We start from the raw sequence: 54,471 nt of genomic DNA on the forward strand, positions 1-54,471 counted from the left end.
TTCCGCTTCCTGATCCGGATTATGAGAGAAATCGTGTCCGCCAAAAATACGATGTATCCGTGCATCGGTTAAAGGATGGAGAAAAGATGGAATTCCGTGAAGTAAAACCAGGTCATTTTGTTATGTGCACGGAAGAGGAATTTAAAGCCTATTCATAAGTTGAAAATCCTTCAAAACAAATGTTTTGAAGGATTTTTTTATAGGATGATAGAAAGTAAGAGTCGCATCTTTTACAATTAGAGGAAAAACGGAGGCGGACACTATTCAAATTCTTCGTCAGAAAAATGTCTTTGCACTGCTTCTGTCGCAATCTCTGCAATCTTTAGCTGGAGTCCTGGTGACAATCGTTTTAATGGTAAGGGTCTATCAAATGACCGACTCTGTCTTTTTTTCGGGTCTTATTTTATCCTTCATGTCGTTTGCAAGTGTTGCGGCAAGCTTTTGCATTTCGGGTGTACTCCATAAGCTTGGTTTTAAAAAGGTGCTTGCCGGTGCAAGTCTGCTGAGAGCGGTCTTTGCATTGCTAATCGCATACAGTGTCAGCCAAGATGGAATTGCCTTCTATATCATGACGCTGCTGTTTGTTTTTTGTTTTTCATTTTCTGGCGCCTTTTTTCAGCCGGCAAGGTTCGCGCTGCTGCCTGTTATTGTTTCAAAAGAGCATTACGTGAAAGCAAACGGTGTGATTTCACTCGCTAATCAATTGTTTTTAACAGCTGGCTGGGGACTTGGAGGTCTTCTGACATTTGCTGCACCTTTTGAGTTTGTTGTCGGCAGTGCCATTTGCCTGTTTGTCTTTTCCGGAGCTGTCATCAGCCTGCTTCATGTGAACGATGCAAGAACGAAAAGAACAGCTGAAACAGCATCTGCAAGAAGTGTATGGAAGGATTTGATGACAACCCCGATTGTAAGAGACATCACTGCAATGGACATGATAGAAGCTCTTGCCGGCTCAGTTTGGTCATCCGCTATTCTATTGGCTTTTACAGTGGCGGTTCTGCATGAAACAGAAGTATGGTGGGGAATCTTTAACGCTTCTTATTTTATTGGTGCTATGATCGGCAGTGTCATCGCCATCCATTTTTCTGCATTTTTTGAGCAAAATATGGGGTGCGCGATTATATTCAGCTCACTTGTGATGGCAGTGCTGACATTCCTCTTTGCGGTTTCTCCCTTGCCGTTTTTATGCGCCCTGGCTTGCGCGGCGATGGGACCTTTTTATCAAGTCAGAGATATATGTCAGGAAACCGTATTGCAGGAGGTCATTCCGGCACATAAGCGCATCGGGATAATGGCTGCCAAAAACGCGCTGTTGACTCCTTGGTCTGGTGTTACCTATTCCATCATGGGGCTGCTGACTGATGCTGCCGGTGCAAAAACAGCTTTTATTTCGGCGGCTGTATTATATGGCATGACTTTTTTGATTGCGTTGGCGCAGCCCGGCCTGAGTCATTACAAACGGGAGAGACATGCGAATTGAGCATGATCAAACATCTCCGTTGGAACGACGAATTGCCTTACTTGCTGAAAAAAATGAAACCATGCGGAAAGTTCGTACGTCTTTATAGATGTAAGGCTGTTTAAACAAGAAGAAATGGGGTATATCTAAAAGTATGAAGACAACGAACTCATAAGGAGCAAATCAATGAACTGGTACGAAAAGCTTAGCGAGTACTTTCCAATTGAAGAATTGAAATCAAAAGCGCATATGGAAGCTCTTTTGAAAGAGCGAAGCGATATTTATCATAAAGATGAAGGCAAGCATCATATTTTAATGTTTGCGGAATTTGAATCTTTTATCTTCGTTGATTATCTGTATGTGTCAAAAGATGCAAGAGGGCAAGGGCTTGGCGGCAAACTGATTGCCAAGCTGAAAAAGAAAAATAAGCCGATATTGCTTGAGGTGGAGCCTGTGGATGAAGATGATGCTGATACAGAAAAACGCCTGAGATTCTATCAAAGAGAGCATTTTAAGCATGCTCAGTCAATTGGGTACCGGCGCCGGTCATTGGCTACGAATGAAGTCAATAAGATGGAGATTCTGTACTGGTCACCGAAAACAGAATCAGAAGAAGAGATTCTTGAAGCCATGAAACAGACATATGAAAACATTCATACTTATAAAGATGAGAAATGGTACGGGGAATCATACGAAAAAACGGATGAAGTCCTGACACTAATTGATGAAGAAAAGCAAAAAAATATTTTCGATGAGTTAAGCTAATTGAGAATGCAAACACATGAATAAAATAAAATTTGCTGGATTGACACATTTTTTTCTTAGGACACTGTTCACACTTACTTTTTTATAGTATAATACCTATAAAGATTCCTTTTTTAGAGTAATTTCAATTTAAGAATAAAATAGATGTTCATCCTACTAATTAGAGGAGTGAAGATGAATGGTTACATTATACACATCACCAAGCTGTACTTCATGCAGAAAGGCGAGAGCGTGGCTCGAGGAGCATGAGATTCCGTACGTAGAAAGAAACATTTTCTCTGAACCTTTATCAATTGATGAAATAAAACAAATCTTAAGAATGACTGAGGACGGAACAGATGAGATTATCTCAACCCGTTCAAAAGTATTCCAAAAATTGAATGTGAACGTTGAATCAATGCCGCTGCAAGATTTGTACCTCTTGATCAACGAGCACCCAGGTTTGCTTCGCCGTCCGATCATCATCGATGAAAAACGTTTGCAGGTCGGATACAACGAAGACGAAATCAGACGTTTCTTGCCAAGAAAAGTCCGCTCTTTCCAATTAAGAGAAGCACAGCGTTTGGCAAACTAATAGATCGCACGTTAAAAAGAAGGCTGAGACATCAGCCTTCTTTTATTTTTCAACCTGCTGATAAAAAATGCTGGCAAGGATCACAAAGACGACAGTTAAAATGGGGAGAAGCGCTTCAACGGTGCCGTGCTGAGCCATAAAAAAAGACAGCTTTTGATCCCGGACAATCATTTCTCCGCCTGTATAAGCCAATAATCCGCTTCCCGCATAAATCAATAACGGTATTTTCTCAAGCGCGATGTGGATGAGTTTGCTGCCCCAAATTATAACCGGCACCGATACACACAGACCTATCATTACGAGAGAAAGCTCACCGTGCGACGCTCCTGCGACAGCAATAACATTGTCCAATGACATAAACAGGTCTGCGAGTACAATCGTTCGTATGGCTTTCCATAGAGAGGTGCTGCTTTTGACGTGCTGGGCGTCTTTTTTTTCAATTAATAGCTGGTATCCCAAATATAGAAGGAATATTCCCCCGGTACATTGCAGGAAAGGAATATTCAAAAGATAAACCGCTGCACTTGTTAATCCGATTCTCATCGCAACGGCGATAAATGTTCCGAGAATAATGGCTTGCTGTCTTTGCTTGTCCGGCAAATTTCGGCTGGCCATGGCGATCACGACTGCATTATCGCCGCCGAGAATCAGATCAATTCCGACGATAAGCAGCAGTGAAATCAGATAGTCATGCTCCATGCATCGGCACCTCGCTTTCGTTCCATCGCTTGTACCACTAATATATGAAGCGGGACGCAATTTATGATAGCGGTGCCGGAAGACAAGCCATTTTTTGGGCGAAGATGCATTTTTATTTCTTTTGTGACTGATTTATCATAAAATAGAAATACAAAGGAATTCACACTTCCTTGGTTCAAGGTTAAGATGTGGACGGAATGGGTAAAGTGTAGTAAAGTACTATTAATCGGGAGCTTAGATGTCCCTTCAACATCTTATATAGAAGGGAAGGTTGGCAAATGGAAATTGAAAGAATAAACGAGCATACAGTAAAATTTTATATGTCTTATGGAGATATTGAAGATCGCGGTTTTGACAGAGAAGAAATTTGGTATAACCGTGAGCGCAGTGAAGAACTGTTCTGGGAAGTTATGGATGAAGTTCATGAGGAAGAGGAATTCGCTGTTGAAGGCCCTCTTTGGATTCAAGTTCAGGCAATGGACAAAGGATTAGAAATTATCGTCACCAAAGCCCAGCTTTCCAAAGACGGACAAAAGCTCGAACTGCCGATTCCTGAGGATAAAAAGCAAGAACCAGCATCTGAGGATCTTGACGCCTTGCTGGATGATTTCCAAAAAGAAGAGCAAGAAGTCAATCAGGAAGAGAAGGAACAAAAGCTACAATTTGTCTTGCGGTTTGATGACTTCGAAGATGTAATTTCTCTATCTAAATTAAACGTTAACGGAAGTAAAACGACTTTATATTCGTTTGAGAACCGATATTATTTATATGTGGATTTTTACAATTTGACTGATGAAGAGGTTGAAAATCAGCTAAGCATCCTGTTGGAGTATGCGTCTGAATCCTCAATCAGCATACACCGACTTGAAGAATACGGCAAGCTGGTTGTGTCAGAGCACGCTCTTGAAACGATAAAAAAACACTTTGCATCATAGCAGACCGATTTCTTGCCGGAAATCGGTTTTTTTCTATTTCAAAACAACATATTGAAGCTGGAAAATCAAAAACATACATATAGGCAAAACATCAGCAAACAGGAGTTCATCGGTCATTTCCAGAAAGAGTGATGAATCTGGAAAGGAGAGATGACAATTGTTTAGTGCTGTGACAGAAGACGGTCAAGTTTTCCACCTCATAGGCAGGCAGAGCAGAGAAAAATTAAAGCAGACCAGGTTTTTTTGCCCGGTGTGTGCAGAGGAGCTCGATGTGAAGCTAGGGTCTCAGAAAGCGCCGCATTTTGCCCATAAACAGAACAAGTCCTGCACGATAGACATAGAACCTGAGAGCGCCTATCACTTAGAAGGAAAACGGCAGCTATATGTATGGCTGAAAACGCAAAAGGCTTCACCGCTCTTAGAGCCGTATGTGAAAGAGATTAAACAAAGGCCCGACATCTTGGCGAAAGTTAAGGGAAATACGCTTGCTGTTGAATACCAATGCGCGACTCTCCCTCCTGATGTCTTTCAAAAAAGAACAGCCGGTTTCAAACAAGCAGGAATGATACCGCGGTGGATTCTTGGGGGCAGCCGCTTAAAACGGACATCTTCATCCTTTTACCAGCTGTCCGCTTTCCATTGGCAGTTTATCAATACCAGTCAGAACAGCAATCTGTTATGTTACTGCCCCAAAACACATTCTTTCCTGAGGCTCAGCCACATGATCCCGTTTTACACAACCCATTTTTACTGCTCCGTCCAAACGATTCCTGTCCGTCAGGCAGCGGCAGAAAATCTCTTTTTCACTGAATCGGATTCATCGTTTAAGCATACAGATTGGACAGGAGCCATTCTCCGTTTTCGCCGCAAAACTCATCGGTTTCTCTCTAAAGATATAAATCGGCTTAGGCTTTTGTTTTATGAAAAACGGCAAACGCCTCTCTCTTTTCTTCCGACAGAGGTGTTTGTTCCTGTACAGAAAGGAGCCGTTTTCAAGAGTCCCGTTTTTGTATGGCAGGGTTATCTTTATCTGTTTATTACGGATCTTGGGTATAAACATGCGCCCATTCGCTTTTCAGCCATTTTGCAGCACTGCAAACTACACATTCATAAAAAGAACATTCTGCTCAGAGGAGAATACAGCGATCAGGGTCTCAGTGAGGCTGTTAAACAGTACATTGAATTTTTGTGCAAGAAGGGATTTTTAAGAGAGACTCAGAAAGAAGTATATGTGCTGAATCAGCCCGCAAAGCGCAGCCAATCATTACAGGATCTCATTGAAAAAGACAGAAGCTGTTTTATCGAATGAGTTTTCCTGATTTGGCTCACCCTAAGACAAAGGTGGTGGGCTGGTTGTGAAAAGCACAAAAGGAAAGGTTTTTCGTGTTTTTACTGCTTTTTTGGCATTCGTTCTCTTCATAACTGCATATGATTTGACAAATGGCAGTGAAAAACCGGAAGATATTCACAACACAAGTTTATTGAGAAACAACCGTTTTTTCAATTGGCTTGAATTAAAGAAAACGAGGGGGATCACCATGGCTGAGGAAAAAAAAGCAAATCAACTGCCTGACCGAAGTGAGGTAAAGGTAGAGGACACATGGAGACTTGAGGATATTTTTCCTAGTGATGAGGCCTGGAATAAAGAATTTCAAGCTGTTAAAGAATTAATACCGGATTTATCTAAGTATAAAGGCAAGCTGGCTGATTCAGCCGATCATTTATACGAAGCCCTTACTTACCAGGATAAGGTGATGGAGCGTTTGGGCAAACTTTACACATACGCGCATATGCGCTCAGACCAAGATACAGGGAACTCCTTTTATCAGGGACTTAATGATAAGGCTGGAAATCTGTATACACAGGCCGCAAGCGCAACAGCTTATCTTGTTCCGGAAATTTTATCCATAGAGGAAGACAAACTGCAGCAGTTTATTCTTGAAAAAGAAGAGCTGAAGCTTTACTCACATGCCATTGAAGAAATCACAAAGGAACGCCCGCACGTGCTGAGCGAGAAGGAAGAAGCGCTGCTGGCTGAAGCTTCTGAGGTGCTGTCATCGTCGTCAAATACGTTCAGCGTGTTAAATAATGCCGATATTACATTCCCATCTATTAAAGATGAAGAGGGAAATGAAAAACAGATCACTCACGGCAATTTTATTAATTTCTTAGAAAGTGAAAACCGTGAAGTCCGCAAAAATGCGTTTGACGCTGTATATAAAACATACGGCCAATATAAAAATACAATGGCGACTACCTTGAGCGGGACTGTGAAAAAAGATAACTTCTACGCAAGAATGAAAAAATACAAGTCAGCACGTGAAGCTGCGCTTTCTAACAACAGTATTCCTGAAGAGGTATACGACAATCTCATCAAAACGATTAACAAGCATCTTCCGCTGCTGCATCGTTATATTGCACTGAGAAAGAAAGTGCTTGAGCTGGATGAAGTGCATATCTATGATCTGTATACACCGCTTGTGAAGGATGCGGGAATGAAGGTTACGTACGAGCAAGCTAAGGATTATATGCTGAAGGGGCTTGCACCTTTAGGAGAGGAATATCGCTCTATCTTAAAAGAGGGGCTTGAAAACCGCTGGGTTGATGTTTATGAGAATAAAGGGAAACGCAACGGCGCTTATTCTTCAGGAACATACGGCACAAATCCGTATATTTTAATGAACTGGCATGATAACGTCAATAATCTCTTTACGCTAGTGCATGAGTTCGGCCACTCTGTTCACAGCTACTATACGAGAAAACACCAGCCATATCCTTACGGCAATTACAGCATCTTTGTCGCGGAAGTTGCTTCTACGACAAACGAAGCACTGCTTGGTGAATATTTGCTGAGCAATTTAGAGGATGAAAAACAGCGTTTATATATTCTCAACCACATGCTTGAGGGCTTTAGAGGAACCGTCTTCAGACAAACGATGTTTGCAGAATTTGAACATCTTATCCATATAAAAGCGCAAGAAGGGGAGCCGCTGACACCTGAGCTTCTGACCAATGTATATTATGATCTGAATAAAAAGTATTTCGGAAACGACATGGTGATTGATAAAGAAATCGGACTCGAATGGTCACGGATTCCGCATTTCTATTACAACTACTATGTGTATCAGTATGCGACAGGGTACAGTGCTGCACAGGCGTTAAGCAGCCAAATTTTGAAGGAAGGCAAGCCTGCGGTTGACCGTTATATTGACTTCCTGAAAGCGGGCAGCTCACAATATCCGATCGACATCCTGAAAAAAGCCGGCGTTGATATGACGTCGCCAGAACCGATTGAAGCTGCGTGCAAAATGTTTGAGGAAAAGCTTGATGAAATGGAAGAACTGCTGCTGAAAGTAAAGCAGTCTTAATAAAAAATGGCCTGTGCATAAATGATGCACAGGCTTTTTAAAATCCTTTAAAGGTTTTCCGATGATTCAGACGGTACAAGGTAAACAGAATAGACAGAAACAGCAGAGGGGACGTAATGTAAAGAGGCAGCATATGCATCATAGCTAATAAATTTAAACAGAAAAAAACAACAATGCATACAATTGAGATCACATTAAACAGCATGGCGATCCTCCTCGTCCTTGTTCCTTACAAGCATATGAATGAAACCTGTCAGTTATGTTTTGTGACAAAAATATGAACATTAAACTTAATGGTTGTCAACAGTCGACAACTTTTGATATGATAAGGATGTGAAATTGATCACAAACAAACATTACCCCTTTGTTTGACCGTGAAAAATTTCTCCCATCCCCTTTGTTGTCGTTAAGACATATGAAACCGCGCTTATCCCGGCGCGGTTTCTTTAGTGCTTTGTACAGAACATATGTTTGATTTTTGTGCAAAAAAATAGCCTCAAGCATATACATGCCTGCGGCTATTTTTCACATGATTGGTATTCATCAGAACTGCTGGTGAGGGACTGCCAAAACATTCCGTGCTTGGCCTCTACTTTGGCAACTTTTTTAGCAAACGCCAATTTTTTCATTTCCTTTTCTACCTCTTCAAGACTCAAATCATATACAAGAGCGATTTCCTTAGAGGCAACGAAACGGAAATATTCAATAAAACATTCCAGAGGCGGTGTTTCCGAGGGCTTAGGCTCGTCGCCAAGCATCTCAAATAAGATTTCTTCATACACATGGTATGAATAGCTGCCGGGGACTTTAAGTCCTTCGTCGTCATGCTGCGTATTAAAGAACGTCAGCGTCGGAGTGGCTGTAACATCCATCTCAGCCGCGATTTTCATGTCGCATTGAAGCGCCTTGACCGCGCTTTGGGAATGGAGGTCTTTTTGAAATTCCTCTAGATCCAGGCTTGTTTTTGACGCTATTTCCAAAAGCACGTTTTCATCCGTAATGTTCTTCTTCGAAACGAACAGACTCTCCTGCATATTCCGAAGAAATTGCATACCGGCTCTTCTTCCTTGAAGTTCTGCTGCCTTAAATGCGAGAGCAGCCATATATGGAGAAGAGAGCGGCTGATCTTGCTCAAACCATACACTGCCGTCACACGGCATACCGGAGCGGCTTGCGATCTTTTCCCAGGCTTCTGCCAGAAGGTGCTTTTTACGTTTCTTATTTAACGCTGTAAGGCTTGCGGAAGCTATGATGCGTAAGGTAAAAAAACGTCCGTATCTGATTTTCATTTTTTTTATGACAGGCTCTAAGGACCAGCATTCGGGACATAAAGGGTCAACAAACATGTAGATTTCCAGCGGTTTTTTTGGATGGCCGTGGCAATGGGCGAAGTATTGCTCATGCTGATAATTTGTCAATATGATCGATCCTCCGCTTCTGTTTGATTCACCATATGCCTTGCTGTCAACTCCAGCCGGCCAAACAAAAACTCACGAATGTCGCCCTCAAGTCCTACATGGTCCATTGCGTCTTTCATACAGCTGAGCCACGCATCGGCCCTCTCGTTTGTAATCGGAAAGGGGAAATGCCTTGCCCTGAGCATGGGATGGCCGTGTTCCTCGGTATAAAGGGGAGGCCCGCCTAAATACTGTGTCAAAAATTGCTTCTGTTTTCTGGCCGTTTCTGTTAAATCGCTCGGAAATATGGGCTTAAGCAAAGGATGAGACGCGACACGCTCATAAAAAGTATCAACAAGTTGCGATAGAAGTTCTTCTCCAATCGCTTCATAAGGTGCGTTAAACGATTGTCCCATGTTGACTACTCCTTTAAATATGGCTAATAGGAATCATAATTCCTATTGCAAAAAGTTATTTTCTGTATTTATTTCAATTCATCTATGAATTATTTTAGCAACAAGGCATCATTTCTACAAACAAACTGCCTTTTAAGCGCTTTTTATGCGCTTGAAGACAGGGTTCGGCTGAGCGCCAGGTTTGTATTTCATATCATATCACATACAAATCATGAATGTGTAAGATTTCACTCCGCAAAAAAACCGGAGGGCAAGTGCCGCTCCGGTTACGCGTAATAGGTTGCTGTTATTTTTTTTACATAGTTTTGAGTTTCTCTGAAAGGCGGAATGCCTCCGTATCGATCAACGTTTCCCGGGCCGGCGTTATAAGCTGCTAACGCCATGGATACATTGCCATCGTATTTATCCAGCATTTGTTTTAAATATTTCGTTCCGCCCTCAACGTTTTGCTGCGGATTAAGCGGATTGGAAACGCCAAGGGAGGTTGCTGTTGACGGCATCAGCTGCATTAAACCCATTGCGCCTGCACCGCTGACGGCTTTTGCATTAAAGCCGGATTCCTGTTTGATGACAGCGCGGATTAGTTTTTCATCGACTCCGTATTTGTCAGAGGCTTTTTTTATAGCGCTGTCGATTGAGAAGTCACCCGAGCTGATGTTTTTATCCTCTTGTTTGTTTGAGGAGGCATCAACAGCAGCTGTTTCAGTGCTTTCACTCGCTTTTGTAAATTGGCCGACATTGTCGTTTGAATAGGAGTTAAGCCCGTAAGCTGAAAGCAGTGACGGCGATGTCCCGTAAGCGCTGTTCAGCTGGCTGAGCGGGCTTGAAGATGCTGTTGACACAGGTGTTTGCTGAGACAGTCCATTTGTATATTGGCTGAGCAAGGAGCTGAAGTTTGACAGCGGGCTCTCAGCGCTCTGACTGCCCGTGCTGCTTGCATTTGATATAGACTGTAATGCCTGAAGCTGAAGGAGAGCCGCCCAATTCGTTACGTTCACTATGTCATTCCACCTTATATAGACTTTCGTTTTTCTTCATAAAAACGCTGAATTTTATTTTTGGTTTCTCGCAGAGGAATACTGAATTGCTGAAGCAGCTTTTCAAAGGCCAACTTGCCTTCATTCCAGTCAGCCGCCTCAAATTCGATTTCATAATCCTCTTTATTTAAATATCGGCTGTGATCTAAAACTATTAAACCTTTTTCTGTTTCTTTTTCTGCGCGATTTGTTGCTAAAGATCCAAAATAATGAATGGCGTCTGTATCGATGTGAAGCTTCTTCAGCTGGTCCTTGACAGGGCCTTTCGGAATCGTGAAACGTGTAAAGTCGGATACGCCGGAAAGCTTCTGGTGGGTTTCCAGAAGTCCAACTTCAGCCGGTTCTTTTAATGTCAGCACATATTCGTCATTTTTCTTGCGGATTCGAAGCGCCGCCTGTTTCTGTTTCAGTGCGAAGCAGTTTGTATCAAAATAGTGATTCTCTTGATTTGTAAATTCTTTTTCTGCCAAATCCAGTGCCGCAGCTATGTTTTCAAATTCATGTTTTGTAAGCAGATTTTTAAATTCAATTTCAATTTCTTGGCTCATAATGGTCTTCCTTTCAGCTCTGTAAATCTCATTTTTACTATTATCTCTTTAGATGTTAGGTTTATCAATATCAAGCTTGATATGATAAAATGAATCTGTACTTTGTTTATAAAGGAGAGCATTATGCAAAACAGAATCGAAATTTTAAATGCAACACTATCGGATGATGAGCTTCGCCTTACCTGTGAGACAGAAGGAAAAGAAGCAGAACGCAAGCCGTCAGGTCAAATGCTAGTTGATTCTGACAACATTGCTTTTGTATACATACTTGAATTAGCTGATTCTTTTGAATATGTCATGATAAAGGAACATATATGGCCTGAACTAAAGCAGGCTCATGATCAAAGAAAACCGATCGTTTTAGAGGCAGGGAATGAAAGCATTGAGCTGTCAGGGCTGCATGATGAGCTGGAGTATCTTTTAGAAAATATTAAAGATAATGCGAACTACGGAGAAGAAATGGAAGAAACAGTGAAACGCGTTTTTCTATAGAAACTGGTGCTGAATTGGGGGATGTATGATGGATGACAAGCAATGGGAGCGTTTTTTAGTGCCGTACCGCCAGGCTGTTGAAGAATTAAAAGTGAAGCTCAAGGGGATCCGCACGCTTTATGAATATGAGGATGACCATTCACCGATTGAGTTTGTGACAGGACGCGTCAAGCCTGTGGCGAGTATACTCGAAAAAGCCAGACGGAAAAGCATACCATTACATGAAATTGAAACCATGCAGGATATCGCAGGCCTTAGGATCATGTGCCAATTTGTCGATGACATCCAATTTGTAAAGGAAATGCTGTTTGCCCGAAAAGATTTCACCGTTGTGGATCAGAGAGATTATATTGCAGAACATAAAGAGAGCGGGTATCGGTCATATCATCTTGTCGTGATGTATCCTTTGCAGACGATATCTGGAGAGAAACATGTTCTTGTTGAAATACAGATCCGTACGCTGGCGATGAATTTTTGGGCGACCATTGAGCATTCATTAAATTATAAATACAGCGGAAACATTCCTGAAAAAGTAAAACTGAGGCTTCAGCGCGCTTCTGAAGCAGCTTCACGGCTTGATGAAGAGATGTCGGAGATCAAGGGTGAAATACAGGAAGCTCAAGCTGCCTTTTCTAGAAAGAAAAAAGGAAGCGAGCATCAATAGGTAAAGGGGAAGAAAAAGCATGAAATTTGCCGTATCGTCAAAAGGAGACAATGTTTCTGATACGCTGAAAAGCAAAATACAGGCGTATTTATTAGATTTTGACATGGAACTGGATGAAAATGAACCGGAAATTGTCATTTCAGTCGGGGGCGATGGGACGCTTTTATACGCTTTTCACAGATACAGCGACAGATTAGATAAAACAGCTTTTGTCGGCGTTCACACGGGTCATCTGGGGTTTTATGCGGACTGGGTTCCTCATGAAATTGAAAAACTCGTGCTCGCAATTGCGAAAACACCGTATCACACTGTGGAATATCCGCTCCTTGAAGTAATAGTAACCTATCATGAAAATGAGCGGGAAGAAAGATATTTGGCGTTAAATGAATGTACGATTAAAAGTATAGAAGGAAGCCTTGTGGCGGATGTGGAAATCAAAGGGCAGCTTTTTGAAACGTTCCGTGGCGACGGCCTTTGCCTGTCCACGCCTTCTGGGAGCACAGCCTACAATAAAGCGCTGGGCGGAGCAATTATCCACCCATCCATCAGAGCGATTCAGCTGGCGGAAATGGCATCTATCAATAACCGCGTATTCCGGACGGTCGGATCACCGCTCCTTCTCCCTTCCCATCATGATTGCATGATTAAACCGAGAAACGAAGTTGACTTTCAAGTGACAATTGACCATTTAACCCTGCTTCATAAGGATGTAAAGTCCATCCGCTGTCAGGTGGCATCCGAAAATGTAAGATTTGCAAGATTCCGTCCGTTTCCGTTTTGGAAAAGAGTCCAGGATTCATTTATCGGAAAAGGTGAGTAGAAAGAGGACGTATCGTGAAGCAATTTATTATTGAAAAGAAGATCACTACCGCTGAAGACGGAATGACCTTAAAGGAATATACGGTCGATCTGGGAATTTCGAAGCGTCTGCTGACCGACATCAAATTTGGCGGAGGAGATCTTCTCATTAACGGTGAACATGTGACTGTTAAATACGTATTGAAAGAAGGAGACTTTCTTGTTGTAAAGTTTCCTGAGGAACAGGTGAGCGAGACGCTTTTGGCCGAGCCTGTTCCGCTCGATATTATGTATGAGGATGAACACGTGCTTGTGATAAACAAACAGCCGTATGTGTCATCTATTCCGTCGCGAGAGCACCCGGCGGGAAGCATCGCGAATGGCATCATCCATCACTACCAAAAAAACGGAGTACGGGCCACGGTTCATCTTGTCACCCGGCTAGACCGGGATACGTCAGGTGTCATGCTTGTTGCCAAGCACCGCTTTGCCCACTCCATTTTATCGTCGGCGCAAAAAAACGGCCTTGTGAAACGCAGATATGTTGCGATTGTGCATGGACGTATGGCAGAGACAGAGGGAAAGGTAGACGCCCCGATTGGCAGACATCCTGACAGTATCATTGAACGGATAGTGACACCTGGCGGTCAGAAGGCTATTACTCACTTTCGTGTCACACGTCTTACGGATGACTTAACCACGGTGGCATTGCAGCTTGAGACAGGGCGGACCCATCAAATTCGCGTTCATATGAGCTATCTCGGCCACCCGCTGTGCGGCGATACGTTGTACGGCGGAACGAGACAGAAGATTGACAGGCAGGCGCTGCACAGTGAGCAGCTGTCGTTTATCCACCCGCTGACGCAGGAAAAAATGACGTTTCATGCGGCTCTGCCGCACGATATGTTAGGAATTATGTAAAGGAGAGAATCATTAAAACGATTCTCTCCTTTTTATATGGGGCGAAATCTAGTCTCGTCATAAGGCATAGAGCTTGGAACGGAGACGGTCTCCAGTTCGGGAAAACGGAAGGCCGTCAGTTCATTTCCAAACACACAGCCTGTATCAATGTTAATGGTGCGATTTTTTATGCGGGGCTCTTTAACAGGTGTGTGTCCGTATACAACCCAGGCTGTCCCGTTATAAGCAGCGGCCCAATCCCGCCTGACGGGTCTGCCGTCCGGATACGTTTCACCCGTCACATCGCCGTAAAGCACAAAGTCCTTTACTCTCCTCGTGTTTTTGCCGATATCGTCAGCCTTTATGCCAGCATGGGCGACAACCAATTCTCCATTATGTAAGATGTCGTAAAGCGGCGCAGTTTCATAAAGCCTCATAAATTGTTCGCTGACTTTTCTTCTTTCTTCTTCAGAAAGTGCTTTAAGCTCTGCCGCGGTTGTTTCAAGACCGTGCATCACTTTAACTGGATTTCCTTTTAAGTAGCGGTACAGCTTGTTGCAATGATTTCCCGGGACATAGCGCACGGCTCCTTGTTCATAAGCTCCGGCTACAAAGCGGATGACTTCAATTGATTTAGGGCCACGGTCTGTCAAATCCCCGGCAAAAACAAGCACCCTGCCTGCATCATGTACAGGCAATCCATTTTTTATTGTGTATCCAAGTTTTTCTATTAGGGCTGTCATTTCATCGTAGCAGCCATGAATATCGCTGATGATATCGTAGTAGGCCATGCAGCATCCTCCTTACTCATGATTTTATTTATTATGAAGCAAATTGCTGTGAGTCATCACCGGCTTTTATGTGCAAATTATAGAAGAATCATTTTCTAAAAAAAAAATGAGACCTTATTACTTTATTTTTCATCATCACCCTTGTTAAAATCGCGTTATGTTTTTTTAAAAGGAGGTTCAGATTATGGCGCATACATCTGTCGCATCATTAGTTGTCGTACTTATCGTTGCATTTTTGACTCCCATCCTTTTGCATCGGTTTAAACTCAGCATCCCTGTTGTTGTTGCTGAAATTATTATGGGATTGATTATAGGAAAAAGCGGTCTTAATTTAGTTGTGGAGGGTGATACTTGGCTTCAGACGCTCTCTATGCTCGGATTTATCTTTTTAATGTTTTTAAGCGGTCTTGAAATTGATTTTTCATCCTTTGAGAAGGGAAAGAAAAAGCAGTTTCTGCAAAACGGCAAGGAAGCACCCAATACATTTGCCACAGCATCCATTATTTTTATCGGTATTTTTATTTTATCATTGCTGCTGTCTTATGGGTTCGTCGTGGCCGGATTTATCCAAAATGCATTCTTAATGACGCTTATTATTTCTACGATTTCGTTAGGTGTTGTCGTTCCAACCTTAAAGGAAGAACGGCTCATGAATTCAAACATCGGTCAGATCATCCTGCTTGTTGCCGTGATTGCTGACTTGGTCACTATGATTCTTCTTGCTGTATTTTCTTCTTTGTATGGAGAGGACAGCGGAAACATGTGGCTCTTAATGATCTTGTTTGCAGCGGGAGTAGTGCTCTACTTCTTCGGCCGGATCTTTAAACACCGTTCTTTTGTTCAGTCCATGTCTAAAGGGACGATCCAGATTGGCACCCGTGCTATTTTCACTTTAATTATCGTACTGGTGGCTCTGTCTGAATCACTGGGGGCAGAAAATATACTCGGCGCTTTCTTAGCGGGCGTGCTTGTTTCCCTGCTCTCGCCGAACAAGGAATTGGTTCAGCAGCTCGATTCCTTCGGCTATGGGTTCTTAATACCGATTTTCTTTGTGATGGTCGGCGTAAAATTGGATATTTGGACACTTTTTCAGGACCCGAAAATTTTAGTGATGATTCCGCTGCTGCTTATGGCACTGTTAGTAAGCAAGATTCTTCCTATCCTGTACTTGAAGAAATGGTATGATAACCGCACAATATTGGCGTCTGGTTTCCTGCTGACATCAACGCTTTCTCTTGTGATTGCCGCTGCGACAATCGGCCAGCAGCTTCATGTCATCAGTGCGAATATGTCAGGAGCGCTTACGCTGGTGGCGGTTATTGCAAGCATTTTTACGCCGGTCGGATTTAAAAAGCTGTACAAAAAACAGGAGCAGCCGGAGGAGAAAAAGAAGATCACATTTATCGGCGCTAATCAAATGACACTGCCTGTTACACTTGAATTGCCTGAGAGTGAGTATGAAGTGCGTGTCGTGCACGTTTATCAAGAAAACGCTGAGGAAAAGCTGTCAGACTCAGTATTTTCCGTCGAAACGCTTCCTGATTATGAGCATCAAACCCTTGAATCACTCGGTATATTTGATACAGATATCCTTGTAGTGGCGACAGGGGATGAAGACATGAATACGGACATCGCATTATACGCCAAAGAAAAGGGGACAGAAAGAGTCATCGCCAGCACCGGATCACCGAAGAACGAAGCGAAATTGAAGGAGCAGGGCATCGGCATCTTTTCCATCTTGCTGTCGACCAAAACACTGCTTCGCGCGCTGATAGAAGCACCTGGCGTCATGAAACTGCTCACGAACCAAGAGTCCTCGCTGTATCAAATTAATATGGAAAACAGCAAATACGACGGCGTGATTCTCCGTGAATTCCCTTTAACAGGCGATGTGATTTTTGTCAGGATTTTCAGAGGTGTGGACAGCATTGTTCCTCACGGCGATACAAGGCTGAAAATCGGAGACCGTTTAATTGTCACCGGATCACGCGGGTATGTAACGGATCTTAAGAAAACATTGGAAGGATAAAATCTTGACCAAATAAGGATTCGTGTTAATATAGAGGTGCAGAACAATTCAATATGTATTCGTAAAACCACTAGGGGTGTCCTTTATAAGGGCTGAGATAAAAGTGTGACTTTTAGACCCTCATAACTTGAACAGGTTCAGACCTGCGTAGGGAAGTGGAGCGGTATTTGTGTTATATAACTATGCCAATTCCAAACCACTTTTCCTTGCGGGAAAGTGGTTTTTTTATTATCAGACAGGGGGAATGACGTGTGAAGTTTTCAGAAGAATGCCGCAGTGCAGCCGCAGAATGGTGGGAGGGGAGTTTTGTCCATCCGTTCGTTACGGGAATAGGTGACGGAACTCTTCCGATTGACCGTTTTAAATACTACGTGCTTCAGGATTCTTATTATTTAACGCATTTTGCGAAGGTGCAATCGTTCGGCGCCGCTTATGCGAAGGACCTTTATACAACGGGACGCATGGCCAGCCATGCTCAAGGTACATATGAAGCAGAAATGGCGCTTCATCGCGAGTTTACAGAGCTTTTGGAAATTAGTGAGGAAGAACAGAATGCATTTAAGCCATCTCCTACCGCATACTCTTATACATCTCATATGTACCGTTCGGTCTTGAGCGGGAATTTTGCAGAAATCTTGGCAGCTCTTCTCCCGTGCTATTGGCTTTATTATGAGGTTGGTGAGAAATTGCTGACATGTGATCCGGGGCATCCGATCTATCAGAAGTGGATTGGTACCTACGGCGGTGACTGGTTCAGACAGCAGGTGGAAGAACAAATTAACCGTTTGGATGAGCTGGCGGAAAACAGCACCGAGGAAGTGCGTGCCAAGATGAAAGAGAATTTTGTTATTTCCAGCTATTATGAATATCAGTTCTGGGGAATGGCTTATCGAAAAGAAGGCTGGTCAGACAGCGGCGTAAAAGAGGTGGAAGGACTTGGAGCTGCACGCCATAACTGATGACCGCAAGCCGGTTGAAGATCTAGTGAGATCCATTATAGCCATTCAGGATGAGGTTGATTTCATCCATATTCGAGAACGGTCTAAATCGGCGGCTGACATTTTGAAACTGCTGGAGCTTATTTCTGAAGGCGGTGTTGATAAGCAAAAGCTGGTGATGAATGGCCGGGTTGATATTGCACTTTTTTCAAATATTCATCGTGTTCAGCTGCCGAGCTGCAGCTTTTCACCGAAACAAGTAAGAGCCAGATTTCCTCACCTGCACATTGGGCGATCAGTGCATTCACTGGAGGAAGCGCTTCAGGCAGAAAAGGATGATGCTGATTATGTTTTGTTCGGACATGTGTTTGAAACGGATTGCAAACAAGGCCTTGAGGGCAGAGGCGTGTCTTTGCTTTCAGAAATCAAACAGAGGATCTCGATTCCGGTTATTTCAATTGGAGGGATGACACCTGCCAGATTAAGAGAAATGAAGCAAGCAGGTTCAGACGGTATTGCTGTCATGTCGGGAATTTTTTCTTCCGATGATCCTTTGGAAGCTGCCAGACGATATTCCCGCAAGCTAAAGGAGATTCAGTATGAAAAGGCATTATGATGCAGTTGTCATTGGAGGCGGAATTATTGGTTCCGCGATCGCTTATCAGTTGGCAAAAGAAAAGAAAAACACCGCATTGCTTGAAAGCGGAACAATAGGCAGCAGAACAACAAGCGCCGCGGCAGGGATGCTTGGCGCCCATGCCGAGTGCGAGGAACGGGATGCGTTTTTTGATTTCGCCATGCACAGTCAGCGTATGTACCGAGGTCTTGGAGAGGAGCTATTTGCATTATCCGGTATCGATATCAGAAGGCATGAAGGCGGTATGTTTAAGCTTGCATTCTCCGAAGAAGACGTGTCACGCCTCAGACGGATGGACGATTTGGATTCTGTCAGCTGGCATACAAAAGAAGAAGTGCTGGAAAAAGAGCCGTATACGGCCAGTGAGATTTACGGGGCGAGCTTTATTCAGGATGATGTTCATGTTGAGCCTTATTTTGTATGCAAGGCATACGCTAAATCGGCTAAAGCGCTTGGTGCGGATATTTTTGAGCATACTCCTGTTCTCGATGTGACACGTGGCGGTGAATCCATTTTGGTCAAAACAGCGTCCGGTGACATGCATGCGGATTATGTCGTGGTTGCCAGCGGGGTCTGGAGCGGGATGTTTTTTAAGCAGCTCGGGCTGAATCAGTCATTTTTTCCTGTAAAAGGAGAGTGCCTGTCTGTTTGGAATGATGACATTCCGCTGACAAAAACACTTTATCATGATCATTGCTATATCGTACCGAGAAAAAGCGGCAGACTGGTTGTCGGCGCGACGATGAAGCCTGGTGACTGGAGCGAGAAGCCGGATCTTGGCGGACTTCAGTCGGTTATGGAAAAAGCGAAAACGATGCTGCCGGCGATTCAGAATATGAAGGTTGATCGTTTTTGGGCGGGACTGCGTCCGGGGACAAAGGACGGAAAGCCATACATTGGCAAGCACCCTCAGGACAGCCGGATTTTATTTGCGGCGGGCCATTTCAGAAACGGGATTCTGCTTGCTCCTGCAACGGGTGCTTTAATTGGTGATCTCATTATGAATAAAGAGGTCAAGGCAGACTGGCTGCACGCCTTTCGAATTGATCGCAAGGAGGCGGTTCAGATATGATGCTTCAGCTGAACGGTAAACAAGTTGAATGGGATAGAGACTCAGGTACGATTCAGGATCTGCTTGCGTCTTATCAGCTTGAACATAAAATCGTTGTCGTTGAAAGAAATAAAGAAATTATCGGCAAAGAACAATATCACGAGGTAGAGCTGTGTGATCGTGATGTCATCGAAATTGTCCATTTTGTAGGAGGCGGATGAGAATGTTAACAATTGGCGGGAAACAATTTCAATCAAGGCTGCTGTTGGGCACGGGAAAATATCCATCGTTTGATATTCAAAAGGAAGCGGTGGCTGTTTCAGAGTCTGATATTTTAACATTTGCTGTACGGAGAATGAATATCTTTGAAGCGTCTCAGCCTAATTTTCTGGAACAGCTTGATTTATCCAAATATACGCTTCTGCCAAATACAGCTGGCGCCAGTACGGCGGAAGAAGCAGTTCGAATTGCACGGCTCGCGAAAGCATCCGGGCTTTGTGACATGATTAAAGTCGAAGTCATCGGGTGCAGCCGTTCCTTGCTGCCCGATCCTGTGGAAACGTTAAAAGCATCTGAACAGCTTCTTGAAGAGGGATTTATTGTGCTGCCGTACACCTCGGATGATGTGGTGCTGGCGAGAAAGCTTGAAGAGCTTGGTGTTCATGCTATTATGCCGGGGGCTTCTCCGATTGGATCGGGACAGGGGATTTTAAATCCTCTGAATCTGTCATTTATCATTGAACAGGCCAAAGTGCCGGTCATCGTGGATGCCGGAATCGGATCGCCAAAAGATGCGGCATATGCAATGGAGCTTGGAGCGGACGGCGTACTGCTGAATACGGCCGTATCAGGTGCGAACGATCCGGTGAAAATGGCGCGCGCCATGAAGCTCGCAGTAGAAGCAGGGCGTCTATCTTATGAAGCAGGCCGCATTCCAGTCAAGTCATATGGAACGGCAAGCAGTCCGGGAGAAGGTCTTCCTGTATGACGGGCAGGTACTCCAGACAGGAGCTGTTTGCTCCAATCGGCTCCGAAGGCCAGAAGAAACTGAGAGAGGCGCGCGTTGTGATCATCGGCGCCGGCGCACTGGGAACGGCCAGCGCAGAGATGCTGGTGAGAGCGGGAGTCGGATCGGTGAAAATCGCCGATAGAGATTACGTCGAATGGAGCAATCTGCAGCGCCAGCAGCTTTACACAGAAAATGATGTCAGAAAGGAAATGCCGAAAGCAGCGGCTGCTGAGCAGCGCCTTCGTTCCATTAACAGTGATGTGGATGTGACCGGACTTGTCATGGATGTCACAGCAGAAAACGTATCCGAACTGATTCGTGGCGCATCAATCATTGTAGATGCCGCCGATAATTTTGAAACCCGGCTTATTGTTAACGATGCTGCAGTGAAAGAAGGCATTCCGTTTCTTTACGGCGCTTGTGTGGGTAGCTACGGCCTTACGTTTACTGTATTGCCGGGGGTAACCCCCTGCCTTCATTGTTTACTCGATACCCTTCCGATTGGCGGTGCGACATGCGACACAGCCGGCATTATCAGCCCGGCTGTTCTGCAGGTTGCTGTCCTTCAGGTGACAGACGCTCTGAAACTGCTGACGGGAGAGGAATGCGAGCCCGTGCTGCGCTCCTTTGACCTATGGAAAAATGAGCGGTCAGAAGTAAGAGCAGCGGGACTTAAAGATGACTCGTGTCCAAGCTGCGGCACAAAGGATTTTCCGTTTTTATCATACGAAAACCAAACGAAAGCAGCAGTATTGTGCGGCAGAAACACGGTGCAAATCAGATCCTCTTTCACAAAAGAAGCAGATCTTGACGTGATGGCGGGGCAGCTGAGGCAGGCGGGGCTGGAAGTAGCAGCGAATCCGTATTTAATTTCCTGCCGCTCTGATGACATGAAAATGGTGCTGTTTCGGGATGGCAGAGCATTGATCCATGGAACAAATGATATTGCCAGGGCAAAATCCATCTATCATAAATGGATCGGGTAATAAAAGGAGTGTAGTTTGATGAGTATATATAAAGCCTTGACGATCGCCGGCTCTGACTCAGGCGGCGGCGCGGGGATACAAGCAGATATTAAAACCTTTCAGGAGCTTGGTGTATTCGGAATGTCTGCCATCACGGCGGTAACTGCACAGAATACACTTGGCGTTCACGGCGTGTATCCGCTGACTGCAGAGGCACTGAGAGAGCAAATTGATGCTGTGGCGGAGGATTTGAGACCGGACGCCATAAAAACAGGAATGCTTTGGAATGCAGAAATGATTGAAGAAGTGGCAAGGAAAATTGATCAATACGAATTAACCCGGGTGATCGTTGATCCGGTTATGATCGCGAAGGGCGGGGCGTCCTTGCTGCGCGATGAATCAATCGCTACGCTGAAGGAGCTGCTGATCCCACGAAGCTATGCGATCACGCCGAATGTGCCGGAAGCAGAAGCGCTGACGGGTATGGTGATCCGTTCGCTTGATGACCGGAAGAAAGCTGCGGAACAGCTAGTGAAGATGGGTGCGCAGCATGTGATTATCAAAGGCGGGCACCAGCCTGAGGACAATCACATTACTGACCTTCTTTTTGATGGAAACATGTTTATGCAAATCAGCCATCCTTATATCGATACGAAGCATACGCATGGCACTGGCTGCACCTTTGCTGCGGCTTTAACAGCCCAAACCGCTAAAGGAGACAGCATCCATCAGGCATTCGAGGTTGCTGCCAACTTTGTCCGCGAAGCCGTAGAAAATACGCTCGGCATCGGATCGGGCCACGGGCCGACAAATCATTTCGCTTTTAAACGAAACAGCATAAAAATAAACTGATGAGACCACCTGCTTATGGTGGTCTCTTTCATGTTTGACTTTGGTATGCGCTTTTCATCTGGACAAGGTTATGATATGATAGGTATTAAGATCAGGTACTAATACTATGTCTTTAACAAATATAGGAGGCTTTATACATATGAATTTTTCACTTAAAGGCCGCAACATTGTTGTTATGGGAGTAGCCAACAAACGCAGTATCGCTTGGGGAATAGCGCGCTCTTTACATGAAGCGGGCGCACGATTGATTTTCACATATGCAGGTGAACGCCTGGAGAAATCTGTTCATGAACTCGCTGGAACTTTGGAGCGAAACGATTCCATTATCCTTCCTTGCGACGTAACAAACGACACGGAAATCGAAACTTGTTTCGCAAGCATTAAGGAGCAGGTCGGTGTGATCCACGGTATCGCGCATTGTATCGCGTTTGCCAACAAAGAAGAGCTTGTCGGCGAATATTTAAACACAAATCGTGAGGGCTTCCTTCTAGCTCACAACATCAGCTCATACTCACTGACCGCTGTCACAAAAGCGGCGCGTCCGATGATGACTGAAGGCGGAAGCATCGTAACGCTGACTTACCTTGGCGGAGAGCTCGTTATGCCGAACTACAATGTGATGGGTGTAGCGAAAGCTTCTCTTGACGCAAGTGTGAAGTACTTAGCTGCTGACTTAGGAAAAGAAAATATCCGCGTTAACAGCATTTCTGCTGGTCCGATCAGAACATTATCTGCTAAAGGCATCAGTGACTTCAACTCAATCTTAAAAGACATCGAAGAGCGTGCACCGCTTCGCCGCACGACCACACCTGAAGAGGTGGGAGATACAGCTGCATTTTTATTTAGCGATATGTCCCGAGGCATTACAGGTGAAAATCTTCATGTTGATTCAGGTTTCCATATCACTGCCCGCTAAGCAGTTTCACCTTCAAGCAGTCCCAAACAGGGATTGCTTTTTTATTTCTTCTGATTTTCAGCATTCTGTCATATAGATAGAATATGACAGAATCGGAGGGATGAAGATGTCTAATAAGAAAAGAAACGCGGATAAAAAACCGCTCATGTATATTGTTCAGCCGGACTATGTGGAAACACGCTCGTCCATGCAGGAGATCGTCATTAAAAGAAAGGCTAAACCGGCTCCGCCAAAAGCAGAGGAACAGCCGGTTTACCATGAAAAAGAGCGGGAAGAGATTCAGGTAAAAGATGCTGTGGAAACAGAGGAAAAAAAGCGGGAAGACATTCAGGCAAAAGATGCTCAGCAAACAGAGAAAAAACAGGCAGAGGAACCAGTGCGTCAGCAAAAACAAGAGGTAAGAGAGCCGGAGAACCAGAAAAAGCAGCAGGTACCGTTAGAAGAGCCGCAGGCAATTGAAGAAATCCCCAAACAGCAGTCTCGGGAAGCGGAAAAAAAGGAAGAGCCTGCACCTGAAGCCCGTAAGCCTGAAAAGGAACCGGAGGCCGTGCATAATGCAGCTAAAGCTGAAGAAAAGGCACCGCCGGCCAGAAAAGTGAAAAAACCGATGAGCAAGATGTCCATCCATGAAAAAATCGATTTTTTAACAAAACTGCCGCATAACATGCCGAGAGCGCTTTGTCTGATTGAAGCCAATGGAAAAACGTACAGAGGCGTGATTGTCGGAAGAAGAAATGATTCCGTCCTGCTTCGGACGACCGGAAATGGTGCTCCGACTGAGCTGGCGATCGATGAGATAACATCTCTGCACCCGTTAGGTTTTTAATGAAAGCAAAAAGCTGCCCGGCAGATCGTTCCGGCAGCTTTTTTACATAGAGAAAAGCCTGCAAATCTTGCAAGCTTTTCCGTCTTATCATGAATGATGATGTGTGCGATTGATTAAACGAGGATTTAAGCAATTGATCGCGCAGAAGCAGTCTAAATCCACTTCAATACAGTAGTTCGTTTTTTCAAGTCGGAACACTTCACAAATCGTGTCTTTATCGGTGAAGTCCAAAATGTGTTTGTGTTCGTCAAAAGCGATTAATAAGGATAGCGTTGCGCAGCTGCCATGAACTTTTTCCACTCTAAAAAATACTGTATTAAAGCAAGGTCCGTTATCCAGCTCGCCGACATTACCGAAGGCGACTAAAGGCTTTGATTTTGATGTAAATATTGCAAAAGGCACTGTATCGCCTAATGAATGGTTTACTGACAAAAGCTTGGAATGGCAGCCGGTCGGGCAATCCTCTTCAACCGCGTTTTGCAAATCTTCAATTTGTTCTACCGCTTCACGCACGCAGCTTGATGTTTTCTGGCTCATATTATCCCTCCTGCCTTGTAATTTTGAGACTGGCGAAATGATGGAGAGTCAGCTGCCTCACTTTCGAAGCAGCTGAATGATTTGCACCTGTAATAGAGTTTGGAAGGGGATTCCTCTTTACAAGTGTTTATCCATTGTGATGATGCTTTTTATCTCTGTTAGGGGATGTTCTGTCAACTAACTCTGGTGACAGGCATTGAATCGCACAGAAGCATCCGAGATCCACTTCTATGCAGAAATCTGTTTTTTCAAGCCCGAAGAAATCCGGGTCGCAAGGATGGCAAACACTTAATGTTTCGCCTTTAACATCGACCGGGCGTAAAATAGACAGTGTAGCGCAGCAATCGCATAATTTCTCGACGCGGAAGAAAATGGATTCAAAGCATTGCATATCATCCACAAATCCCCCCACGTTTCCGAATGTGGAGAACAACCCGCCTTTTTTATCAAAAACGAGAAACGGAATTGTGTCTTTTCCAGCAATCGTAGGGTTTAAAAGGTTGGTATAGCAGCCAGTCGGACACTGTTCTTCAACTGCCTCCTGCTCTGCTAAAATCTTTTCCACTGCATCGCATACACAGTTCTCATGTCGGCCATGGGTTTTTCCGCAGCTCATTGATTTCAGCTCCTTCTTTATAGGGTATTTGACTTTAGTCCTTAACAACATATGTACTCGTGCCTCACTTGGTGTGGGTGAACGTCTATATATTCATCATATGCGGGAAAATAAGAAAAAGCAGAGCGTTTTTAGCTCTGCTTTTAGGTCCTAGAGGACGAGAGTGATAACTAGGATGGCTACGAGAGTGTTTGTTGCTGTAGAGATAAGTGTTGCGATATCGGCATCTACTGTTGAGACGTTTACGCCGCGGGAGCATTCGATGAGAAGTTTTTGGCGGTTAACTTGCTTGTTAGCTGTCAGCTGCAATAAATCTTGTGCGACTAATTCGGCGATGACTCCGTCTGCAATGGATGTGAGTGTAGCTGTAACTACAGCGGCATTAAGCGCTGTTACAACTGATGTTACGGCTTGAACGTCTGTAGATGTAACGTTAATGTCACAAGAATCTCTAATAATAATCGTCTCATCGGAGACTTGTTTGTTGAGATTTGCCTGAGCTAGATCTTGGTCGATGAAGGCATTGTCGTTGCCAAAAACCCCATTGCCATTACAGCAAATATCGCAATTACATTTTCTTTCTTCTTTTTTATCTTTTTCGTCTAACGGATGGTCACAGTCAGGATCAAGTGCAACCCAAGAATATGGTCTGCTTTCCATATCTATTCCTCCTTTTCTTTTACTGTTATTAAATGAGCGAGCCTCTTACTTTGACTGAGGCATATATCCTGATGAAGAACCCTATTTTTTATGATTGGTTTGAATTGTTATTGTTTTTCCGTCTTTGTCTGAGCTGCTCAATTAATTGTTCTCTGCGGCTTAACGGCTTTTCGTTCTTTTGCTCTTGCGCCGTTCCTTCTTCTTTTTTCTTCTTTTGGTTTTCAATTAACGCTTCTGATTTAGCCTGCAAGTCTTTTACCAGATTCAAGAGCATTTCTTTTTCTTCATCTGATACTTTTTTCATTTTGTCTTTGGTCACGCCGTGTTTCAGAAAGATATTGTGGACCAGCATTTTCGTCATCGGATCAACTTCTGGAAGCTTTGCAAGCTCTTCTTTAATTTTGTCGTTATCTGACATTTGATTTCACCTCGACTTTTGAGTTTGTGAAAAGAAAGGGTTAAAGGACGTCAAGTTCATTGAGAATGCTGTTAAGCACCTGAAGCAAAATTTGTACAAAGGTTATTATTTCGTCGGCAGATAAAGTGATTTTGATATTTCGGCTGTTGATAATTTTAATGATGGTTCTTTTTTTGATTTGGGAGCTGTCAAGAATAAGAATTTCGCTTGCTACTGCGTCAGCTAAGTCCTCGTCGGCGATGACGAGCTGTGTTGCCAGGATAATCATTGTTGTAACCAAGGCTTGTATAGAAAGGGCAGATGTTATATGTGACGTATCTATTGTGATATTTTCGCAATCAATGACTTCGATCTGCTGTTCGAATTCGCTTGATAATTGCTCAAATATTTCAGGATGCAGGGATTCAACTTTTTCTTCAAATGACATAACCTTCACTCCTTTCTTATCCATACTGTATATAATGCAGAAGAGATGCAGAGCGGAATAAGAAAAACAACCAATTTTCAACAGGACAAGATACAAAATCATGAAAGCTAGGGTTTCTGCATATATGTGAAGGGGATGATGAAAGGAGTGAACAAGTGGTTATCAATTGGCTGTCTCTTTTCCTTCTTTCGCTTGCGGTCTTCCGGCTCGCGCGTCTTTTCGTGTTTGATACGATTATGGCGCCGCTTCGCAGCCTTTTTCATGAAGAGAAGGAGGAAAAGGATGCGGACGGGAACATTGAAACGTATATTGTCATAAAGGGAACAGGTGTGAGGGCGTTTATCGGTGAATTGCTGAGCTGCTATTGGTGCACAGGCGTGTGGTGCGCCGGCTTTTTGATTTTGTGCCAGGCCTTTATTCCAGAGGCGGCCCAGTGGCTGGTTTTGCTGCTGGCGATCGCCGGGCTGGCCGGTATAATTGAAACCCTTGTATCAAAATGGCTGCAGGAATGAGGCATTCCCACCAGCAACTTTCCGTCAGTATCCGCATAAAGTAGCATATATGACATAAGGAAAGGAAGGGATCAAAGTGAATCAAATTAACAAACCTTCCCAAAAAACTCCATATACAGATTCATCGTATCAAACAAAAAAGATCAAAAAGAAAGGCTGCGGGTGCGGCAGTAAAAAGAAAAAACCTCAATAGCCTGACCCTGACAAGAGACCGGAGATGTCCGGTTTTTTGTTTTTTTTAACAATGCTGGTTCGCTCAGCATATGTCATGAGAGGGGGGATCTCATGAATGAGTTTGAAAAATTCATAGAGGGCAGGTATGAACCGCACGATCAAAAGCAAAACAAGCATGACAAGATGATCAAACAGATTGAAAAGGAGTTGGCTTTATTTGAGGAAGCCGGCTTGTCGTTTGAACAAGAAATTGAAGAATTGGCTGAAAAGACGGAAGCCTTACTGAAAAAACGGCAGGCTCAGCATGATCTATTATAAATCCGCAAGCGCCCTATGCGGATATCCAAGCCAATCATGATGACTCGCATAGTGTATAGAGTAAAGGAGGTGCTTAGTTATGGGATTTGGTTACGGAGGCGGCTGCTACGGCGGCGGTTATGCTGGAGGATATTCAGGCGGTTACGGTTCAACATTCGTTCTTGTGGTCGTACTGTTCATTCTTCTCATCATCGTAGGTGCATCTTTTTTTAACTACTAAGAAATGAATGAAGGAGGAAGTACGGATGATTTCCGTGCTTCTTCCTACTTTATGTATCCTTTGCTGCTTTTTAAATCAGTAACTTATTTCTGCTTGCGGATCATCACATTATGCGTAAAGCGTTCATACAATACTGTATTACTCCGCCAAAAGGAGGCGTATTATGGATAATCAATTTTTTAAGAACATTGAAAAGAAAACAGGCGTGAACATGCAGGATGTCATGAATCTTGCAGGCTCACTTCAAAACGCCAATTTTAAAGATGAAAACACAGTCCGCAGCGTCATTAAGCGCGTGGCGCAGCTGGCAAACAGACGCGTGCCGAAAGAAATGGAAGATAAGATTGTCCAGTCCATTACAAGCGGAAAAGAAAAGCTTGATTTTGGAACGATTTCTAAAATGTTGGATAATAAATAAGCGGATGGCCTGGGCAACGGGCCTTTTTTACAGTGAAAAACCCGGCAGTATCGCTGCCGGGCTGTTTATTTGGGCAAGAGCTGTCTCGTTTGCTGCAGAAGAGGATACAAAAACCTTGAACGGTGGGCTGTTTTGCCGCGCCTGTTTGTGGGACAAGACAAATATAAATGCTGTTTGGCCCGTGTCATTGCAACATACAGAAGACGTCTTTCTTCCTCAAGCGGAGCTTCGTCACCCTTTCTCGCTGTTTCTAATGAGAAATCATGCGGGATGGAGCCGTCTACCGTGCCTAATACATAGACGGTTTTGAATTCAAGGCCCTTTGATCGGTGAATGGTCATCAGCTGTACACCGTTTTCATCCGTTTTGTTTTTCTCAGCAGCCCGCATGTGATCCACATGGGCGAGAAAGTCAGGGATGGTTTTGAATTTTTTTGCGACAACCTTGACGTCACGCAAGTCATCAGAGCCTTTTTCCAGCTTGTTTCCTTCGTTGCCCCGTTTTTTTAAGTATTCGGAGAAGCCCATTTTTCCTTCAGCAAAAGTAATGGCTTCCACCGGCTTCATGGTGCGGATGCTTGCGAAAAAGGGTACGATTTTTTTGATTTTATCCAGCTGGAACGGCTTCAGATCCGGCAGTTTGGCCAGCGCCTTAATCATGGAGCAGTCCTCGGTAATCGAGAGCGCCTTCAGCGTGTTTAAAGCAGACTGCTTTAGAAATAAGGCAGGCAGCAAGTGTTTAATCGCTTCAGTATCATCCTCGTTTTGACTCGCGTACAAGTATGCGAGTATCTGGCGGACGATTCTTCTGCTGTAAAAGGACTGGACGCCGCGATCAGCGGTATACGGAATTGATGATTGATGAAGCCTTTCATAAATGGCGCGGCCGGCGCTGTTTGTCCGGTAGAGAACCGCAAAGTCTTCAGGTTTTGCGCCGTTTTGAATTTTTTCTTTCATATCGGAAACCACCATTGTCGCTTCTTCTTCTTCGTCATAAGGATAAAACAGCACAGGGACCTGCGCGTCGTCACGAGCGGCTTCCAGCATCTTGGCATACCTGTTTTTGTTCTTTTTCACGACAATATCAGCACTGGAAACGATCGGATGTGTTGAACGGTAGTTCGCTGTTAAGTAGATTGTTTTGGCACCAGGATAATCCTTTTGAAACTCCAGAATAAAAGAAGGGCTGCTGCCGCGGAACGCATAGATCGACTGATCGTCGTCCCCAACACAGCACAGGTTTTGTTCCGGACTCGCCAGCATTTGCATGATTTTATATTGGACCGGATTAATGTCCTGAAATTCATCAATTAAAATATACGTAAACCTAGATTGATATTGCTCCAGAAGATCAGGCCGCTCTATGAACAGTTCATAGCAGGCAGACGCCATATCATCAAAATCAAATTGGCGGTGTTCTTTTTTCTGGCGCTCATAATATTCGTACAGGCGGTAGACTTGTTTTTCCCAGTCATCCTTTAAAGGAATACGTTCATTCGGCAAATAAGAGTTTTTCCAAAAACCGATTTGCTGCAAGGCCTGATCGACGGGGAACTCTTTCTCATCTACGCCTTCTTCATAGAGTGCTTTTTTCATATATTGTTCCTTTTGCCATTCCATTTTCAACAGGTGCTCGCCATTCCACTTGGCAGAATCATAGTGATACAGGATTTTATAAAACAAGCTGTGGAAGGTTCCGGTGACAAGTCTTCTGACTTTTGATGGCTGTAATCCGTACTGCTTCGCCATGCGATCTTTCATTTCCGCGACGGCCTTTGTTGTAAAGGTGACAAGCAGCATATGTTCCGGCGGTATGTCTAGGTGTTCGATCATGTGGGCAGCGCGTGCGGTCAGCACACGTGTTTTTCCGCTTCCTGCACCGGCAAGCACCAATAATGGACCTTCCGTTTCCGTGACAGCTTTCAGCTGATCTGTGTTTAAGCCGACAGTCGGAAAAAGGCTCGTATCAGGTTCTATTGTTTTTTGAACAAATGGTGTTCCGGGTTTAATGCTTCTCGGCCGCTGCCATTCCGTGACAGCCGGAGACGAGTCAGCAGCAATCGCTTTCCCCTTGGGTAATCGAAAAACACCGGATTCCTGATAGTTTTCCTTCTTTTCTTCTTTAGCGGGTTTCGTTTCGCAGGCCTCCTCACATGCCGGAAAATGGCCTGGCTGGCGGTGGATAAACTCCGGCGGATCGGTGATATTAAGCCTTAACAAAACGGGTTTTCCGCAATGAGAACAAAATAAATGGCCTTTTATTCCTTCTTCAAAAAGGAATTGATAATGTTCTCTCGAATATGTATGTAAATGTATGGTTCGATCATTCAGTCGGGCGCATTTCAAAAAGGGGTCCTCCCAATCAAAAAAAGGTGTTCATTACAGACAAAGACTATCATATCAAAAGAAACGTGTTTCAAAAAGTAAGTTTAAGGGAAAAGAGACAGCAGAAGGGTGGGTACCGAATGATATATGCAGGTCAGATTCAGAACCAGCAATACGCTCAATATGCCAATCGCACAATAGGCCATAAACAGGATTATGCCGGAACAGAGAAGGTCAGATACGTCCCGTTTCAGCGGATGTACAAGGAACTTGAAAAACAGCAGGAGATTCAGACAGCCGCTGAAAGAAAAGTAAACGAGGCGAAACGTAAGCGCTCTCTTTATAAAAGATTGCGAGAAAAAGGGATAGGTACATCTATTAATCGATACGTATAAAAAACCGTTCACATGAGAGAGCGGTTTTTTTATATGCGAAAAAATCCGGATCTCAGAAGACCCGGATGGTGTTTAATCCTTAATCATTTGCAAATGGGGAATGCCGGCATCGAGAAATTCCTCTTCAGACAGCACCCGATAGCCATGTTTTATGTAAAATGGCACTGCTTGTGTTTGCGCATTTAACATAAAACCTGAAGCACCGCCGTCTGCTGCCGCTTTTTCCAGCGCTTTCATAATGATGCCGCCGACACCGGCTGAGCGGTGGCTTTTCAAGACACAAATTCGCTCTAATTTGCCGTATCCGTTCTTTAGCCGCCATCTTCCGGCGCCGACCGGCTGATCTCCGTCATACACCACAATATGTTCTGATTCGTTTTCAAGCTCATCAATTTCTTCTTCAGCTGGTACGTTTTGTTCTTTGACAAAGACTTCTTTTCTTACATAAAATGCATCTTTCATTTGTTCTTCATTTTTTGCGATAACAGCTTCCAAATCGTTTATTCTCCTCCGCCTAACAGGAACGTTTCATATACCGTCCATGAACCGTTTTCCAATTGATACAAGAGATGAAAACGGTCAACGATTTCTTCATGAGATACTTCCTGCATTTTTAACTGCCCTAATACATCAGAATGCTCATCGTCGGAAAGGTTTTGGCCGACCGTCACATGCGGAACAAAATTGTATTCCTGATTACCGGCTAATACACCGGTGTAAAGTTTTTCATTCAGTGTTTTTAATTCTTCCGTCGGCTCTGCTTTAATGTAAATGACATTATTGACAGGCGCAAAAGAACTGTATTTGGTCATTTTGAGAACAATCGGATGAGATTCTTTAGCGATTTCTCTCAATTGTGATACCAATTCACCGGCTTCCTCTTCTGTAAATTCAAAGGAAGATCTCAGCGTCAAATGAGGCGGGATCAGGGAATAGCTCGGATCATAGCGCTTTCTGTAAGAGTTCGCGAGATCTTGCAGTTTTTTTGATGGAAATAAAACGATTCCGTATTTCATAGTATGTCCCTCCTGAAAATAAAGTATGTTAGAGCATTTTTTTCAGCGCCGGCGTAATGAGCGGCTGCCAGTATGTCCACTTGTGGTCTCCATCAAATGGCTCAAAATAATAATCGGAAAGCTTCTCCTCCAAGAGCATTTTCAGCTCCTGATTCGGTTCTGTGAAGTCCAAAATATTGCCGTCTGTCGTATGGACATCTGTTTCTTTTGTTCCGATTTGGTGGTAAAGAGAGAGGTGTTTGATGTCGTCTGACTGTCTCACGGCATCTAATACATGTTGATCAACATAGGGAGACTGCATGATGATGTTCCCAAACATATTTGGATAATCAAGCGCTGTCATAAGAGAAACGGTCGCTCCGAGAGAATCACCGATCAGTGTCCGCCCGTAGCCGACTTGGTACGTCGGAAATTCATGATCCGCAAAAGGAACTAGCTCGTGGGCAATAAATCGTTTATATGCCGAAAACTTAGAACCTTCCGGATGATAGGTTTTTCTGCGTTCTTTTACATCCTTGTAAGGAACACCGATAATAATGCTTCGGTCTATTTCTCTTTTAGACAGCAATTCCTCCACTTGTCTGCCGATTCTCCCCAGCCTGAAATAATCGTGGCCGTCCTGCGCGATAATAATATGATATTTATAAAGAGGGGAGTAGTTTGACGGCAGATAAACGAGTACTGTCATTTCCTCGTTAAGCTCTTTTGAAAAGAGCTTCTTTTCTTGAACTGTGCCGTTTTTCGGTGCCATAATACATTCCTCCAGGACATCACTAGACTTTCTTGCATTTGAAATTATTGTACCATGAATTATTAGAAATTTCTCTCTTTAAACCGTTCGGAACTCGAAGAAAAAAGTATTGAAATAAACTGCAAATTGCGCTAATATAAAACAATCAGAAAATTGAAACCGATATTTCTTATCGTGAGAGGTGGAGGGACTGGCCCTTAGAAACCTCAGCAACCGGCTTGCTTTGCATATGCAAAGCGCCAAGGTGCTAAATCCAGCAAGCGTTTTTTATGCTTGGAAGATAAGAAGAAGCGTTAAACCCCTTCTTCTTATGAAGAAGGGGTTTTTATTATGAAAAGGGAAGGTGTCAGCTATATGTCACAGCACGTTGAAACGAAATTAGCCCAAATCGGAAACCGAAGCGATGAAGTAACAGGAACAGTGAGTCCCCCTATTTATTTATCAACAGCATACCGCCACAGAGGGATCGGTGAATCAACCGGATTTGATTATGTTCGGACAAAAAACCCGACACGCCAGCTTGTTGAGGACGCGATTGCCAGTTTAGAAAATGGAGCGAGAGGGCTTGCTTTCAGTTCGGGAATGGCAGCAATTCAAACGATTATGGCGCTGTTTAAAAGCGGGGATGAACTGATCGTTTCATCGGACTTGTATGGCGGCACGTACCGTCTGTTTGAAAATGAATGGAAAAAATACGGCTTGACCTTTTATTATGATGATTTCAATGATGAGGACTGTTTACGCTCCAAAATTACACCAAATACAAAAGCAGTGTTTGTGGAAACACCGACAAATCCGCTGATGCAGGAGGCGGACATTGAAAAAATCGCTCGGATTTCAAAAGAGCACGATCTTCTGGTGATTGTTGACAACACATTTTATACACCGGTTTTGCAGCGTCCGCTTGAGCTTGGAGCTGACATTGTCATTCACAGCGCAACCAAATATTTAGGCGGGCATAACGATCTGCTTGCAGGGCTTGTCGTTGTCAAGGATGAACAGCTTGGAGAAGAAATGTTTCAGCATCAAAACGCCATCGGCGCCGTCCTGCCTCCGTTTGACTCATGGCTTTTGATGAGAGGAATGAAGACGCTCAGTCTCAGAATGCGCCAGCATCAGGCGAACGCTCAGGAGTTAGCGGCCTTTTTAGAGAAGCAAGAAGAAATCAAGGATGTGCTTTACCCGGGAAAAGGAGGCATGCTGTCCTTCCGTCTGCAAAAAGAAGAATGGGTGAATCCATTTTTAAAAGCACTGAAAACGATTTGCTTTGCGGAAAGCCTCGGCGGGGTGGAGAGCTTTATTACATATCCTGCCACACAGACACACATGGACATTCCTGAAGAGATCCGCATCGCAAACGGCGTCTGCAACCGTTTGCTGCGCTTCTCGGTCGGAATTGAGCATGCCGAAGATTTAAAAGAGGACCTAAAACAGGCGTTATGTCAGGTCAAAGAGGGAGCTGTTTCATATGAGTAATCATAATTGGACGCTGGAGACCCAGCTCGTGCACAATCCATTTAAAACAGACGGCGCAACCGGGGCGGTCAGTGTACCGATCCAGCACGCCTCGACCTTCCACCAATCTTCATTTGAAGCGTTTGGCGCATATGATTACAGCCGCTCAGGCACGCCGACAAGAACAGCACTCGAAGAAACAATTGCCGCACTGGAAGGCGGAACGAGAGGATTTGCTTTCAGTTCAGGCATGGCTGCGATCTCAACAGCATTTTTACTTCTCTCACAGGGCGATCACGTTCTTGTGACAGAAGATGTATACGGCGGAACCTTCCGCATGGTGACAGAGGTTTTGACCCGTTTTGGCATTGAGCACACGTTTGTTGATATGACAGATATCAACGAAGTGGCGCGGAGTATCCAGCCAAACACAAAGGTCATTTACATGGAGACACCGTCAAATCCGACACTTGGGATTACTGATATTAAAGCGGTTGTCCAGCTTGCAAAAGAAAACGGCTGTCTGACCTTTCTGGATAATACATTCATGACACCGGCACTGCAGCGTCCGCTTGATCTCGGCGTGGATATTGTGCTTCACAGTGCAACAAAATTCCTGAGCGGACACAGCGATGTGCTGTCAGGCCTCGCTGCTGTCAAAGATGAAGAGCTTGGGAAGCAACTGTATAAGCTGCAAAACTCGTTCGGCGCCGTCCTTGGTGTGCAAGATTGCTGGCTCGTGCTGCGCGGCTTAAAAACATTACAGGTCCGGTTAGAAAAAGCGAGCCAAACAGCGCAGCGGCTTGCGGAATTTTTCCAGAAGCATCCGGCGGTGAAACGCGTGTATTACCCGGGGCTGTCTGATCATCCGGGCGCTGAAACTCATAAAGGGCAGTCGTCGGGAGCGGGTGCTGTGCTTTCCTTTGAGCTAGAAAGCAAGGAAGCTGTTCAGAAATTAGTAGAGAACGTGTCGCTGCCGGTCTTTGCTGTGAGCCTTGGCGCCGTGGAATCGATTTTGTCCTATCCGGCAACGATGTCTCATGCGGCAATGCCTAAGGAAGAACGCGAAAAACGAGGCATTACTGACGGCTTGCTCCGTCTCAGTGTGGGAGTTGAACATGCAGATGATTTAGAGCGCGATTTTGAAGAAGCGCTGAAAGAAATCGCGCCAGTGGCGGTCCGTTAAAAAAAGAAGCCGGCGATAGCCCGGCTTCTTTTTATTTTTCATCATCAGGATTGAGAATCGCCAGTACTTGATGATCCTCCCATTTTCCGTTGATTCTCACGTTTTTTCGGGCAATGCCCTCTTTATGAAATCCCGCTTTTTCTAATACGCGCATGGACCCCAGATTGCGAGGCATGACACCGGCTTCAATGCGATGAAGTTTTAACTCGTGGAACGCATAATCAACAACCAATCTGACGGCCTCAGTCATCAGGCCCTTTCCGTTATGAGCTTTGTCTAAAAAGTATCCAATAAACGCGCATTGCAGCGCTCCGCGGATCATTTGAAAAAGGGAAACCGTCCCGATTAATGTATGGTCTGTGTTTGTGAAGATGCCGAAGTGATACTCTTGGTCATTCTCCAACCTTTGCTGATATTGTTCGATCCTTTTTCTCTGTCCTTCAATCGTATAGTAATCGTCTGCGCGAATCATGGAGAACTGTTCAAAAAATTCCCGGTTTTCGCTTTGCAGCCGAAGATTCTCTTCAGCATCTTCTGTTTCTAAAGGTCTTATATAAATAGTATGTCCTTTTAACATACAGCAATCTCTCCGTTCTCTCGTCAGCAATTTCTTTTACATAGTATTCTAAGAAGAGTGTGGGAATTATTTACAAAAAGGAAGAAAACCAATTTCCCATAAAGGTGCCAACATAATTGCCGATCAAGTAGCCGAGTGTGCCGACCAGCATAATTGGCGCAACAAGCTCCCGCCACCCTTTGGCAATCGCCATCGCAGCAGCTGTCGTAGGCCCGCCGACTGTGGCGTTTACGGCAAGCAGAATTTCCTCAAGGCGCACGCGGAACAATTTACCGACAGCTAAGGAAACCGCTAAATTGCTGATGGCAATGATAAAGACAAATAAGAGAATAAGAGGCGCATTTGTAATGATTAATCGGAGATCTGCAGGAATACCAATTACCACAAAAAACAAATAAATCAAGTAGGTGCCAAGCTCCTGAGATCCATTGAGCCCTTCAAAAAAACGAGGGAACAGAAAGATGATGAGGACAGATAGAGACGTCAACACAAGGTACTGATCGCCAAGCGTCCCGGTCAAAAGAGGATGGGAAAACGTAATTTTGAAATAGCCGGAAATCTTAACACTTACCGCAACAAGGGCAAAAGCAGCTCCGGTATTAAAGGCAATATCCTTTAATGAAATGTCCCTCCGCTTCCAATAGCTTTCCGCGCTGTTATCACTGTTTCCTTCTGCTTTTGCCTTATCTTCAAACGGCATCGCATAATGCCGGCGAAACCATTTGAGTGCGGGAATGCTGATTAAAATAAAAAACAACAGCGCCATCATAAAGTTATCTGCCACAACCGTTGCCGACACATATTCGCCCGGTGTCTCAAATTTTGCAGCCATCGCCGCAAAATTAATCCCGCCGCCGATATAAGAGGCACTGATCATTCCGCCAATCTTGTCTAGATAGGGAATATGCTGTTTTAATAGAAAAAAAGCGGCGATGCTGCCAAACACTGTCCCTAAGGAACTTATAAGAAAAATAAACAGCAAACGCCTGCTTTCCTTAAATATCTGCTGCACATTGATCTGAAACAGCAACAGAGGAATCGCAAGCGGCACCACATATGACCACACAGTATCATATACAGGCGATTCAACAGGAAGCACTCCGATATTTGTAAACACCATAGCACCTAAAAGCGCGATGATAGCGCCAGACACAGCGGACGCCCACTTAAAGCGCTGCTCCAACCCGATGCTCACCGCTGCCCATACCGCAATAAACCCCCACAGCACCCAAACATCATCAGAAGAAATCAAAGAATGCAAAACTCTTCACCTCAATTATTAGAAAATTAAGACATATTATAAAGGCCTGAGGAAAGAACAGCAAGTCCGGGCAAAAAAAGTTTTTCTGGAAAAGCAGTTGACGAATAGAAGGGAAGGTAATATAATAGAACTTGTCAGAAAGACAACAACATACCCAGCAACACATACATATCATGATTCCGTAGCTCAGCTGGGAGAGCGCTACCTTGACAGGGTAGAGGTCGCTGGTTCGAGCCCAGTCGGAATCATAGTTTAAACCCTTGCGTAGCAAGGGTTTTTTATTTTGCTTATTTATTGATTTTGTCATCATTCATCGAGTTGGGGACGAATTGGGGACGAATTTATTTTTTTGAGCTGATATTGAAGGGGAATTCAAAATCAACTCTGTTTTTGTGCTAGGTTTCTAGGATCGAACTGGTTAAAGTGTTTTACTGTGCTATTTTCGAATTTCTCGGTAACATGACCATAAATATCACTAGTTGTTCGAGCACTGGCATGTCCAGCTCTTCTTTGAATAGCACTGAGACTTTCGCCAGCTTCCATAAGGAGAGCCACCATCGTATGCCGCAAGTCATGAAGACGAACATCTTTTAGGCCGTACTTCTTTTTTATTTTAGTCCATTTTGCAGTAGGGGTTGTATAGTAGTAAGGTTTTCCTTTACCACTGTGAAATACATATTGATGTTCTCCACCTTCCCAGGCATCGCCAAGCAACAATTTTTCTTTTTTCCATATGCGATAATATTTAGCCAACTCATCCATATAAAAATCAGGCATTTTAACGAATCGTTGAGAACTTTTTGACTTCGGACTTTTGACGTGAGGCTCTCCGTTAATTGTTTTAGAAATTGATCTATTTACGTATATTCCTCCTTTGTCCCAATCTACATCCAAGTGCCATTCGCAAGCAAGAGCTTCTCCTCTACGAAGGCCCCCGATAAGAGCTGCAAGATAATATAAGCGCCATTTAATATCTATTTCATACAGCACTTTAATACAATCTGCTGCTTCCTCTGATTCAAGAAAGTTCATTTCCTTATTCTCAGCTTCAGGTGAACTCAATCCTTCCATTGGATCATCTTTTACCAATTTCCATTCCTCTGTTGCGGTTTTAAACAATGCTTGCAGAATTTTAAATATATCTTTGATTGTTTGATCTCCTAATCCGCCAGGCTTTCCATCTTTTCTAGCTCCATCTTTAGATAAATCATCAATAAAATCAACAATGTGAAGACTTTTTATTTTGTCTATTTTTTTATGACCTAATGCTGGGAGGATGTGATTGTTTAAGTGATTTGAATACTTAACAGATGTTGTATAAGAGTAAGGTTTCCCATTTTTATTAAAGAGTTTCTTTTCAACCCATTTCTCCGCAAATGATTCGAAAGTAGCTTTTTCAGGAGCAATATACTCGCCGGCCTCTACTTCAATTCTGAAACGGTGCAGCTGATCTTCAAGGTACTCCTGTAATTTCCGTTTAGACTTTAATATTTTTGGATCTTCGATACGAATGGATTTCTTTTTTCTATCTCTTTTACCGTTTGCGTCATAACCATTTTCGACTATTAACCTAAAAGATTTTTCACTGCGTCTTTCAATACTAGCCATGTGGCAACCTCCTTGTTCTATTAATTCATTTGATAGAGCTTTTGATGCCAGTGAATAGAAAACTGTTTTCTTTTGTACATCTCAAGCCGTTTAGCTGCGAAAGGGTATGTGACGTTAAAGGTATCCCCAATTAACTTTACAGCCTCCGATTGCATGCGCGGCAACGAAATCTTTTCGAGCATGAATGTCGGTACACAAAAGTGATACATGAAACTATTGGCCTGATATTCTTGAAGCTCTCTAAACATTCTATTCATATTAAATTGGTTTCCGGCATGCTTCAGCACATGGGCGAGTTCATGAACGAAGTCTTGCCATTGCTCTTGTGGTGAAGCTCGAATATCTATAACCATGCTGTAGAGCCCATTTATACAAAACATGCTACTATTGGTTTTTTCGTAGTGTATCCATATCTTAAAAGCAGCTGCAATGCGCTCCATATCTATGTCCTCAGGAGTAAGCATATTTAATTTTGTATAAATCTTTTTCACTTCTTCTTCTAGATGTGATAACTGGATTGCCATAATAAACACCGCTATATGGGAATGTATGTTCTGTTTTTAGTATGAAAGAAAAGCCCAACAAATCGGGCCTTATATGTTTAAGAGCTTTTTCTTTTTCGCTGTGAATTCTTCCTCCGTTATAAGCCCTTCGTCTTTCAGAGAAGCATATTTTCTAATTTCAGAAGCGACATAGTCAAAATCAGAACTAATTGGCTTTTCATCGATTTTTGGCTTTTGAGGAGGTGTCTTTGTTGATTTCTTATTTGCCGTGTCAATAGACTTTCTAACATAATTAATGAATTTATCGTGATCACCTTCACAGATACTTTTAATTAGGTAATCACCATGAACCGTTTTAAAGTCTAATTGAAATCCAGTAAATGATTGTTTAATAACTGCAATACTATTGATTTCATCATATTTCCAAGTGATTAATCTGTGACCATCAGCCTTATCAGTAACAAGGTGTAAATTTTCTTTGGTTGCAATAAATAGTCCTTGAATTCGAACTTTTGTATCGGCTAAAATTCCGAAAATAACTTCCATCATAACTTCATTTTTTTTGCCTAACAACGGTTGTGCAGCATAATATGTTTTTCTAAATGCTCCAGATGCTTTTCTTTTCTTACCAGATATACTGTTATAAACTTCTTCATTTTTAAATGAAAATGCCAACTGTAATTTCCCCTTTTTAATGAATTAACTTTCTGTATTAGCTAAATTAAGTAGTTCCCAGCCGACCTTATGGTAGTCTAAATAATTTACAATTGTAATCAGTTTTCCTTTATTTTGAGGAAGTGTCAACAGTTATTCGACGATGTACGCACCTTGAATAGACAGCTTTTAGAGGAAAAAGGAGTGATTGAGCCAGGTGGAACAATTGACATTATTTCAGGAGGATTCCCTTGCCAGCCTTACAGTATTGCCGGGAAGCGAAGAGGCACGGAAGATGACCGCGACCTCTGGCCGGAAATGTTTAGGATCATCAAAGAACTTAGACCCACTTGGGTTGTTGGTGAAAACGTTGCTAACTTCGCAAACATGGAGCTCGACCGCACGCTATTTGACTTGGAAAGTGCGGGTTACAAAGGGCAATCGTTTATTATACCGGCTGTTGCCGTCGGCGCCCAACATCAAAGAGACCGAGTCTTTGTTGTGGCCCACTCCCAATGCATGGGACGGGAAAAGAGGTCCTTTATCGAAAAAGAAAGCAGAATCAGGCAAACATCAGATAAATCTTATAACTGCAATCAAATTATATCCCACTCCGTTAGCGAGCGATGCAACCAAATGGAACAACATGACGGAGGAAGAAAGACGAGCGAAAAAGCAATATGTCAGGTTGGGAAATACAGTCTCAAGCCTAGAGGGGGAGAGAGTCGGTGGGCAACTGAACCCGACGTGGGTCGAGTGGCTCATGGGGTTCCCAACCGGGTGGACAGAATTAAAGGATTAGGCAACGCGGTTGTGCCTCAGCAGATTTACCCCATATTCAAAGCGATTATGGATCAGGAGGCGGCATCATGATCGAATACAGCTGCCCTGAATGTGATTACGCTGAATTCAACGGAATTAAAAAAGATAGGGATGAAAGTCCCTATCTCCTGAAAAGATTAAACCCAACCTTGATAAAAGCCAGTCCAAGATCCGTCACTATTCTGCCATGCATCTTTTAAATAAAATTTTGTACCGAAAACTTCAATTACATTTTTCAATTCTGCTCTAGAATTAGCCCCCAGATAATAATCTTGTAAAACTGCTTGGGGTGATATTGATTCGTGATTTGTACTATGGTTTGTAGGGCTTGTAGCAAAGGCAGGAGCAGCAGAAATAAGTAAAGCAAGGGACAATGCAGAACCAGTTAAAACTTTTTTCAATTTCATTTTAAACACTCCCTTTGTTTTTAATACAATTGTATTATTACACATTATACAAAAATATCCAAGGTAATTATTGTTAATGTTTTGTGAACGTGAATTTAGTTAGGGGGATTTGATGGCACTAAGGATACTGTTTCTACTGATGGGATGCGGATTCTGGATTTATTTCCAACACGATTACAGGCCGGACATGAAAGCGAACCTTGCTTTGATCGGGGCGATCATTTCATTCACGGCTGCGGCTTATTTTAAAGATATTGATAAGTATACAGAGAAAAAGCGTTGAATAATGCATTGTAAACCAGTCGATCAAAGAAAAAAGCAGGCCTGATGGCCTGCTAATTAAAAGTGATATTTTTTTGTGTATGAATCAGGGAATTTAGCTCCTACTGATTGTCCACCAATGTTTACGCCTAATAAAAATGATCCTTTTATGTGAATCTTAACTCCTCTGTTTTTATCATAAAAAGTGGAGTTTGACATAGATTGATGCCAAGAAGATGGGAAGCTTGAAGAATCAGATTTAATGGATGTTATCTTTTTGAACTTTTTAGATTTTCCTGATCCTGTGTATGTATATTTGAAGTCAATCCACATATCATGTGGTAACCAAAAAGAATATGCCCATCTTAAACTTTCTGCATTACTCCAACGTATTCTTTTTGTTGCTGTCTTTGTAGAAGATGCAGCTAAGAATGTATAGCTAGTTGGAGTTGTGTTATCATTATACTCCTGAACGTTCTGCTTCTTATTTTTCGAAGCTTTTTCATAATCAGCAACAGCTTTCTTAAATTCTTCTACATTATCAAATTTGATTGTAGGTGTACCTTTTGGTAAGTTATAAACTAGCTCCACGCTATCTGTTTGCTTATCAAACTTTTGAAGTTCTTGTTTGATAGTTTTTTGGTCTTTTTGGACTGCTGTTGTAGCTTTAGTATTGAATGGAGTAAATATTAAAGCTGTACAGAGTGCGACTAAAACTGCGACTTTTTTCATGTTGAAGACTCCTTTGTTTAATAATGTAACGTATGTTATAATAACATGTAAAACTATGGTAGTCTATATATTTTTGAAAAAAAGGAGAAATTATGAAGTTATCAAGAAGGAAAGTATATTCTCTTTTAAGTATTATCACAGTTGTAATCTTGTCTCTTATCCCTGGATTAGGTCTATTTGCCGATAATGAATTTTCTAAGCCTCATTATTTATTTGGATATCCAGCTAAATGGTTTGGTTATTCTGGAGATTTTCTTTTTAGTTTTCAAGTCTTTAATTTGTTGTTCAATTTTGCTCTTTTCTATTTTGTTTATGCAATATTAGATAAACTACGTAAAGTTCTATGGGAAAATCTATTACACATTAAAAACAGACTCTCAAACAGATAAAAATAAAATACATGTCCTAGACGGAAAGCCTGCGGACACTGAACTTACAGCATTAGCGCTGTTCGTTCGGTGTCCGTTTTTTTTATTCCGCAACAATCAAGATGTCTATCACGATCACTAGGATGAAAGGAGTGATTGGACATGAAACAATCACAAAAGAAACCATCACAAAAGCAACAGGAGCGCTCAGATCGTTTCTGGCAATCAATGATGAACACTAACATGCAAACACTCAGACGCGGCAAAGGCGGCGCTTATAAATGCAGAAAGTAAAAGGGGAGTTTCAGGATGAAATACGGATTCGCTTATAAAAACGGAAAGCTTGTAAATATCTTTTGCGGCAAAGAAGAGCTCTATAACGAGTTGAAAGCCTTCTTGGTCAAAACCTTCAGTATCAGTGTGAAAGAGGTATCGAGGCCTCAATATATCGCAGAGCAAAAAGCAAACAACTGGAATGACACTTACTCTATTTAACTATCAGGAGGGAAAGCACTATGACAGATCAAATGATTGCATGGGAGATTGAGGGATGGATTCGTGATTATAAATTCATGCTGCGGGAGATTTCACGACTAACACGCATTCTTGATACATCAGTAGTATCAAGTGTTACGGGAACAAATGGAGTGTCCCAATATGGGATTGAGGCGACACTGCCCAAAGGAAGTAAGGGCATCAGTCAGGCTGAATTAAGACAGTTAGACAGAAGAGAAAAACGACTGTATAAGTTCGAAGCAATCGTTGATTTCCTGGATAGAGCAATTGAGGAATTGACTGATGAAAAGCACCGTATTGTTTTGGATTGTATGCTGGACGGCATGAAATATCGTGAAATAGCTCTACATCTTGGCGTCTCTCGTGAAACGATTAGGAGGATCAAAGAAAAGATTGTGTGCCATTTGTGCGAAGTGTGCCAAACATGTAAGCTTTTGCAATTGTTGAAACAGATAAAATCGGCAGTGTAAAATGGGAGGCGGGATCGGCGCGGCGGATTATTCCTGCGTCACCAATTTTATTTTTTTAATCAGAAACTTATGTAAGAAAACCCTATAGAATAGGGTTAAAATATAAAACATCTGTTCGTATCAGAAGGTAATTACTACCTTGACAGGGTAGAGGTCGCTGGTTCGAGCCCAGTCGGAATCATAGCTTATCAATTTTCTAAGAAAAGCTCCCACAGAATAGGGAGCTTTTCTATTTTCACATCACTTGCCATAAAGCGTATTAATTATATAAAACTTTTATAGGTGATAAGAGATTTAGTGATGTTTTTTATACGATTTGACATAATCATAATAATGATCATCGTCATCGTAATACTTTTTATCGTAATGATAATCGTGATCATCATCATAATACTTCTTGTCATGATCAAAATCATAATACTTTTTGTCGCAATCATAATGCTTCTTATCGCAGTCATAATACTTCTTGTCGCAATCATAATGCTTTTTATCGTGGTCGTAATACTTCTTGTAATAAGTTTTTTTCCAAGTGTAATACTCTTCTTTATATTTTTTATAATAACCCAATGTAAACCCTCCTATTGTTTTGATCAAAATTAATATATGAAGTTTATATTATATGGTATGGTCAAATTCACTGATATTTTATTAATAGGGCTGTTTAAAATAAGTTAGGTGAAAAAATTCGATCACAGTGATTAGACGAACTATTGTATGCCGAAAGTTATGAAGACGAACATCTTTTAGACCGTACTTCTTTTTAATGTTAGCTCACTTTACGGTAGGGCTTGTATAGTAGTAAGGCTTTCCTTAACCACTGTTGATTTTTATTCTCAGGATACTACTGTTTCAACTAATAGGATGCGGCTTTAGGATATATGTCCAACACGATTACAGGCCGGGCATGAGAGCGAACCCTACTTTGATCGGGGGAATCATTTCATTCACGCTGCGGCTTACTTAAGAGATATTGAAATTATATAGAGAAGAGGGAGGACAAATGAACGAATTTTTAGAAATCAGAACCTGCTTTAGATTGAACCAGATCTGTTTCAATTCACAAAAAGCTCCTAATCCAGAGAGAGTAGTCAGGGGGGTTGTTTTTCCAGCTGCTTAATAGGTCAAGCGGAAGGATATCGTTTATAGCAATTAAGATATCTTTTATGTATGGCTTTCTTCTGTTCAGACATAATGGATTTTGATTTTGTGTAAGCGTTATCAGATTGTGTTCTAAAGAGGATTATTCGATGTATGCACAGATAAGCTGGCGTCCTCTAAAGAACATGAAATGTTTATTAAAAAAGCAATTTTTATAGCAATTAAATCAATCGAATTGTCAGCAACACTCGCATAATCTTTATAAAATGGGTTGATGTTATTGGCACCTTTGCCGGAAAACTCACTGTCATTTAAATCTGCTCCGGCATTGAAGGCTTCTTGAGATTGACCATCTGGCTTCTTCTTCTCTTGAATTCTCTTGATCAGCTCTCAGCTTCAGATAGCAATGTTTTAGCTTCAAAGATTTTCATGATCATATCCTTACCTTTTTGAGTCCTGTGGCACGAAAAAGTTCATTTGATAATGATGAAGTGTTTCAATTGTTTAAAGGCATCTTATTATTTCCACCATTTAAATCTCAGTTCCTACACATATCTTTAAATTATATCCCTCTCCCAATAAAGTTAGCAGATACTGGCTTTAAGTTTAATTCTCTTGCCCAAACAGATAGTTGTCCAATGTGATGAATTTCGTGAGCAACTATATGATGTAATATCTCACTCCTTTTGAACATTTCTTTCATCCATGGAATTGAAACAAGTTCATCTTCTAAATTGTCTAAGTCTGTGTCAACAAACTCCTTAATTTCAGTACGCAGAGTAACTGAAAGGGATTTAAGTTTTTGAATGGTATTGTAGTCACTAAAATTCACTGCAATGTCTTTCTTGCCTTGAATGGCACGAATCCAACTATATTCCACGTCAATGATATGAAAGAGGGTATATAAAATACTTTCAACTCCTCCAATGCGGTTTTTTAATAATTCCTCAGTAGTTAAGTGATTGCACCATTCAAACCATTCATCTCTTACCTGCCAGTTATACTCAAAAAATTTAATCATTGTAAACACTCCAAATATAATATTTGTTCCTCTGATAAAAATTAGCGTTTTATGCCTAAACTCCTTTTCTGCCGCTAATATATCATCCTCATCCTCTATTAAAATGCGTTCCCGCCGATTTTTGTTTTGTCTGCTTATATAGCGACATGTGCAGAGGATGGGAGGGAAATGAAATCAAAAAGTAAGATATACGTTCAATACTGGGAGGAATAGAAGGGCAAAAAACATTGCTCCTGCTCTGATTATGCTAGTACTCAACATACATTGAGCACTGAAACGTACAATTCAAGAAAAAAATAAGGATAGGCAAACAGCTCAAGAATGATCCAACTTTACAAAATCAAACATCAACGTATTGGTACATGTAAAAACAGAAAAAAAATGAGCATCCCGATTTCAATATCATCTGGATGCTTAATGTGTGCAATGTTTTGTTTTATCTTTTCGCAATGAGATAAAGTGATATGGCTCTTTGGGTTTGAAGAGGATTATGAATCGTAATCACCCACTGGTTTCTTCTCCTTGGATAGCTGCCTATTGCATACAATGGAGCATAATCACGTGGAGTAAACCCGCCATTAATGACCTTTATCTCTCTTCCTTCAAGATAACAAACAAGGTATTCACCAGGATCTATGACCTGTTGGTTAGTCCATGCGTAAGAATAAAAGCCGTCACCAAGATCCTCGGTGGAAGATGGCGGTATAAAGCCATCTACATTCAATGTGATTTCTCTTCTTCGCTGTCTTTCTGAAAAGTCTTGATTTCTTTGCATGTGATGAGCAGGTGGTGAGTGAGGAATTAACGCAGGAACATAATAGTAATGATACAACGTAACCACTCCTTCGTTTACATTCATACAAAGTGTATGTTGGCATATTTCGTTAATTCCTGTTTTGTTTCACGTTGACTAAGAATGGAACTAAAGGAGTGAGGATCATGAACTTGTCTATTTTTGTTTTACGCCTGCCTTCATTTTTTGTATAGCAAGTTATTTGATAATGAGATCTTTTTGCAATTGACTAGTTTTATAGACCTCCTATTTTTCTTTGTTTTTATGATATAATGGATATGTTTTGCAGTAAACTATATTATTGGTAACGGAGGAAATGATATGAAGTGGTATTGGGATGGCTTAAAGAACTATGTCAATTTTGAAGGCAGAGCTCGGCGAAAGGAATACTGGATGTTTCATCTTTTTAATGGCATCATTTGTGTTATTTTATTACTATTATCATTAATACTAGTTGGATTATTTACATCAGGCCCATTGGCTGCAGAAGGATATGCCAGTTCTCAAGTAGGATACGTAATTGGATATGGCGGGGGATTACTGGCATATATTCTGATCTTTCTTTATCAGTTAGCTGTTTTTCTTCCGTCGCTTGCTCTCAGTATCCGCAGATTGCATGATATCGGCAAAAGTGGCTGGTGGATATGTATAGGCTTTATTCCGGTAGTCGGTCCTATTATCATGCTTGTCTTTAACTGCCAAGATAGTGAAACAAAAGTTAATCAATATGGAGAAAATCCTAAGGATGCTATAAATGAATCGTAAATTCCGCCCCAATTGTTAGACAACGAGTTTAGCGATTGGGGTGTTTTTTATAGCCTGAAGAACTCATAAGGAAACTAAATATTCAAGATAGAGAACAACTTCACCAAAGAGGGAGGAATAAATCAACCTTAGAGAATGTTGTGCTGTAAGATATCGGCATGTATGATTTTACATTATGTTGTTTAAAAAGGTTAACTGCATTTTGAATAGTTGTTGTTATTTTTTCTTCTTAAACCAATTAAAAAGAGTTGTTATCCACTAACTTAGAACCACTTCCTAAGCACCTTTGTTATAATTTTCGCAAAGGATTGAATTAATATGCTGATCAAGAAGACATGTAAGAATGGAACGAATCAAAGTGAACTTAATGGACAAACTTATATGGATTAAAAAGAAGAGAGGAGGGTGGAAATGAGTAAAAAATGGTTGCAAATAATAACTGCGTTATTTCTATCCACTTTTATATTAATGGGCTGTAATAACGATCAAAATAATAATGATCAAGATAACAATACTCCAGATGTTGAGGAGAACGATCAGGATAATAACGGTAACAATGCGCCGGGTGTTGATGAGGACGATACGATCAATAAAGATGATGAAAAAGATAATGAGACCGATCCCGAAGATCCGGTTGAGGATAATGAAGATGCCGATAAAGATAAAAAAGATGAGTAAGAAAACAGCACATCATCATTGTTTGCAGAAGAACCGACTCTTCGTGCAGAGAAGTTTTATAACTCTTTTCCATGCTTTGTGAAAGGCTCTAAAATGACAAAAAGCTCTGTCCTTAGTGGATGGGGCTTATTGTGTGTTTGTGACACGTTTTTGAAATGAATATTATTTACCGAATTTAAAACATAAGAAAAATTCAAATAATACTTTAGAATCATTGATTTCAACTCGAATTTTTGATAACTAATAATTGTCTACATTGTCAAAAGGAGTTGGAATCATGAACAAGTTTTTCTTGGCTCTCTTTTTATCCGTTTTCACTTCTGTCAGCATTGTTTCAACAGCAAATGCAGCAGTAATCGATCATGACAAGGTTGTCGGCTTTAAAGAGGCAGCGCCTGCCACTGTTACTCAAAAAGCGGCGAAACGTTTTCAGCCATATTTGAAGGTTTATAGCGGCTGCGTTCCTTTTCCTGCAGTCGATGCACAAGGCAATACAAGTGGAGGTTTAGAGCCTACTGGAGCGCCTGAAGGACATTGCAGCAAAAATACTGGACAAGTATATTCGCGTTCTGCATGGTACAATGGGGTTTGGGCAATTATGTATTCCTGGTATTTTCCAAAAGATGAAGCCTCGCCAAAATTAGGTCACAGACATGACTGGGAAGGAATCGTTGTATGGATTGATAATCCAGCAAATCAAAATCCAAAAGTTTTATCCATTGCATATTCCGGACACGGAAAATTCACAAATGCAGCACCGAGTGGAAGCAACATGAGAGATCATCATCCTTTGATTGCATATGACAGCACTTGGCCGCTGAACCATGAATTACGTATGAGCGATGATGTAGTTGGCGGAACTCAACCGTTAATCGGATGGGATGATTTAACTCCTGCCGCAAGGAATGCATTAAATACAACTGATTTCGGTAAAGCAAATGTTCCTTTTAATGATAATAACTTTACCATCAATTTAAAGAAAGCATGGTTTAAATAAAAACATCTTGGTGTTGAGAAGAGTCCTTACAAAGAAGGATTCTTTTTTTTGACTTACACGAATTTCTATTAGTTGCAGTTTCTAAACAATAGCTGATTGGGAATGATTACTTTAAAAAATGGAACGAATGATAATAAGAGAAGTCCTTGTCGGAAAGCCTTGTCTCTCAAGAATCTCTCTGTGGTGTAAATGATGTCTGTCTTTTAAAAGAGAGGATAAGATTCAAGCCGCAATCTATTTACCATTAAGAGTAGTAATTAAGGTTCAAAATATTGACAAATCGATGTGTTTTCAACAAAAGGGCAGCCCCTTCCTGTATACTGAGTCCGTAATTACAATGAAGAAAGGGATAATAAAATGAAAATCAGTTTGGAGAAAAAAGCAGGTTTCTGGAAGAAGGCAGCGATTTCATCACTTATTTTCACCATGTTTTTTACCCTGATGCTGAGTGATACGGTTTTTGCGGCCGGACTGAACAAGGATCAAAAGCGCCGGGCGGAACAGCTGACCAGTATCTTTGAAAACGGCACGACGGAAATCCAATACGGATATGTGGAACCCTTGGGGGATGGAAGAGGCTATACATGCGGCCGGGCAGGCTTTACAACGGCTACCGGGGATGCATTGGAAGTAGTTGAAGTATACACAAAGGCAGTACCGAATAACAAACTGAAAAAGTACCTGCCTGAATTGCGCCGTCTGGCCGAAGAAGAAAGCGATGACATAAGCAACCTCAAGGGATTTGCTTCTGCCTGGCGCTCGCTTGGAAATGATAAAGATTTCCGTGCTGCCCAAGACAAGGTAAATGACCGCTTGTATTATCAGCCTGCCATGAAACGATCAGAGAATGCCGGATTGAAAACAGCACTGGCAAAAGCTGTGATGTACGATACAGTTATTCAGCATGGCGATGGTGATGACCCTGACTCTTTTTATGCCTTGATCAAACGCACGAATAAAAAGGCGGGCGGCTCACCTAAAGACGGAATAGAAGAGAAGAAATGGTTAAATAAATTTCTGGACGTGCGCTATGACGACCTGATGAATCCAGCAGATCCGGACACCCGTGATGAGTGGAGAGAATCGGTTGCCCGTGTGGATGTGCTTCGCTCTATTGCCAAGTCGAACAACTACAATCTGAACGGACCGATCAATATCCATTCAACAGAATACGGTGATTTCGTAATCAAATAAGCAGCGAGTGTATAGAAACCGGCTGCACCCTTTGCGTATACACCCGCCGCCCTCATTAATATGGCGGGGGTTAACGTGTGGAACCGATTGTGTAAATGTCATTACCATTACTTAGCCCTTCTCAGAGAAGGGCTTTTTTCAATAATCTGCTTTTCCGATTCAATGAAAAAAACCAGATTCACTAGGCATGAATGTATCTGATCCAACGGCAGTCACATCAGCAATTAGTCTTAATACATAATTCTAGACTTGTTTTCATGCTGGCTGATCCTCTAAATAAAGAGTGTTTTTCTTACAGTAAACGGAACAGTTTCTGTCATATTACATTCTTTAAACTTATTGTGTTGACTGAAAGATAAATTATGCTTTGGCAGATACAGAACTAGTACTAATGACGAATGGTCACTCTTAAGAGTTTTTTTGTTATTGGTCAAAAGGGGTGAATGAATGCCTGCTCAAAAGACAGAATAAGGGTGAAGCTGATATTCCAATGTTTTCAGAAAAGAGGTGAAAGCATGACAAAAAAAGGGATTCAAAATTCAAGTATTGAACAAATGAGAAATGATCATGAGACTGAAACAGCATTCAAAGCAGATGATCCTAAAAAACATGGTACAGATTCAAAGAGGACAAAATAAGTTTTGTTTCACAAGATTTAGGCCAATTGTTTTTGGCCTGTCGTATTGATTGATAAGGAATGGGAGTGGATGATGTGACTCAAAAAAATGGAGCAGACAGACCTGATGATTATAAAAGATTTTCTGAAATCGACAAGGATTTTGATTTTAATCAAACCCTACATGGCAATCCTAAGTCGGAGACATTAGACAAGAACGAACAAACAAATAACAAAGAAGATGTAAACGAAAATATGAATGTGGCAGGAAGATATTTTGAACCGTCAGATTACAAAGGAAGCACGCAATTGGAACAGGGTTTGGCAGAAACGCATGAACAAGTCAGTGATGACTATTTTGAGGGAACCATCGACCAAAACTTGGACTAATCATCAAGCGGAGCTGACTCGAATGAATTTGAGTTAGTTCCGTTTTTATTTTTCATCTGATCGACGGCTACTTCTGAGGCCTTTTTCAAAAGAGGTGTGGAAATAATGCATTCACGGTTTATGTGAACGGGCCTGACAGCTGCGGGCATTTGCGAAACGAAAAGGAAACCGAAGCCTGATAATCTTTTAAAAGAAGAGAACCCTTCTCATTACAAGAGTGTCTATAACAAGCAATTATATTTAATCTTTTTCAGGCTTGAATAGAGAAAAAGGTTCATGCTGATGCATGAAACAAAACGTAAAGATGCTCTCAATCTCTTTTCTCTAGTTGGAAAAATTGATAAAATTTATGCAGAAGAATGAAAAAACACGATTCGGTTGGTAGTCCGGATGCATTTTACATGTCAGTAACCTTCCCCTCCTCGGGATGTCCGTCATTCTTTCATCATTTAAAAGAGGGGGGAATCGTTATGAAATTAACGATTTACTACGATGGTCAGTTTTGGGTAGGCGTTATCGAGGTTGTGAAAAACGGAAAACTAAAGGCCTCTCGGCATTTGTTTGGCAATGAGCCGAAGGATTCTGAAGTATTCGATTTTGTTAATAGGCAGCTCTTAAAGACTCTGTCTCAGTCTGAGCAGGAAGGAGTTCGTGTAAAAGCCCAAGATCAGAAAAAGATAAATCCGAAAAGATTGCAACGTCAGGTTTCGAAGGAATTAAAACGTGCCGGAGCATCCTTAAAGGCACAGGAAGCCATGAAACAAGAGTTTGAAGCGAACAAGCAAAAGAAAAAACAAATAACCAAAGAACAAAGAGAGAAAATAAAAGAACAAAAGTATCTCCTCAGAAAGCAAAAAGCTAAAAAAAAGCATAGAGGAAAATAGCTTAAGAAAGCAGGCATAGAGCCTGCTTTCTTATATGTTTTTACACTTTAGCGTATCTCCAATGGATAAAGTCTTTTTCTTTAGCGTCCAGTTTAAACCCTAACTTCTCCAAAATATGTTGTGAACCAATATTGCCATGTTCACATCTAGCCGTAATACAGCTAACATTCTCTTGGCTTAATGCCCAGTTTATTAACTTTTGAGCAGCCTCAAAACAATAACCTTTACGGCGGTGACTTTTATTTGTTGCAAAACCGATTTCAACCATGCCATCCGTATCAGGGTCACCTAAAAATCCAATTCCTCCAACAATTTCAAAATTATCCTTCTTTAAAATGATCCATGAATCGAATCCTTTTGTTCCTTTGTTTTTCATTAAAATCTCGCGGAAATAAGGAATTGCTTCAAAAAAATCGGAGTTTGGCCATTCCCCATTTGTTTTATAACCCAGGTCTATAATAGCCTGATGATCCCGTTTAGATGCAGCGTCTAGAAGGTTAACATCAATCGTTTTTAATAGTAACCGATCCGTTTCAAGAAGAACCATCTCTTTAGCCTCTCTTCTGCTTGATATCCATACTTGTGAATCCTTTTTTACGTTAATTTATCCCGAGAATGAATTGGTACTTCATAACATAATTTTTTCTCTCTTTAACGTATCCGTCATATGTGCCACACCAGAAAAATTCATTAACTAGGTACAGGAAAACGATTAAGAAATCAGTATGCCTTCAAAATGGTAAGAAAAACCGTCTGCATCTAAATACTAAATAGAAAAAATGGATGACACGGAGTAAAGGGGGAGCAGAGTTGGTGCTTGCTCTTTATTATTTATCATTCACAGGAATATGCATAAGTTTGGCGGTGAGAACAAAGCAGTCGCAGACTTTCCTAAGACATACACATACTTTGATGCTCACCAATCGTCTTCAGCAGGCTGCGCATCGAATTTGTCATGTAAGCGTCTTTGTGACGAATAAAGATGGTTGAGATCATGCTATATTTCTCAGGCAGCGGGTGACAATAAACCTTACCTGCGGCTGAAAGATGTGTAATGGCAGATTCGGGTACGACTGTGATTCCAAGACCAAGTGCAACACTGTTTAAAATGGTCTCTAGAATGTTAAATTCCAAAATTCTTTTTGGAAGCAAACCTTCATCTTTGAGCCAATGTTCTAGCCTAGAACGATATCCGCATCCTTGATTAGACACAAGGATCGGCGTCGTCATAAAATCCTCTATTTGAAACGTTTTATTTGCTGTTACTAGAGTAAGTTTTTCAGTATTGACATCATATTGTTCGAGTATGGAGTGCTTAATTGGCCCTGATATAAAAGCCCCGTCTAATTCGTGGTTAGTTACCTTCTCAATCAGTTCCTCTGTTAAGCCAGCCTGCAATGATAAATCAACGTTAGGATACTTTTTATAATAGGAGGCTAAGATGGTCGGCAGTATCCTCACTGTTTCCACTGTCCCGATTTTTAATATTCCCGACGGTATATCACTATCAAGAAAGACTTGTTTTAGCTCTTCAACATCTATCAAGATTTTGTTTACGTATTCAAGCATTTTTCGGCCCTCGGGATTTAATGTGACCCCTTTTTTATGCCGATTGAAAAGAGGTGTTTTGAGTTCGTTTTCTAATTGCTTAATACGTGCTGTTACATTGGATTGTACATAGCTTAATTCCTTTGCAGCGCTGGTAATACTTTTGTGATGGGCAACGCTTTGGAAAATTTGTAAGTCTCGCAACTCCATTTGGTATCCCTCCTTCATTTAAAATATCATTATAAATGATGTTTTTCATCATTTTTATTCATTTTACATGATGTCATTCCTCTTTTTATAATTCTCATTGTCAATACAAGAAAAGGAGGAAATGACAATGAAAAACGGCCAATTATTCATTGGTGTCCTCACATGTTTAATAGCAAGTATGTCGTGGGGCGCAATGTTTCCAGTTGCGGATCATGCATTAGCATTTGTTGATCCATTTTATTTTTCATCTATTCGATACGGTGTGGCAGCAGTTATCTTAGTGATTTTATTATTGGTGAGGGAGGGGAAGAAATCATTTCGTTTAGAGGGTAAAGCAAAATTGCTCATTTTTTTTGGTGTGATGGCGTTTACTGTATACAATGTTTTTATTTTTTGGGGCCAAAGATTGATGGGGAAGTCTGGAATCATGACTGCGTCTATTGCAGAGGCACTGATGCCAATCATTTCTATTTTTATCCTTTGGGGGTATAAACATGTGAAGCCGAAAAAATATAAGATTCTATCTATTATGATTGCTTTTTTTGGAGCCGCATTTGTTATTACCAAAGGTGATATGAGTTTCTTTTATACATTGAGAGATAATC

70 protein-coding genes, 1 tRNA gene, 2 pseudogenes and 2 riboswitches (2 of these 75 running past the window's edge) are annotated in these 54,471 nt (G+C 42.1%); of the genes and pseudogenes, 44 read left to right on the forward strand and 29 right to left on the reverse strand.

All coding sequences use genetic code 11. From position 1 onward, the window contains the following. The 4 genes from oppF to spx form a co-directional block, all read left to right on the forward strand. Positions 1-158: the 3' portion of an oligopeptide ABC transporter ATP-binding protein OppF gene (gene oppF, locus NSU16_RS06175; RefSeq protein ID WP_010333745.1), read on the forward strand. 760 nt of this gene lie to the left of the window's left edge; 158 of the gene's 918 nt are visible here — the last part of the coding sequence; the start codon falls outside the window, past its left edge; it ends in the stop codon at positions 156-158. A gap of 104 nt (positions 159-262) precedes the next feature. Then, positions 263-1,480, forward strand: coding sequence for an MFS transporter (locus tag NSU16_RS06180; protein WP_339192657.1), 1,218 nt, complete (start codon positions 263-265; stop codon positions 1,478-1,480). A gap of 165 nt (positions 1,481-1,645) precedes the next feature. Then, positions 1,646-2,224, forward strand: a complete 579-nt coding sequence (locus NSU16_RS06185) for a GNAT family N-acetyltransferase (RefSeq protein WP_010333747.1) — start codon at positions 1,646-1,648, stop codon at positions 2,222-2,224. Between the two features lie 178 nt (positions 2,225-2,402). Then, positions 2,403-2,798 carry a transcriptional regulator Spx gene (gene spx / locus NSU16_RS06190; protein ID WP_010333748.1) on the forward strand — a complete coding sequence of 132 codons (396 nt, stop codon included), beginning with the start codon at positions 2,403-2,405 and terminating at the stop codon, positions 2,796-2,798. A gap of 42 nt (positions 2,799-2,840) precedes the next feature. Here spx and NSU16_RS06195 read toward each other — a convergent pair whose 3' ends face one another. Continuing rightward, entirely contained in the window at positions 2,841-3,497 is a 657-nt protein-coding gene (locus NSU16_RS06195; RefSeq protein ID WP_339192308.1) for a TerC family protein, read from the reverse strand. Positions 3,498-3,683: 186 nt separating this feature from the next. On the opposite strand from NSU16_RS06195, the gene NSU16_RS06200 reads away from it, so the two are divergent. From NSU16_RS06200 to pepF, 4 genes are all read left to right on the forward strand, one after another. Beyond that, complete coding sequence (locus NSU16_RS06200; protein ID WP_128568472.1) at positions 3,684-3,794, forward strand: hypothetical protein; 111 nt, start codon at positions 3,684-3,686, stop codon at positions 3,792-3,794. Then, positions 3,776-4,432 carry an adaptor protein MecA gene (mecA, locus tag NSU16_RS06205; RefSeq protein WP_010333750.1) on the forward strand — a complete coding sequence of 219 codons (657 nt, stop codon included), beginning with the start codon at positions 3,776-3,778 and terminating at the stop codon, positions 4,430-4,432. Before NSU16_RS06200 ends, mecA begins: the two co-directional genes overlap by 19 nt. A gap of 157 nt (positions 4,433-4,589) precedes the next feature. Further along, entirely contained in the window at positions 4,590-5,741 is a 1,152-nt protein-coding gene (locus NSU16_RS06210; protein WP_339192309.1) for a competence protein CoiA family protein, read from the forward strand. A gap of 229 nt (positions 5,742-5,970) precedes the next feature. Continuing rightward, positions 5,971-7,800 (forward strand): oligoendopeptidase F, encoded by a 1,830-nt coding sequence (pepF, locus tag NSU16_RS06215; RefSeq protein ID WP_339192310.1) that lies wholly within the window; start codon positions 5,971-5,973, stop codon positions 7,798-7,800. Positions 7,801-7,837: 37 nt separating this feature from the next. Here the strand turns inward: pepF and NSU16_RS06220 are convergent, their stop codons facing one another. The 5 genes from NSU16_RS06220 to NSU16_RS06240 all read right to left on the reverse strand — a co-directional run bounded on the left by NSU16_RS06220 (position 7,838) and on the right by NSU16_RS06240 (position 11,198). Further along, positions 7,838-8,005: a hypothetical protein gene (locus NSU16_RS06220; protein ID WP_010333753.1), complete on the reverse strand. Its 168-nt coding sequence runs from the start codon at positions 8,003-8,005 to the stop codon at positions 7,838-7,840. Positions 8,006-8,318: 313 nt separating this feature from the next. After that, on the reverse strand, positions 8,319-9,218 hold the full coding sequence (gene spxH, locus NSU16_RS06225) for a protease adaptor protein SpxH (protein WP_010333755.1): 900 nt from the start codon (positions 9,216-9,218) through the stop codon (positions 8,319-8,321). Beyond that, positions 9,215-9,613 carry a thiol management oxidoreductase gene (locus NSU16_RS06230; protein ID WP_339192311.1) on the reverse strand — a complete coding sequence of 133 codons (399 nt, stop codon included), beginning with the start codon at positions 9,611-9,613 and terminating at the stop codon, positions 9,215-9,217. Before NSU16_RS06230 ends, spxH begins: the two co-directional genes overlap by 4 nt. A gap of 266 nt (positions 9,614-9,879) precedes the next feature. Further along, positions 9,880-10,611, reverse strand: a complete 732-nt coding sequence (locus tag NSU16_RS06235) for a lytic transglycosylase domain-containing protein (RefSeq protein WP_339192312.1) — start codon at positions 10,609-10,611, stop codon at positions 9,880-9,882. A 14-nt stretch (positions 10,612-10,625) separates the two neighbouring features. Further along, the gene (locus NSU16_RS06240; RefSeq protein WP_168747424.1) at positions 10,626-11,198 is read right to left on the reverse strand and encodes a CYTH domain-containing protein; all 573 of its coding nucleotides are present in this window, start codon (positions 11,196-11,198) and stop codon (positions 10,626-10,628) included. A gap of 123 nt (positions 11,199-11,321) precedes the next feature. Here NSU16_RS06240 and NSU16_RS06245 point away from each other — a divergent pair, with 123 nt between their 5' ends. From NSU16_RS06245 to NSU16_RS06260, 4 genes are read left to right on the forward strand one after another with little or no spacing between them, the layout of a single operon-like run. Then, positions 11,322-11,690, forward strand: a complete 369-nt coding sequence (locus NSU16_RS06245; RefSeq protein ID WP_326226882.1) for a hypothetical protein — start codon at positions 11,322-11,324, stop codon at positions 11,688-11,690. Positions 11,691-11,718: 28 nt separating this feature from the next. Next, the gene (gene yjbM, locus NSU16_RS06250) at positions 11,719-12,354 is read left to right on the forward strand and encodes a GTP diphosphokinase (protein ID WP_024120930.1); all 636 of its coding nucleotides are present in this window, start codon (positions 11,719-11,721) and stop codon (positions 12,352-12,354) included. 19 nt (positions 12,355-12,373) lie between these two features. Then, complete coding sequence (locus NSU16_RS06255; RefSeq protein WP_010333761.1) at positions 12,374-13,174, forward strand: NAD kinase; 801 nt, start codon at positions 12,374-12,376, stop codon at positions 13,172-13,174. A 14-nt stretch (positions 13,175-13,188) separates the two neighbouring features. Beyond that, on the forward strand, positions 13,189-14,073 hold the full coding sequence (locus tag NSU16_RS06260) for an RluA family pseudouridine synthase (RefSeq protein WP_339192313.1): 885 nt from the start codon (positions 13,189-13,191) through the stop codon (positions 14,071-14,073). Positions 14,074-14,105: 32 nt separating this feature from the next. On the opposite strand, the gene prpE is transcribed toward NSU16_RS06260, so the two are convergent. Then, positions 14,106-14,843 carry a bis(5'-nucleosyl)-tetraphosphatase PrpE gene (prpE, locus tag NSU16_RS06265; protein WP_268449919.1) on the reverse strand — a complete coding sequence of 246 codons (738 nt, stop codon included), beginning with the start codon at positions 14,841-14,843 and terminating at the stop codon, positions 14,106-14,108. Positions 14,844-15,027: 184 nt separating this feature from the next. Between prpE and NSU16_RS06270 the strand changes: the two genes are divergently transcribed. The 10 genes from NSU16_RS06270 (at position 15,028) to cotO (ending at position 24,066) form a co-directional block, all read left to right on the forward strand. Next, on the forward strand, positions 15,028-16,872 hold the full coding sequence (locus NSU16_RS06270; RefSeq protein ID WP_326330437.1) for a monovalent cation:proton antiporter family protein: 1,845 nt from the start codon (positions 15,028-15,030) through the stop codon (positions 16,870-16,872). Positions 16,873-16,934: 62 nt separating this feature from the next. Beyond that, positions 16,935-17,043: riboswitch (TPP riboswitch) on the forward strand. A gap of 80 nt (positions 17,044-17,123) precedes the next feature. Beyond that, complete coding sequence (gene tenA, locus NSU16_RS06275) at positions 17,124-17,831, forward strand: thiaminase II (RefSeq protein ID WP_268449925.1); 708 nt, start codon at positions 17,124-17,126, stop codon at positions 17,829-17,831. After that, entirely contained in the window at positions 17,809-18,426 is a 618-nt protein-coding gene (tenI, locus tag NSU16_RS06280; RefSeq protein ID WP_286058715.1) for a thiazole tautomerase TenI, read from the forward strand. The genes tenA and tenI overlap by 23 nt, the downstream gene beginning before the upstream one ends. Further along, positions 18,410-19,519, forward strand: a complete 1,110-nt coding sequence (thiO, locus tag NSU16_RS06285; protein WP_339192314.1) for a glycine oxidase ThiO — start codon at positions 18,410-18,412, stop codon at positions 19,517-19,519. Before tenI ends, thiO begins: the two co-directional genes overlap by 17 nt. After that, entirely contained in the window at positions 19,519-19,719 is a 201-nt protein-coding gene (gene thiS / locus NSU16_RS06290) for a sulfur carrier protein ThiS (RefSeq protein WP_286059665.1), read from the forward strand. Before thiO ends, thiS begins: the two co-directional genes overlap by 1 nt. Further along, positions 19,716-20,486, forward strand: coding sequence for a thiazole synthase (gene thiG / locus NSU16_RS06295; RefSeq protein ID WP_081720775.1), 771 nt, complete (start codon positions 19,716-19,718; stop codon positions 20,484-20,486). The genes thiS and thiG overlap by 4 nt, the downstream gene beginning before the upstream one ends. Next, entirely contained in the window at positions 20,483-21,493 is a 1,011-nt protein-coding gene (gene thiF, locus NSU16_RS06300) for a thiazole biosynthesis adenylyltransferase ThiF (RefSeq protein WP_268446783.1), read from the forward strand. Before thiG ends, thiF begins: the two co-directional genes overlap by 4 nt. Before the next feature lie 18 nt (positions 21,494-21,511). Continuing rightward, entirely contained in the window at positions 21,512-22,324 is an 813-nt protein-coding gene (gene thiD, locus NSU16_RS06305; protein WP_339192315.1) for a bifunctional hydroxymethylpyrimidine kinase/phosphomethylpyrimidine kinase, read from the forward strand. 139 nt (positions 22,325-22,463) lie between these two features. Further along, positions 22,464-23,240, forward strand: coding sequence for an enoyl-ACP reductase FabI (fabI, locus tag NSU16_RS06310; protein ID WP_010333773.1), 777 nt, complete (start codon positions 22,464-22,466; stop codon positions 23,238-23,240). Positions 23,241-23,340: 100 nt separating this feature from the next. After that, on the forward strand, positions 23,341-24,066 hold the full coding sequence (cotO, locus tag NSU16_RS06315; protein ID WP_268446786.1) for a spore coat protein CotO: 726 nt from the start codon (positions 23,341-23,343) through the stop codon (positions 24,064-24,066). Positions 24,067-24,153: 87 nt separating this feature from the next. On the opposite strand, the gene cotZ is transcribed toward cotO, so the two are convergent. From cotZ to cotV, 5 genes are all read right to left on the reverse strand, one after another. Further along, positions 24,154-24,603, reverse strand: coding sequence for a spore coat protein CotZ (gene cotZ, locus NSU16_RS06320; RefSeq protein ID WP_168747436.1), 450 nt, complete (start codon positions 24,601-24,603; stop codon positions 24,154-24,156). Positions 24,604-24,730: 127 nt separating this feature from the next. Continuing rightward, positions 24,731-25,219 carry a spore coat protein CotY gene (gene cotY / locus NSU16_RS06325; protein WP_010333777.1) on the reverse strand — a complete coding sequence of 163 codons (489 nt, stop codon included), beginning with the start codon at positions 25,217-25,219 and terminating at the stop codon, positions 24,731-24,733. A gap of 150 nt (positions 25,220-25,369) precedes the next feature. Then, the gene (gene cotX / locus NSU16_RS06330) at positions 25,370-25,879 is read right to left on the reverse strand and encodes a spore coat protein CotX (RefSeq protein ID WP_268449940.1); all 510 of its coding nucleotides are present in this window, start codon (positions 25,877-25,879) and stop codon (positions 25,370-25,372) included. An 88-nt stretch (positions 25,880-25,967) separates the two neighbouring features. Beyond that, a complete protein-coding gene (gene cotW / locus NSU16_RS06335; RefSeq protein WP_059352739.1) occupies positions 25,968-26,297 on the reverse strand; it encodes a spore coat protein CotW in 330 nt (109 codons plus the stop codon). 40 nt (positions 26,298-26,337) lie between these two features. Beyond that, complete coding sequence (cotV, locus tag NSU16_RS06340) at positions 26,338-26,724, reverse strand: spore coat protein CotV (RefSeq protein ID WP_268449944.1); 387 nt, start codon at positions 26,722-26,724, stop codon at positions 26,338-26,340. 155 nt (positions 26,725-26,879) lie between these two features. Here cotV and NSU16_RS06345 point away from each other — a divergent pair, with 155 nt between their 5' ends. The 4 genes from NSU16_RS06345 to NSU16_RS06360 all read left to right on the forward strand — a co-directional run bounded on the left by NSU16_RS06345 (position 26,880) and on the right by NSU16_RS06360 (position 28,366). Next, entirely contained in the window at positions 26,880-27,236 is a 357-nt protein-coding gene (locus NSU16_RS06345) for a DUF1360 domain-containing protein (protein WP_010333781.1), read from the forward strand. Between the two features lie 285 nt (positions 27,237-27,521). Then, positions 27,522-27,728, forward strand: coding sequence for a hypothetical protein (locus NSU16_RS06350; protein WP_339192316.1), 207 nt, complete (start codon positions 27,522-27,524; stop codon positions 27,726-27,728). A 79-nt stretch (positions 27,729-27,807) separates the two neighbouring features. Further along, positions 27,808-27,948 carry a YjcZ family sporulation protein gene (locus NSU16_RS06355; protein WP_010333783.1) on the forward strand — a complete coding sequence of 47 codons (141 nt, stop codon included), beginning with the start codon at positions 27,808-27,810 and terminating at the stop codon, positions 27,946-27,948. A 163-nt stretch (positions 27,949-28,111) separates the two neighbouring features. Next, positions 28,112-28,366, forward strand: coding sequence for a stage VI sporulation protein F (locus NSU16_RS06360; RefSeq protein ID WP_010333784.1), 255 nt, complete (start codon positions 28,112-28,114; stop codon positions 28,364-28,366). A gap of 65 nt (positions 28,367-28,431) precedes the next feature. Here the strand turns inward: NSU16_RS06360 and NSU16_RS06365 are convergent, their stop codons facing one another. Continuing rightward, a complete protein-coding gene (locus NSU16_RS06365) occupies positions 28,432-30,711 on the reverse strand; it encodes an ATP-dependent helicase (RefSeq protein ID WP_339192317.1) in 2,280 nt (759 codons plus the stop codon). 119 nt (positions 30,712-30,830) lie between these two features. Between NSU16_RS06365 and NSU16_RS06370 the strand changes: the two genes are divergently transcribed. Beyond that, complete coding sequence (locus NSU16_RS06370) at positions 30,831-31,085, forward strand: hypothetical protein (RefSeq protein WP_010333786.1); 255 nt, start codon at positions 30,831-30,833, stop codon at positions 31,083-31,085. Positions 31,086-31,157: 72 nt separating this feature from the next. On the opposite strand, the gene NSU16_RS06375 is transcribed toward NSU16_RS06370, so the two are convergent. The 3 genes from NSU16_RS06375 to NSU16_RS06385 are packed head-to-tail and all read right to left on the reverse strand — an operon-like array spanning position 31,158 to position 32,852. Beyond that, a complete protein-coding gene (locus NSU16_RS06375; RefSeq protein WP_168747443.1) occupies positions 31,158-31,580 on the reverse strand; it encodes a GNAT family N-acetyltransferase in 423 nt (140 codons plus the stop codon). Between the two features lie 5 nt (positions 31,581-31,585). Next, a complete protein-coding gene (locus NSU16_RS06380) occupies positions 31,586-32,101 on the reverse strand; it encodes a YjcG family protein (protein ID WP_010333788.1) in 516 nt (171 codons plus the stop codon). Positions 32,102-32,129: 28 nt separating this feature from the next. Further along, positions 32,130-32,852, reverse strand: coding sequence for an esterase family protein (locus NSU16_RS06385; RefSeq protein ID WP_339192319.1), 723 nt, complete (start codon positions 32,850-32,852; stop codon positions 32,130-32,132). Between the two features lie 166 nt (positions 32,853-33,018). Continuing rightward, positions 33,019-33,139, forward strand: a riboswitch (SAM riboswitch). Between the two features lie 67 nt (positions 33,140-33,206). Here NSU16_RS06385 and metI point away from each other — a divergent pair. Further along, positions 33,207-34,328, forward strand: a complete 1,122-nt coding sequence (metI, locus tag NSU16_RS06390) for a cystathionine gamma-synthase/O-acetylhomoserine thiolyase (protein ID WP_168749417.1) — start codon at positions 33,207-33,209, stop codon at positions 34,326-34,328. Next, on the forward strand, positions 34,321-35,493 hold the full coding sequence (gene metC / locus NSU16_RS06395) for a cystathionine beta-lyase (RefSeq protein WP_339192321.1): 1,173 nt from the start codon (positions 34,321-34,323) through the stop codon (positions 35,491-35,493). Before metI ends, metC begins: the two co-directional genes overlap by 8 nt. A 31-nt stretch (positions 35,494-35,524) precedes the next feature. Here the strand turns inward: metC and NSU16_RS06400 are convergent, their stop codons facing one another. Next, positions 35,525-36,070, reverse strand: a complete 546-nt coding sequence (locus tag NSU16_RS06400) for a GNAT family protein (RefSeq protein ID WP_010333792.1) — start codon at positions 36,068-36,070, stop codon at positions 35,525-35,527. Positions 36,071-36,140: 70 nt separating this feature from the next. Next, positions 36,141-37,331, reverse strand: coding sequence for a DUF819 family protein (locus NSU16_RS06405; RefSeq protein WP_339192323.1), 1,191 nt, complete (start codon positions 37,329-37,331; stop codon positions 36,141-36,143). Positions 37,332-37,506: 175 nt separating this feature from the next. On the opposite strand from NSU16_RS06405, the gene NSU16_RS06410 reads away from it, so the two are divergent. After that, positions 37,507-37,579 (forward strand) — tRNA-Val (locus tag NSU16_RS06410). Between the two features lie 130 nt (positions 37,580-37,709). Here NSU16_RS06410 and NSU16_RS06415 read toward each other — a convergent pair. The 3 genes from NSU16_RS06415 to NSU16_RS06425 form a co-directional block, all read right to left on the reverse strand. Then, positions 37,710-38,939 (reverse strand): site-specific integrase, encoded by a 1,230-nt coding sequence (locus NSU16_RS06415; protein ID WP_339192325.1) that lies wholly within the window; start codon positions 38,937-38,939, stop codon positions 37,710-37,712. 20 nt (positions 38,940-38,959) lie between these two features. Then, the gene (locus NSU16_RS06420) at positions 38,960-39,463 is read right to left on the reverse strand and encodes an ImmA/IrrE family metallo-endopeptidase (RefSeq protein WP_339192327.1); all 504 of its coding nucleotides are present in this window, start codon (positions 39,461-39,463) and stop codon (positions 38,960-38,962) included. 69 nt (positions 39,464-39,532) lie between these two features. Further along, a complete protein-coding gene (locus NSU16_RS06425; RefSeq protein ID WP_268322191.1) occupies positions 39,533-40,117 on the reverse strand; it encodes an SHOCT domain-containing protein in 585 nt (194 codons plus the stop codon). An 81-nt stretch (positions 40,118-40,198) separates the two neighbouring features. Here NSU16_RS06425 and NSU16_RS06430 point away from each other — a divergent pair, with 81 nt between their 5' ends. After that, positions 40,199-40,969 carry a DNA cytosine methyltransferase gene (locus tag NSU16_RS06430; RefSeq protein ID WP_339192658.1) on the forward strand — a complete coding sequence of 257 codons (771 nt, stop codon included), beginning with the start codon at positions 40,199-40,201 and terminating at the stop codon, positions 40,967-40,969. A gap of 86 nt (positions 40,970-41,055) precedes the next feature. On the opposite strand, the gene NSU16_RS06435 is transcribed toward NSU16_RS06430, so the two are convergent. Then, entirely contained in the window at positions 41,056-41,325 is a 270-nt protein-coding gene (locus NSU16_RS06435) for an LCI fold-containing protein (protein ID WP_326219135.1), read from the reverse strand. A 112-nt stretch (positions 41,326-41,437) separates the two neighbouring features. On the opposite strand from NSU16_RS06435, the gene NSU16_RS06440 reads away from it, so the two are divergent. Then, positions 41,438-41,608: a hypothetical protein gene (locus NSU16_RS06440; protein ID WP_339192332.1), complete on the forward strand. Its 171-nt coding sequence runs from the start codon at positions 41,438-41,440 to the stop codon at positions 41,606-41,608. Positions 41,609-41,664: 56 nt separating this feature from the next. Here NSU16_RS06440 and NSU16_RS06445 read toward each other — a convergent pair whose 3' ends face one another. Continuing rightward, positions 41,665-42,318, reverse strand: a complete 654-nt coding sequence (locus NSU16_RS06445) for a hypothetical protein (RefSeq protein ID WP_268289093.1) — start codon at positions 42,316-42,318, stop codon at positions 41,665-41,667. 92 nt (positions 42,319-42,410) lie between these two features. On the opposite strand from NSU16_RS06445, the gene NSU16_RS06450 reads away from it, so the two are divergent. The 4 genes and pseudogenes from NSU16_RS06450 (at position 42,411) to NSU16_RS06465 (ending at position 43,672) form a co-directional block, all read left to right on the forward strand. Further along, the gene (locus tag NSU16_RS06450) at positions 42,411-42,707 is read left to right on the forward strand and encodes a hypothetical protein (RefSeq protein WP_103803582.1); all 297 of its coding nucleotides are present in this window, start codon (positions 42,411-42,413) and stop codon (positions 42,705-42,707) included. Between the two features lie 141 nt (positions 42,708-42,848). Further along, a complete protein-coding gene (locus tag NSU16_RS06455) occupies positions 42,849-42,980 on the forward strand; it encodes a hypothetical protein (protein ID WP_339192338.1) in 132 nt (43 codons plus the stop codon). Between the two features lie 15 nt (positions 42,981-42,995). Next, positions 42,996-43,165: pseudogene (locus tag NSU16_RS06460) on the forward strand (hypothetical protein). A 36-nt stretch (positions 43,166-43,201) separates the two neighbouring features. Beyond that, positions 43,202-43,672 (forward strand): sigma-70 family RNA polymerase sigma factor, encoded by a 471-nt coding sequence (locus NSU16_RS06465; RefSeq protein ID WP_339192340.1) that lies wholly within the window; start codon positions 43,202-43,204, stop codon positions 43,670-43,672. A gap of 294 nt (positions 43,673-43,966) precedes the next feature. On the opposite strand, the gene NSU16_RS06470 is transcribed toward NSU16_RS06465, so the two are convergent. The 4 genes and pseudogenes from NSU16_RS06470 to NSU16_RS06485 form a co-directional block, all read right to left on the reverse strand. After that, complete coding sequence (locus tag NSU16_RS06470; protein ID WP_010333831.1) at positions 43,967-44,239, reverse strand: hypothetical protein; 273 nt, start codon at positions 44,237-44,239, stop codon at positions 43,967-43,969. Positions 44,240-44,783: 544 nt separating this feature from the next. Continuing rightward, positions 44,784-45,201 (reverse strand): annotated as a pseudogene (locus NSU16_RS06475) (T7SS effector LXG polymorphic toxin); the annotation flags it as partial. Between the two features lie 131 nt (positions 45,202-45,332). Then, positions 45,333-45,791, reverse strand: coding sequence for a DinB family protein (locus tag NSU16_RS06480; RefSeq protein WP_168747455.1), 459 nt, complete (start codon positions 45,789-45,791; stop codon positions 45,333-45,335). A gap of 436 nt (positions 45,792-46,227) precedes the next feature. Then, a complete protein-coding gene (locus NSU16_RS06485; protein ID WP_168747456.1) occupies positions 46,228-46,623 on the reverse strand; it encodes a hypothetical protein in 396 nt (131 codons plus the stop codon). 282 nt (positions 46,624-46,905) lie between these two features. Between NSU16_RS06485 and NSU16_RS06490 the strand changes: the two genes are divergently transcribed. The 7 genes from NSU16_RS06490 (at position 46,906) to NSU16_RS06520 (ending at position 52,108) form a co-directional block, all read left to right on the forward strand. Continuing rightward, positions 46,906-47,349, forward strand: coding sequence for a DUF805 domain-containing protein (locus NSU16_RS06490; RefSeq protein ID WP_268505376.1), 444 nt, complete (start codon positions 46,906-46,908; stop codon positions 47,347-47,349). A 411-nt stretch (positions 47,350-47,760) separates the two neighbouring features. After that, positions 47,761-48,027, forward strand: coding sequence for a hypothetical protein (locus NSU16_RS06495; RefSeq protein WP_168747458.1), 267 nt, complete (start codon positions 47,761-47,763; stop codon positions 48,025-48,027). A gap of 277 nt (positions 48,028-48,304) precedes the next feature. Then, entirely contained in the window at positions 48,305-49,024 is a 720-nt protein-coding gene (locus tag NSU16_RS06500; protein ID WP_229147875.1) for an NPP1 family protein, read from the forward strand. Between the two features lie 357 nt (positions 49,025-49,381). Further along, positions 49,382-50,218: a chitosanase gene (gene csn, locus NSU16_RS06505; protein WP_268446484.1), complete on the forward strand. Its 837-nt coding sequence runs from the start codon at positions 49,382-49,384 to the stop codon at positions 50,216-50,218. A 515-nt stretch (positions 50,219-50,733) separates the two neighbouring features. Further along, on the forward strand, positions 50,734-50,856 hold the full coding sequence (locus NSU16_RS06510; RefSeq protein WP_168747461.1) for a biofilm-forming protein: 123 nt from the start codon (positions 50,734-50,736) through the stop codon (positions 50,854-50,856). A gap of 74 nt (positions 50,857-50,930) precedes the next feature. After that, on the forward strand, positions 50,931-51,224 hold the full coding sequence (locus NSU16_RS06515; RefSeq protein ID WP_229147877.1) for a YozQ family protein: 294 nt from the start codon (positions 50,931-50,933) through the stop codon (positions 51,222-51,224). A 401-nt stretch (positions 51,225-51,625) separates the two neighbouring features. Beyond that, on the forward strand, positions 51,626-52,108 hold the full coding sequence (locus NSU16_RS06520; protein ID WP_286058698.1) for a YjdF family protein: 483 nt from the start codon (positions 51,626-51,628) through the stop codon (positions 52,106-52,108). 40 nt (positions 52,109-52,148) lie between these two features. On the opposite strand, the gene NSU16_RS06525 is transcribed toward NSU16_RS06520, so the two are convergent. Both NSU16_RS06525 and NSU16_RS06530 read right to left on the reverse strand, forming a co-directional pair. Further along, positions 52,149-52,655, reverse strand: coding sequence for a GNAT family protein (locus NSU16_RS06525; protein WP_339192345.1), 507 nt, complete (start codon positions 52,653-52,655; stop codon positions 52,149-52,151). A 344-nt stretch (positions 52,656-52,999) separates the two neighbouring features. Further along, complete coding sequence (locus NSU16_RS06530; protein WP_268446480.1) at positions 53,000-53,866, reverse strand: LysR family transcriptional regulator; 867 nt, start codon at positions 53,864-53,866, stop codon at positions 53,000-53,002. A 127-nt stretch (positions 53,867-53,993) separates the two neighbouring features. Here NSU16_RS06530 and NSU16_RS06535 point away from each other — a divergent pair, with 127 nt between their 5' ends. After that, positions 53,994-54,471: the beginning of a DMT family transporter gene (locus tag NSU16_RS06535; RefSeq protein WP_268505385.1), read on the forward strand. Its footprint extends 494 nt past the window's final position; only the first 478 of its 972 coding nucleotides appear in the window; it begins with the start codon at positions 53,994-53,996; its stop codon lies off the right edge, out of view.

Source organism: Bacillus sp. FSL K6-1003 (genome assembly GCF_037964945.1).
Taxonomy (GTDB): Bacteria; Bacillota; Bacilli; order Bacillales; family Bacillaceae; genus Bacillus; species Bacillus mojavensis.

Coding starts and splice junctions, on each gene's coding strand:
- NSU16_RS06240 (WP_168747424.1), bottom strand. CDS start 11,198: ATGAGCCAAGAAATTGAAATTGAATTTAAAAATCTGCTTACAAAACAT.
- NSU16_RS06230 (WP_339192311.1), bottom strand. CDS start 9,613: ATGGGACAATCGTTTAACGCACCTTATGAAGCGATTGGAGAAGAACTT.
- NSU16_RS06270 (WP_326330437.1), top strand. CDS start 15,028: ATGGCGCATACATCTGTCGCATCATTAGTTGTCGTACTTATCGTTGCA.
- spx (WP_010333748.1), top strand. CDS start 2,403: ATGGTTACATTATACACATCACCAAGCTGTACTTCATGCAGAAAGGCG.
- NSU16_RS06370 (WP_010333786.1), top strand. CDS start 30,831: ATGATATATGCAGGTCAGATTCAGAACCAGCAATACGCTCAATATGCC.
- NSU16_RS06450 (WP_103803582.1), top strand. CDS start 42,411: ATGAAGTTATCAAGAAGGAAAGTATATTCTCTTTTAAGTATTATCACA.
- NSU16_RS06355 (WP_010333783.1), top strand. CDS start 27,808: ATGGGATTTGGTTACGGAGGCGGCTGCTACGGCGGCGGTTATGCTGGA.
- cotZ (WP_168747436.1), bottom strand. CDS start 24,603: ATGAGCCAGAAAACATCAAGCTGCGTGCGTGAAGCGGTAGAACAAATT.
- thiF (WP_268446783.1), top strand. CDS start 20,483: ATGACGGGCAGGTACTCCAGACAGGAGCTGTTTGCTCCAATCGGCTCC.
- NSU16_RS06380 (WP_010333788.1), bottom strand. CDS start 32,101: ATGAAATACGGAATCGTTTTATTTCCATCAAAAAAACTGCAAGATCTC.
- prpE (WP_268449919.1), bottom strand. CDS start 14,843: ATGGCCTACTACGATATCATCAGCGATATTCATGGCTGCTACGATGAA.
- cotX (WP_268449940.1), bottom strand. CDS start 25,879: ATGGAAAGCAGACCATATTCTTGGGTTGCACTTGATCCTGACTGTGAC.
- NSU16_RS06500 (WP_229147875.1), top strand. CDS start 48,305: ATGAACAAGTTTTTCTTGGCTCTCTTTTTATCCGTTTTCACTTCTGTC.
- NSU16_RS06195 (WP_339192308.1), bottom strand. CDS start 3,497: ATGGAGCATGACTATCTGATTTCACTGCTGCTTATCGTCGGAATTGAT.
- NSU16_RS06385 (WP_339192319.1), bottom strand. CDS start 32,852: ATGGCACCGAAAAACGGCACAGTTCAAGAAAAGAAGCTCTTTTCAAAA.
- NSU16_RS06480 (WP_168747455.1), bottom strand. CDS start 45,791: ATGATTAAATTTTTTGAGTATAACTGGCAGGTAAGAGATGAATGGTTT.
- thiS (WP_286059665.1), top strand. CDS start 19,519: ATGCTTCAGCTGAACGGTAAACAAGTTGAATGGGATAGAGACTCAGGT.
- csn (WP_268446484.1), top strand. CDS start 49,382: ATGAAAATCAGTTTGGAGAAAAAAGCAGGTTTCTGGAAGAAGGCAGCG.
- NSU16_RS06440 (WP_339192332.1), top strand. CDS start 41,438: ATGGCACTAAGGATACTGTTTCTACTGATGGGATGCGGATTCTGGATT.
- fabI (WP_010333773.1), top strand. CDS start 22,464: ATGAATTTTTCACTTAAAGGCCGCAACATTGTTGTTATGGGAGTAGCC.
- NSU16_RS06510 (WP_168747461.1), top strand. CDS start 50,734: ATGACAAAAAAAGGGATTCAAAATTCAAGTATTGAACAAATGAGAAAT.
- NSU16_RS06530 (WP_268446480.1), bottom strand. CDS start 53,866: ATGGAGTTGCGAGACTTACAAATTTTCCAAAGCGTTGCCCATCACAAA.
- pepF (WP_339192310.1), top strand. CDS start 5,971: ATGGCTGAGGAAAAAAAAGCAAATCAACTGCCTGACCGAAGTGAGGTA.
- yjbM (WP_024120930.1), top strand. CDS start 11,719: ATGGATGACAAGCAATGGGAGCGTTTTTTAGTGCCGTACCGCCAGGCT.
- NSU16_RS06435 (WP_326219135.1), bottom strand. CDS start 41,325: ATGAAATTGAAAAAAGTTTTAACTGGTTCTGCATTGTCCCTTGCTTTA.
- NSU16_RS06490 (WP_268505376.1), top strand. CDS start 46,906: ATGAAGTGGTATTGGGATGGCTTAAAGAACTATGTCAATTTTGAAGGC.
- NSU16_RS06255 (WP_010333761.1), top strand. CDS start 12,374: ATGAAATTTGCCGTATCGTCAAAAGGAGACAATGTTTCTGATACGCTG.
- NSU16_RS06465 (WP_339192340.1), top strand. CDS start 43,202: ATGACAGATCAAATGATTGCATGGGAGATTGAGGGATGGATTCGTGAT.
- NSU16_RS06420 (WP_339192327.1), bottom strand. CDS start 39,463: ATGGCAATCCAGTTATCACATCTAGAAGAAGAAGTGAAAAAGATTTAT.
- NSU16_RS06185 (WP_010333747.1), top strand. CDS start 1,646: ATGAACTGGTACGAAAAGCTTAGCGAGTACTTTCCAATTGAAGAATTG.
- NSU16_RS06495 (WP_168747458.1), top strand. CDS start 47,761: ATGAGTAAAAAATGGTTGCAAATAATAACTGCGTTATTTCTATCCACT.
- cotW (WP_059352739.1), bottom strand. CDS start 26,297: ATGTCAGATAACGACAAAATTAAAGAAGAGCTTGCAAAGCTTCCAGAA.
- NSU16_RS06520 (WP_286058698.1), top strand. CDS start 51,626: ATGTCAGTAACCTTCCCCTCCTCGGGATGTCCGTCATTCTTTCATCAT.
- thiO (WP_339192314.1), top strand. CDS start 18,410: ATGAAAAGGCATTATGATGCAGTTGTCATTGGAGGCGGAATTATTGGT.
- NSU16_RS06455 (WP_339192338.1), top strand. CDS start 42,849: ATGAAACAATCACAAAAGAAACCATCACAAAAGCAACAGGAGCGCTCA.
- mecA (WP_010333750.1), top strand. CDS start 3,776: ATGGAAATTGAAAGAATAAACGAGCATACAGTAAAATTTTATATGTCT.
- NSU16_RS06200 (WP_128568472.1), top strand. CDS start 3,684: ATGTGGACGGAATGGGTAAAGTGTAGTAAAGTACTATTAATCGGGAGC.
- thiD (WP_339192315.1), top strand. CDS start 21,512: ATGAGTATATATAAAGCCTTGACGATCGCCGGCTCTGACTCAGGCGGC.
- NSU16_RS06360 (WP_010333784.1), top strand. CDS start 28,112: ATGGATAATCAATTTTTTAAGAACATTGAAAAGAAAACAGGCGTGAAC.
- thiG (WP_081720775.1), top strand. CDS start 19,716: ATGAGAATGTTAACAATTGGCGGGAAACAATTTCAATCAAGGCTGCTG.
- NSU16_RS06400 (WP_010333792.1), bottom strand. CDS start 36,070: ATGTTAAAAGGACATACTATTTATATAAGACCTTTAGAAACAGAAGAT.
- NSU16_RS06445 (WP_268289093.1), bottom strand. CDS start 42,318: ATGAAAAAAGTCGCAGTTTTAGTCGCACTCTGTACAGCTTTAATATTT.
- NSU16_RS06415 (WP_339192325.1), bottom strand. CDS start 38,939: ATGGCTAGTATTGAAAGACGCAGTGAAAAATCTTTTAGGTTAATAGTC.
- NSU16_RS06220 (WP_010333753.1), bottom strand. CDS start 8,005: ATGCTGTTTAATGTGATCTCAATTGTATGCATTGTTGTTTTTTTCTGT.
- metI (WP_168749417.1), top strand. CDS start 33,207: ATGTCACAGCACGTTGAAACGAAATTAGCCCAAATCGGAAACCGAAGC.
- cotY (WP_010333777.1), bottom strand. CDS start 25,219: ATGAGCTGCGGAAAAACCCATGGCCGACATGAGAACTGTGTATGCGAT.
- NSU16_RS06350 (WP_339192316.1), top strand. CDS start 27,522: ATGAATGAGTTTGAAAAATTCATAGAGGGCAGGTATGAACCGCACGAT.
- cotO (WP_268446786.1), top strand. CDS start 23,341: ATGAAGATGTCTAATAAGAAAAGAAACGCGGATAAAAAACCGCTCATG.
- NSU16_RS06525 (WP_339192345.1), bottom strand. CDS start 52,655: ATGGTTCTTCTTGAAACGGATCGGTTACTATTAAAAACGATTGATGTT.
- cotV (WP_268449944.1), bottom strand. CDS start 26,724: ATGTCATTTGAAGAAAAAGTTGAATCCCTGCATCCTGAAATATTTGAG.
- metC (WP_339192321.1), top strand. CDS start 34,321: ATGAGTAATCATAATTGGACGCTGGAGACCCAGCTCGTGCACAATCCA.
- NSU16_RS06245 (WP_326226882.1), top strand. CDS start 11,322: ATGCAAAACAGAATCGAAATTTTAAATGCAACACTATCGGATGATGAG.